At 69.7% G+C, this 56,910-nt stretch carries 53 protein-coding genes and 3 tRNA genes (2 of these 56 running past the window's edge); 39 read left to right on the forward strand and 17 right to left on the reverse strand.

The features are described 5' to 3' along the window. Together GT755_RS26115 and GT755_RS26120 are read left to right on the forward strand one after the other, a co-directional pair. On the forward strand, positions 1–508 hold the final stretch of the coding sequence (locus GT755_RS26115) for a DUF1972 domain-containing protein (RefSeq protein WP_161482279.1). It extends 584 nt beyond the left edge of the window; 508 of the gene's 1,092 nt are visible here — the last part of the coding sequence; its start codon lies beyond the left edge, outside the window; the stop codon is at positions 506–508. Further along, positions 505–1,362 carry a phosphotransferase gene (locus tag GT755_RS26120; RefSeq protein ID WP_161482280.1) on the forward strand — a complete coding sequence of 286 codons (858 nt, stop codon included), beginning with the start codon at positions 505–507 and terminating at the stop codon, positions 1,360–1,362. The genes GT755_RS26115 and GT755_RS26120 overlap by 4 nt, the downstream gene beginning before the upstream one ends. Here the strand turns inward: GT755_RS26120 and GT755_RS26125 are convergent. Then, the gene (locus GT755_RS26125; protein WP_161482281.1) at positions 1,340–2,236 is read right to left on the reverse strand and encodes a sulfotransferase; all 897 of its coding nucleotides are present in this window, start codon (positions 2,234–2,236) and stop codon (positions 1,340–1,342) included. The genes GT755_RS26120 and GT755_RS26125 overlap by 23 nt on opposite strands. Positions 2,237–2,333: 97 nt before the next feature. Here GT755_RS26125 and GT755_RS41295 point away from each other — a divergent pair, with 97 nt between their 5' ends. The 5 genes from GT755_RS41295 to rfbC all read left to right on the forward strand — a co-directional run bounded on the left by GT755_RS41295 (position 2,334) and on the right by rfbC (position 11,861). After that, a complete protein-coding gene (locus GT755_RS41295; RefSeq protein ID WP_161482282.1) occupies positions 2,334–3,608 on the forward strand; it encodes an O-antigen ligase family protein in 1,275 nt (424 codons plus the stop codon). A 10-nt stretch (positions 3,609–3,618) separates the two neighbouring features. Beyond that, positions 3,619–5,250 carry a PQQ-binding-like beta-propeller repeat protein gene (locus GT755_RS26135; protein WP_161482283.1) on the forward strand — a complete coding sequence of 544 codons (1,632 nt, stop codon included), beginning with the start codon at positions 3,619–3,621 and terminating at the stop codon, positions 5,248–5,250. Further along, entirely contained in the window at positions 5,247–6,920 is a 1,674-nt protein-coding gene (locus tag GT755_RS41300; protein WP_161482284.1) for a right-handed parallel beta-helix repeat-containing protein, read from the forward strand. Before GT755_RS26135 ends, GT755_RS41300 begins: the two co-directional genes overlap by 4 nt. Before the next feature lie 118 nt (positions 6,921–7,038). Then, the gene (locus GT755_RS26145; protein WP_202610548.1) at positions 7,039–11,211 is read left to right on the forward strand and encodes a LamG-like jellyroll fold domain-containing protein; all 4,173 of its coding nucleotides are present in this window, start codon (positions 7,039–7,041) and stop codon (positions 11,209–11,211) included. 62 nt (positions 11,212–11,273) lie between these two features. Continuing rightward, entirely contained in the window at positions 11,274–11,861 is a 588-nt protein-coding gene (gene rfbC / locus GT755_RS26150; RefSeq protein WP_161482286.1) for a dTDP-4-dehydrorhamnose 3,5-epimerase, read from the forward strand. Here rfbC and GT755_RS26155 read toward each other — a convergent pair. From GT755_RS26155 to GT755_RS26165, 4 genes are all read right to left on the reverse strand, one after another. Then, positions 11,854–12,900, reverse strand: coding sequence for a 2-oxoacid:ferredoxin oxidoreductase subunit beta (locus GT755_RS26155; RefSeq protein WP_030457034.1), 1,047 nt, complete (start codon positions 12,898–12,900; stop codon positions 11,854–11,856). The two genes, rfbC and GT755_RS26155, sit on opposite strands and share 8 nt — an antisense overlap. Continuing rightward, positions 12,893–14,740, reverse strand: coding sequence for a 2-oxoacid:acceptor oxidoreductase subunit alpha (locus GT755_RS26160; protein WP_328794505.1), 1,848 nt, complete (start codon positions 14,738–14,740; stop codon positions 12,893–12,895). The genes GT755_RS26155 and GT755_RS26160 overlap by 8 nt, the downstream gene beginning before the upstream one ends. 138 nt (positions 14,741–14,878) lie before the next feature. Continuing rightward, positions 14,879–14,962, reverse strand: a complete 84-nt coding sequence (locus GT755_RS41625; protein WP_353051406.1) for a putative leader peptide — start codon at positions 14,960–14,962, stop codon at positions 14,879–14,881. Between the two features lie 28 nt (positions 14,963–14,990). After that, positions 14,991–16,436, reverse strand: a complete 1,446-nt coding sequence (locus GT755_RS26165) for a polysaccharide deacetylase family protein (RefSeq protein WP_161482287.1) — start codon at positions 16,434–16,436, stop codon at positions 14,991–14,993. Positions 16,437–16,533: 97 nt separating this feature from the next. On the opposite strand from GT755_RS26165, the gene GT755_RS26170 reads away from it, so the two are divergent. The 4 genes from GT755_RS26170 to nuoH are packed head-to-tail and all read left to right on the forward strand — an operon-like array spanning position 16,534 to position 18,852. After that, positions 16,534–16,905 (forward strand): NADH-quinone oxidoreductase subunit A, encoded by a 372-nt coding sequence (locus GT755_RS26170; protein ID WP_030457031.1) that lies wholly within the window; start codon positions 16,534–16,536, stop codon positions 16,903–16,905. 3 nt (positions 16,906–16,908) lie between these two features. Then, on the forward strand, positions 16,909–17,394 hold the full coding sequence (locus GT755_RS26175) for an NADH-quinone oxidoreductase subunit B (RefSeq protein ID WP_030457030.1): 486 nt from the start codon (positions 16,909–16,911) through the stop codon (positions 17,392–17,394). Next, entirely contained in the window at positions 17,391–17,912 is a 522-nt protein-coding gene (locus tag GT755_RS26180) for an NADH-quinone oxidoreductase subunit C (RefSeq protein WP_161482288.1), read from the forward strand. Before GT755_RS26175 ends, GT755_RS26180 begins: the two co-directional genes overlap by 4 nt. Beyond that, positions 17,905–18,852 (forward strand): NADH-quinone oxidoreductase subunit NuoH, encoded by a 948-nt coding sequence (gene nuoH, locus GT755_RS26185; RefSeq protein WP_161482289.1) that lies wholly within the window; start codon positions 17,905–17,907, stop codon positions 18,850–18,852. Before GT755_RS26180 ends, nuoH begins: the two co-directional genes overlap by 8 nt. On the opposite strand, the gene GT755_RS41305 is transcribed toward nuoH, so the two are convergent. Beyond that, a complete protein-coding gene (locus tag GT755_RS41305) occupies positions 18,849–20,156 on the reverse strand; it encodes a serine/threonine-protein kinase (protein WP_161482290.1) in 1,308 nt (435 codons plus the stop codon). The two genes, nuoH and GT755_RS41305, sit on opposite strands and share 4 nt — an antisense overlap. Before the next feature lie 39 nt (positions 20,157–20,195). After that, on the reverse strand, positions 20,196–20,816 hold the full coding sequence (locus GT755_RS26195; protein WP_161482291.1) for a general secretion pathway protein GspK: 621 nt from the start codon (positions 20,814–20,816) through the stop codon (positions 20,196–20,198). Between the two features lie 156 nt (positions 20,817–20,972). Between GT755_RS26195 and GT755_RS26200 the strand changes: the two genes are divergently transcribed. The 7 genes from GT755_RS26200 (at position 20,973) to GT755_RS26230 (ending at position 28,256) form a co-directional block, all read left to right on the forward strand. Beyond that, a complete protein-coding gene (locus tag GT755_RS26200) occupies positions 20,973–21,773 on the forward strand; it encodes a 4Fe-4S binding protein (protein WP_202610549.1) in 801 nt (266 codons plus the stop codon). Further along, a complete protein-coding gene (locus tag GT755_RS26205; RefSeq protein WP_161482293.1) occupies positions 21,770–22,303 on the forward strand; it encodes an NADH-quinone oxidoreductase subunit J family protein in 534 nt (177 codons plus the stop codon). The genes GT755_RS26200 and GT755_RS26205 overlap by 4 nt, the downstream gene beginning before the upstream one ends. Then, complete coding sequence (gene nuoK, locus GT755_RS26210) at positions 22,303–22,611, forward strand: NADH-quinone oxidoreductase subunit NuoK (protein WP_137248640.1); 309 nt, start codon at positions 22,303–22,305, stop codon at positions 22,609–22,611. Before GT755_RS26205 ends, nuoK begins: the two co-directional genes overlap by 1 nt. Next, complete coding sequence (locus GT755_RS26215) at positions 22,608–24,434, forward strand: NADH-quinone oxidoreductase subunit 5 family protein (RefSeq protein ID WP_328794506.1); 1,827 nt, start codon at positions 22,608–22,610, stop codon at positions 24,432–24,434. The genes nuoK and GT755_RS26215 overlap by 4 nt, the downstream gene beginning before the upstream one ends. A 47-nt stretch (positions 24,435–24,481) precedes the next feature. Further along, a complete protein-coding gene (locus GT755_RS26220) occupies positions 24,482–25,963 on the forward strand; it encodes a complex I subunit 4 family protein (RefSeq protein ID WP_161482294.1) in 1,482 nt (493 codons plus the stop codon). Then, on the forward strand, positions 25,960–27,375 hold the full coding sequence (locus GT755_RS26225) for an NADH-quinone oxidoreductase subunit N (protein WP_161482295.1): 1,416 nt from the start codon (positions 25,960–25,962) through the stop codon (positions 27,373–27,375). Before GT755_RS26220 ends, GT755_RS26225 begins: the two co-directional genes overlap by 4 nt. Positions 27,376–27,440: 65 nt before the next feature. Then, positions 27,441–28,256, forward strand: coding sequence for a M48 family metalloprotease (locus GT755_RS26230; RefSeq protein WP_161482296.1), 816 nt, complete (start codon positions 27,441–27,443; stop codon positions 28,254–28,256). On the opposite strand, the gene GT755_RS26235 is transcribed toward GT755_RS26230, so the two are convergent. Then, a complete protein-coding gene (locus GT755_RS26235; RefSeq protein WP_161482297.1) occupies positions 28,253–28,828 on the reverse strand; it encodes a pyridoxamine 5'-phosphate oxidase family protein in 576 nt (191 codons plus the stop codon). The two genes, GT755_RS26230 and GT755_RS26235, sit on opposite strands and share 4 nt — an antisense overlap. 19 nt (positions 28,829–28,847) lie before the next feature. Then, the gene (locus GT755_RS26240) at positions 28,848–29,831 is read right to left on the reverse strand and encodes a TolB-like translocation protein (protein ID WP_161482298.1); all 984 of its coding nucleotides are present in this window, start codon (positions 29,829–29,831) and stop codon (positions 28,848–28,850) included. 104 nt (positions 29,832–29,935) lie between these two features. Here GT755_RS26240 and GT755_RS26245 point away from each other — a divergent pair, with 104 nt between their 5' ends. Next, the gene (locus GT755_RS26245) at positions 29,936–30,925 is read left to right on the forward strand and encodes a hypothetical protein (RefSeq protein ID WP_161482299.1); all 990 of its coding nucleotides are present in this window, start codon (positions 29,936–29,938) and stop codon (positions 30,923–30,925) included. Between the two features lie 28 nt (positions 30,926–30,953). On the opposite strand, the gene GT755_RS26250 is transcribed toward GT755_RS26245, so the two are convergent. Together GT755_RS26250 and GT755_RS26255 are read right to left on the reverse strand one after the other, a co-directional pair. Continuing rightward, positions 30,954–31,445: a YajQ family cyclic di-GMP-binding protein gene (locus tag GT755_RS26250; RefSeq protein ID WP_030457017.1), complete on the reverse strand. Its 492-nt coding sequence runs from the start codon at positions 31,443–31,445 to the stop codon at positions 30,954–30,956. Between the two features lie 17 nt (positions 31,446–31,462). Further along, entirely contained in the window at positions 31,463–31,936 is a 474-nt protein-coding gene (locus tag GT755_RS26255) for a GNAT family N-acetyltransferase (protein ID WP_328794507.1), read from the reverse strand. 102 nt (positions 31,937–32,038) lie between these two features. Between GT755_RS26255 and GT755_RS26260 the strand changes: the two genes are divergently transcribed. Beyond that, positions 32,039–32,123, forward strand: a tRNA-Tyr gene (locus tag GT755_RS26260). Positions 32,124–32,170: 47 nt separating this feature from the next. On the opposite strand, the gene GT755_RS26265 is transcribed toward GT755_RS26260, so the two are convergent. Both GT755_RS26265 and GT755_RS38715 read right to left on the reverse strand, forming a co-directional pair. After that, positions 32,171–32,989, reverse strand: a complete 819-nt coding sequence (locus tag GT755_RS26265) for a GAF domain-containing protein (protein ID WP_161482301.1) — start codon at positions 32,987–32,989, stop codon at positions 32,171–32,173. Between the two features lie 93 nt (positions 32,990–33,082). Then, positions 33,083–34,477 (reverse strand): ATP-binding protein, encoded by a 1,395-nt coding sequence (locus tag GT755_RS38715; protein ID WP_202610550.1) that lies wholly within the window; start codon positions 34,475–34,477, stop codon positions 33,083–33,085. A gap of 262 nt (positions 34,478–34,739) precedes the next feature. Here GT755_RS38715 and GT755_RS26280 point away from each other — a divergent pair, with 262 nt between their 5' ends. After that, on the forward strand, positions 34,740–35,570 hold the full coding sequence (locus tag GT755_RS26280; RefSeq protein WP_161482302.1) for a phosphoribosylaminoimidazolesuccinocarboxamide synthase: 831 nt from the start codon (positions 34,740–34,742) through the stop codon (positions 35,568–35,570). A gap of 3 nt (positions 35,571–35,573) precedes the next feature. Here the strand turns inward: GT755_RS26280 and GT755_RS26285 are convergent, their stop codons facing one another. Then, on the reverse strand, positions 35,574–36,113 hold the full coding sequence (locus tag GT755_RS26285; RefSeq protein ID WP_161482303.1) for a DUF302 domain-containing protein: 540 nt from the start codon (positions 36,111–36,113) through the stop codon (positions 35,574–35,576). Positions 36,114–36,247: 134 nt separating this feature from the next. Here GT755_RS26285 and GT755_RS26290 point away from each other — a divergent pair, with 134 nt between their 5' ends. From GT755_RS26290 to GT755_RS26310, 5 genes are all read left to right on the forward strand, one after another. Next, positions 36,248–36,586 (forward strand): VOC family protein, encoded by a 339-nt coding sequence (locus tag GT755_RS26290; protein ID WP_161482304.1) that lies wholly within the window; start codon positions 36,248–36,250, stop codon positions 36,584–36,586. Between the two features lie 55 nt (positions 36,587–36,641). Beyond that, on the forward strand, positions 36,642–38,999 hold the full coding sequence (locus GT755_RS26295) for an ATP-binding cassette domain-containing protein (RefSeq protein ID WP_161482305.1): 2,358 nt from the start codon (positions 36,642–36,644) through the stop codon (positions 38,997–38,999). A gap of 322 nt (positions 39,000–39,321) precedes the next feature. Continuing rightward, positions 39,322–40,542: an FG-GAP repeat domain-containing protein gene (locus GT755_RS26300; RefSeq protein WP_161482306.1), complete on the forward strand. Its 1,221-nt coding sequence runs from the start codon at positions 39,322–39,324 to the stop codon at positions 40,540–40,542. Between the two features lie 493 nt (positions 40,543–41,035). After that, on the forward strand, positions 41,036–41,221 hold the full coding sequence (locus GT755_RS26305) for a hypothetical protein (RefSeq protein ID WP_161482307.1): 186 nt from the start codon (positions 41,036–41,038) through the stop codon (positions 41,219–41,221). Positions 41,222–41,228: 7 nt separating this feature from the next. After that, on the forward strand, positions 41,229–44,468 hold the full coding sequence (locus GT755_RS26310) for a BTAD domain-containing putative transcriptional regulator (RefSeq protein WP_161482308.1): 3,240 nt from the start codon (positions 41,229–41,231) through the stop codon (positions 44,466–44,468). Here GT755_RS26310 and GT755_RS26315 read toward each other — a convergent pair. Continuing rightward, a complete protein-coding gene (locus GT755_RS26315; RefSeq protein ID WP_161482309.1) occupies positions 44,455–45,072 on the reverse strand; it encodes a hemerythrin domain-containing protein in 618 nt (205 codons plus the stop codon). The two genes, GT755_RS26310 and GT755_RS26315, sit on opposite strands and share 14 nt — an antisense overlap. Positions 45,073–45,171: 99 nt before the next feature. On the opposite strand from GT755_RS26315, the gene GT755_RS26320 reads away from it, so the two are divergent. From GT755_RS26320 to GT755_RS26365, 10 genes are all read left to right on the forward strand, one after another. Continuing rightward, positions 45,172–45,351, forward strand: coding sequence for a transposase (locus tag GT755_RS26320; protein ID WP_137248620.1), 180 nt, complete (start codon positions 45,172–45,174; stop codon positions 45,349–45,351). 53 nt (positions 45,352–45,404) lie between these two features. Beyond that, positions 45,405–45,842 carry a hypothetical protein gene (locus GT755_RS26325; RefSeq protein ID WP_161482310.1) on the forward strand — a complete coding sequence of 146 codons (438 nt, stop codon included), beginning with the start codon at positions 45,405–45,407 and terminating at the stop codon, positions 45,840–45,842. A gap of 81 nt (positions 45,843–45,923) precedes the next feature. After that, positions 45,924–45,999 (forward strand) — tRNA-Thr (locus tag GT755_RS26330). Positions 46,000–46,189: 190 nt separating this feature from the next. After that, a tRNA-Met gene (locus GT755_RS26335) sits at positions 46,190–46,263 on the forward strand. A 75-nt stretch (positions 46,264–46,338) separates the two neighbouring features. Beyond that, on the forward strand, positions 46,339–46,503 hold the full coding sequence (rpmG, locus tag GT755_RS26340; RefSeq protein WP_030921771.1) for a 50S ribosomal protein L33: 165 nt from the start codon (positions 46,339–46,341) through the stop codon (positions 46,501–46,503). Between the two features lie 313 nt (positions 46,504–46,816). Then, positions 46,817–47,266: a MaoC family dehydratase N-terminal domain-containing protein gene (locus GT755_RS26345; RefSeq protein WP_161482311.1), complete on the forward strand. Its 450-nt coding sequence runs from the start codon at positions 46,817–46,819 to the stop codon at positions 47,264–47,266. A 2-nt stretch (positions 47,267–47,268) separates the two neighbouring features. Continuing rightward, positions 47,269–47,697, forward strand: a complete 429-nt coding sequence (locus tag GT755_RS26350) for a MaoC family dehydratase (RefSeq protein ID WP_161482312.1) — start codon at positions 47,269–47,271, stop codon at positions 47,695–47,697. Between the two features lie 94 nt (positions 47,698–47,791). Further along, entirely contained in the window at positions 47,792–48,862 is a 1,071-nt protein-coding gene (locus GT755_RS26355) for a hypothetical protein (protein WP_161482313.1), read from the forward strand. 10 nt (positions 48,863–48,872) lie between these two features. Further along, positions 48,873–49,901, forward strand: coding sequence for a UDP-N-acetylmuramate dehydrogenase (locus GT755_RS26360; RefSeq protein WP_161482314.1), 1,029 nt, complete (start codon positions 48,873–48,875; stop codon positions 49,899–49,901). A gap of 200 nt (positions 49,902–50,101) precedes the next feature. Then, positions 50,102–50,671, forward strand: a complete 570-nt coding sequence (locus tag GT755_RS26365) for a TMEM165/GDT1 family protein (RefSeq protein WP_161482315.1) — start codon at positions 50,102–50,104, stop codon at positions 50,669–50,671. Here GT755_RS26365 and GT755_RS26370 read toward each other — a convergent pair. Further along, on the reverse strand, positions 50,668–53,514 hold the full coding sequence (locus tag GT755_RS26370) for a helix-turn-helix transcriptional regulator (protein WP_235967380.1): 2,847 nt from the start codon (positions 53,512–53,514) through the stop codon (positions 50,668–50,670). The two genes, GT755_RS26365 and GT755_RS26370, sit on opposite strands and share 4 nt — an antisense overlap. A gap of 102 nt (positions 53,515–53,616) precedes the next feature. After that, on the reverse strand, positions 53,617–53,775 hold the full coding sequence (locus GT755_RS26375; RefSeq protein WP_156046160.1) for a hypothetical protein: 159 nt from the start codon (positions 53,773–53,775) through the stop codon (positions 53,617–53,619). A gap of 217 nt (positions 53,776–53,992) precedes the next feature. Here GT755_RS26375 and deoC point away from each other — a divergent pair, with 217 nt between their 5' ends. The 3 genes in view from deoC to GT755_RS26390 are tightly spaced (at most 1 nt apart) and all read left to right on the forward strand, a layout consistent with a single transcriptional unit that may run on beyond the window. Beyond that, positions 53,993–54,922, forward strand: a complete 930-nt coding sequence (deoC, locus tag GT755_RS26380; protein ID WP_030456996.1) for a deoxyribose-phosphate aldolase — start codon at positions 53,993–53,995, stop codon at positions 54,920–54,922. A gap of 1 nt (position 54,923) precedes the next feature. Further along, positions 54,924–56,351, forward strand: a complete 1,428-nt coding sequence (locus GT755_RS26385; RefSeq protein ID WP_202610552.1) for an aldehyde dehydrogenase family protein — start codon at positions 54,924–54,926, stop codon at positions 56,349–56,351. After that, a protein-coding gene (locus tag GT755_RS26390) for an aldehyde dehydrogenase family protein (RefSeq protein ID WP_161482317.1) crosses the window boundary here: on the forward strand, positions 56,348–56,910 show its 5' portion. Its footprint extends 301 nt past the window's final position; 563 of the gene's 864 nt are visible here — the first part of the coding sequence; its start codon is at positions 56,348–56,350; its stop codon lies off the right edge, out of view. The genes GT755_RS26385 and GT755_RS26390 overlap by 4 nt, the downstream gene beginning before the upstream one ends.

The following is a 56,910-nucleotide window of genomic DNA, read 5'->3' on the forward strand; positions in this document are numbered from 1 at the left end:
GGCCCGGTTCGAGCCGGAGAACCACGTCGACCTGATCGTCGAGGGCTACTCCCGCAGCGCCGCCCGGCTACCTCTGGTCGTCGTGGGCTCGGCCCCCTACGCCGAGGAGTACGTGCGGCGGATCGACGACCTGGCCGCCAAGGACCAACGGGTGAAGCTGGTCGGCGCGGTCTGGAACCAGGACCTGCTCGACGCCCTCTACGCCGGATGCGCCACCTACCTGCACGGCCACTCCGTCGGCGGCACCAACCCGTCGCTGCTGCGGGCCATGGGCGCGGGCGCCCCGACGATCGCCTACGACGTCGTCTTCAACCGCGAGGTCCTCGCCGAGTCGGGCGTGTTCTTCGGCGGCCCCGACGACCTCGCGACCGTGATCGAGCAGGCCGAAGACGACCCGGCCGCCTGTCGCCGCAGGGGAGACCTGGCCCGTGAGCGGGCCCGCGTCCACTACACCTGGGACGACGTCGCCGCGCGCTACGAGAAACTCTGCCTGGACCTGCGCGGATGAGTTTCGTGCGCTACCCGCCGGGCCGGGCCAACGTCTGGATCCCGGTCAGCGACGCCCGGTCTGCCGCCGCCGGGTTGTCGCTGCTCACCTTCTCCAAGCCCCTCCCGCTGCTGGCCCAGCGGATCCTGCACCGGGCGGTGCTGATCGCCGGGCCGTGGGTGCTGCCGGGGCGGCGCGAACGCTGGGAGCCCCCGGTCGACCGCTGGGAGCAGATCCTCCGGGAGGTCGCCGAGGTCGCCGGGCCGGTCGACGAGGTCGCCCTCTACCTGCGCCCGCAGGCCTCCCGGCCGGGCGCCGCGGCCCTGCTCATCCAGAAGGGCCGTCCTGTCGGGTTCCTGAAGGTGCGCGACGGGCTCGACCGCGAGGCCCAGGTGCTGCGGCTGCTCGACGGCGGCGACGGGTTCCGGGTGCCGGTGGTCCTGGGCCAGGGCACCTCGTGGTTGCTGATCTCGGCGATGGAGCCGGTCCCGGCCCGGCCGGTCCGGAAGGTCGACGTCGTCGACCTCACCGGCCGCATCCAGCGCCTGCTCGCCCGGTTGCCCAAACCGGCCGGCACCCCCGGCCACTGGTTGCCGATGCACGGCGACCTCACCCCGTGGAACCTGCGCCTCACCCGGGGCAGGGTGCCGTGGCTGATCGACTGGGAGGACGCCGCCTGGGCGCCCCCGGGCGCCGACGAGGTCTACTACCGGGCCGCCGAGGCGACCCTGTTCGGGGTCGACCCGGTGCCCACGGGCTACGCCGAGGCGGCCGCCCACTGGGAGGCCTTGATCTCCAAGCGCAGCGACGACCTGCCGCTCAACGGCGGCATGCTGGCGGCGCTGGAGGTGCTCAGCCGGCCGTCCAGTCGCTGAGCCGGCGTCCGAGCATCTCCTCCAGCCGCCGGTTGTGGGGGGCGAAGTGGCGGGCCAGCCTCTTGCGCACGTCGTCGGGGATGTCACCCGGGGCGGCGGCGTTCCAGACCTTGCCCGCCGCGGGCAGGGGCGCGGGCGGCAGCCCGAGGAACTCCGCCGCCCCGTCGCAGGCGGCCTGCGGGTCGCGGTAGAAGTCCTCGCTGGTCAGGATGTGGAACCGGTCGCGAGGGAAGTGGGCGAACCACCGTTCCAGGCAGCGGGCGTACTCGCTCTGGGCGACGTACGACTGCTGCTCGTGGGCGTAGGACAGGTACGCCGGATCAGCGATGATCTTCGCCTCCTCCCCGGCGGTCCGCGACTCCTCTGCGGCCAGGGCCTCCTCGAACGACAGGCTCTCCATGCCCGCGCGCACCCGCTCGCGGTAGTGGGAGAACGTGCGCTCCACCGGGTCGCGTAAGACGAGCAGGATGCGCGCCGTTGGCACGTTCCCGGCGGCGCGTCCGGCGGCCAGCGGATGGTGGAGGTAGTAGGGCGAGCCCTCCCCGGCGACCACCGGGCCGCCCGCCCTGCGCCCGGCCCGCGCCCGGCTCAACCGGCTGGGCAGGTGTGAGCGGTACCAGCGCATGCCGCGCGCGTAGTTGGAGTCGAAGTAGTGCACGCCCTTCGTGTGGTTGGCCTTGGGCAGCAGCCGGGCCGCCGGGAACAGCGGGATCACCCTCGGGTGCTCAAGCAGCGCGAAGTAGAACGACGTCGAACCCCCGCGTTTGGCCCCGATGAGCAGGAAATCGGGGTCGGGCCGGAACGCCGCCGTCGCCATGCCCCAGCCCCGGATGGCGGTTCGGCCCGCGTTCATCACGGGTTCAGGGAGCTTCATCTGACTCGTCCTCTCAACCGCTCCATAGTGAAAAGTTATTAACCGCTCGTATGCTGGCACACGTCACCAAGCGGAGCGGCGATTCGGGGGGACCGGCGTGAGAGGTGCGCGCCACCGGCGGCTCCGCACGCAGTGGTGGCCCACGCTGCTGCCTCTCGGCATGATCCTCGCGAGCGACTACAAGTTTCGCTCGCGTGACGTCTCGGCGGCGGTCGGCGGCGGCATCGACACCACCGTGCTGCTGGAGATCGGCGTCTACGGCCTGTGCGCCCTCTACCTCTACCGCCGGTTCGGCCTCAGGGCCCCCCGGCGGGCGGCTCCGGCCGTGTTGATCCTTGCCTGGTTGTTCGCGGCCTACTGCGCCCTGTCGGTGTTGTGGACCCCGTTTCCCCCGTTCGCCGCCGTGCGGGCGAGCCAGCTCCTGGTCACCGCGATCGTCTGCCACGTGATCGCGACCCGGGCGCGGCGCGACGACCTCTACCGGCTGGCCCACGTGTTCGTCGGCCTGGTCGTGGTCTCGGTGGCGTTCGGCGTGGCGGTGCCGCTCAAACGCACCCCCAACACGCAGGACCGGTTCAACTGGCTCTACGTCCATCCGGTCACGGCCGGCATGTTCCTGGGCGTGGCGCTGCTGCTGTGCCTGGCGTTCCTGCTGCCGAACGGGCTGCCGCGACGTTTCCCGTGGCCGGTCTACGCCGGTTCGGCGGGGGTCACCGCCGCGGCGCTGGTCGCCACCGGCACGCGGGGGGCGGCGGTCGGCATCCTCGCGGGGGTGGCGGCGTTCCTGCTCACCGCCCGGGGCACCCGGGGACGGGTAGAGGTGATCATGGTCGGCACGCCGATCCTGGTGCTGCTGCCGCTGCTGTTCGGCGACAAGCTCCTGGAGTTCGCCACCCGTGGCGAGACCGTCGAGCAGTTGGAGAGCCTCAATTCGCGTACCGACCTGTGGACCTTCGCCTACCAGGCGGTGCTGAACCGGCCGGTGTTCGGCAACGGCATGTCGTCGGCGCGCGGGTTGTTCCTCGACGCCCTGGGGCTCGGCGGGGGTCACAACATCTTCGTCAACGTGCTCGTCGAAGGCGGCCTCGTCGGCGGGGTGATCTTCTGCCTGCTCATCGTCGTGGTGCTGACCGTGAACCTGGCGTACACCAGGGTCAGGGAGGTCCGGGTCGAGGCGGCGCTGCTGCTCGGTTTGATGACGTTCCTGGTGATCGACGGCTTGACCGCCGATCAGATGGCGGGCGCGGCGAACGTCGCGTCCATCTGGATGTTCCTCATCGTGGCGTGGACTTGTGTCATCACACGTAAACCTGTGAGACGTGACGAGCGTCACGATACCCGTGAGACCGGTGTGGTCTCACCTGTGCCCTGAAGGGGACCAAATGCGCAAGACCCTGATATCGGGCCTGATCGCCGCGTTAGCGGTGACGCCCGTCCCCGCGGCGATGGCCGACACGGCCCCCGCTTCCGGGGAACTCGCCACAGTCACGGCCGACGCGCTGCCCACCTGGCAGACCGACGGCGTGGTGTTGACGATCGAGATCGTCAACGGGGTGACCTACGTGGGCGGCAACTTCGACAACGTCCGGCCGCCGGGCGTCCCCAAGGGGGGCGCGGGCGAGGTGCCGCGGGTCGGGTTGGCCGCGTTCGACACCGCCACCGGCGACCTGCTGCCGTGGAACCCGGTGGCCTTCTCGCCGACGTTCACCGACGACCAGGCGCAGAACGAGTGCGACAAGATCGCCACCGACACCTACCGCTGTGACACGGTCTGGGAGATCAAGGCCTCGCCCGACGGCTCGAAGATCTACGTCGCCGGCGACTTCAACAAGATCGATGACTCGCGGCGCGACCGCATGGCGGCCTTCGACACCGCCACCGGCGCCCTCGACCCCGACTTCAAGCCGGTGTTCAACAACCGGGTGCGCGCGATCGCCGTGTCCGACACCACCGTCTACGCCGGCGGCCACTTCACCACCGTGAACGGCGAGACCCGCACCCGCCTGGCCGCGTTCGACGCCTCGACCGCCGCCCTCACCTCGTGGGCGCCGACGGCCGACAGGCGCGTCAACGCGATGGCGCTCACCCCTGCGGGCAACCGCCTCATCGTCGGCGGCGACTTCGACCGCATCAACGGCATCAGGCAGCACGGCCTGTCGGCGGTCAACGTCAGCGACGGCTCCAAGGGCGTGTTCAACAGCAACGACATCCCGGCCACCAGCTCCACCAGCCGCTCGTGGGTGACCGACATCGTCTCCGACGGCACCCGCATGTACGCCAGCGCCAACGGCGAGGGCACCTTCGACGGCCGCCTGGCCTTCAACCCCGACAACGGCTCGCGCATCTGGATCAACAACTGCCTCGGCGCGACCCAGGCGATCTCGGTGATGGGCGGCGTGCTCTACAGCGGCAGCCACGCCCACCGCTGCAGCATGCAGTCCTACTACGGCGGCGACGCCTTCCCCGAGACCAAGCCCCACCGCCGCTACCTCGCCGAGCCGGCCGGCACGGCCCAGGGCGCCAAGCAGACGATCCTCCACTGGTTCCCCAACTCGGCCCCCGGCACCACCTACCCCTGGGTCCAGGGTCCGTGGGCGATGGCCAACGACGGCACCTACCTGTGGGCCGGCGGTGACTTCACCGAGGTCAACGACGTCGCCCAGCAGGGTCTGACCCGCTGGACCTTCCACGAGACCAGCCCCGACGTCGGCGGCCCGCTCCAGGCCGGGTTCGGCGCGCCGACCGCCCTCGCGGCCGGCGGCGGCAAGGTGACGATCCGCTGGGGCGCCACCTGGGACCTCGACAACCGCAAGGTTCGCTACGAGGTCCTGCGCAACGACGGCCAGGTCGCCTGCACCGCCGAGGCCTTCTCGGTGTTCTGGAACCTGCCGAACCTGACGTGCCAGGACACCGGCCGGACCCCGGGCGCGACGCACACCTACCGGGTGCGCGCGATCGACCCGTACAACAACCGCGTCTCCAGCCCGAACAGCGCGGCGGTGACGGTTCTGTGAGACGGGTGCTCGCCGCCGCGGGGGCCGTCGCCCTCGCGATGGCGGGCGTCCTGATCGGGGCCGCGCTGATGCGGCCCGACGGCAACGGACCGGCCCAGCCGTCGTGGAAGACGGCCGGGCCGGCCCCCTTGGGCACGGCCGACTACCCCGTCCCCGAGGGCGCCTTCTTCGTCGCCCCCGGCGGCGACGACCGCTCGCCCGGCGACGTCGCGAAACCGTGGCGGACCCTCGCCCACGCGGTGGAGACCGCCCCCGAAGGCTCGACGATCGTCCTGCGCGAAGGCGTCTACCACGAGAAGGTCGAGATCTTCCGCAAGCGCCTGACCATCCAGAACCACCCCGGCGAGGTCGTCTGGTTCGACGGCAGCGAACCGGTCGGCGGCTGGGTCCGCGACGGCTTCCGCTGGGTCCGCGACGGCTGGGACGTGCGGTTCGACAACACCGACTTCACCGCGGGCGGCGGCGAAGACTGGCACATGGTCGACCCGGAGTTCCCGATGGCCAACTGGCCCGACCAGGTCTTCGTCGACGACCGGCCGCTCGCGCAGGTCCAGACCGCCGAGCAGGTCGGCCCCGGTGCCTTCTTCGTCGACTACCAGGCCGGCCGTCTGTACATCGGCGACGACCCCACCGGCCGCGACGTCCGCGCCACCACCCTCGACGAGGCCCTCTACTTCGAGGGCGCCGACGGGTCGTCTCTCAGAGGCGTGGGGGTACGCCGCTACGCCACCTCGCTGGCCAGGATCGCCGCCGTCAAGGCCTTCGCCGACGACATGACGATCGAGAACAGCGTCTTCGCCCAGACCTCGGTCACCGGCCTGTCCCTGAAGGGCGCCCGGATCACCGTCAGGAACAACCTGTTCGAGGGCAACGGCCAGGTGGGCATCGGCGGGCACAAGTCCGACGACGCCACGATCGTCGGCAATGTCAGTCGCGGCAACAACGTGGAGCGTTTCATGATGGCCCCGGTCTCCGGCGGCCTGAAGATCACCGAGTCGAGGCGCATGACGGTCGTCGGCAACCTCATGGAGGACAACCGGGGCCCGGGCATCTGGCTCGACGAGTCGGTCGTCGGCGCCGTGGTCGCCCGCAACATGGCCAGGAACAACGCCCACCACGGCATTCATTTCGAGATCTCGGCCGACGCGCTCATCGCCGGAAACGTCGTGACCGGCAACGGCACCCACGGCGTCTATGTGAACGAGTCGAGCGACGTACGGGTCTGGAACAACACCGTAACCGACAACAAAGGCCGCCAGATCTATGTCATCGACGGGGCGCGGCAGCAACTCACGCCCGGAGTGACCTGGAATGTGAGTGGCGTCGAGGTGCGAAACAACGTGCTTTCCTCGGCCGGCGCCGAACCTCTCGTGGCGGTTCGCGACCTGACCCGCAGGAAGGGCGCCGCCGACATGGCGAGCCTCGACCACAACGTCTACCAACGGCGCGGACCAGGGCCGCTCGCCGACTGGGCCGACTGGACGCGGGCCGACGCCGCGGTGGCCACGCTCGCCGATCTGCGCCGGACGACCGGTCAGGAAAACCACGGCAGCGAGGTGGAAAATGGCGATTTGCCCGATGGTGCGCCGCTGCCTTCCGACGTCGCGAACCTGTTCGGCCGGGAAGCCGGGGCGGTGCTTAAATCCGGCGCCCCAGCGGATGAACTTTAATCGTTACTTCATGTCCCACGGGTTACTCCTTGTTGGATTAAACCGTTCCATTACTCTTGCCGTGATGTGAGAACGATCTCCTGAGATGTAGGTAACCGTGGTAATTCGATCATCGCGAGTGGCCGCCTTCCTGGCCGCGTCATTACTGGGGGCGTCGCTCGCGGCGATCCCTCTTCCCGCCAGGGCCGACATCGACCCGCCGCCGGGAGTCCCCGAGACCGTCACGGCCGACGCCCTGCCCACGTGGCAGATCAACGGCGTGGTCTGGAAGATGGCCACGGTCGGCAACACCGTCTACGCGGTCGGCAGCTTCACCCGCGCCCGCCCGCCGGGCACCGCCCCCGGAAACGCGGCCGAGGTGGTGCGGTCGAACATCCTGGCCTTCAACATCACCACGGGTAACGTCACCTCCTTCGCGCCGACGCTCAACGCCCAGGCCCGCACCATCGCCGTCTCGCCCGACCAGACGAAGATCTACATCGGCGGCGACTTCACCCAGGTCAACGGCCAGACCCGCAACCGGGTCGCGGCCTTCGACGTCGCCACGGGCAACCTCGAGTCGTGGGCCCCCTCGGTCGGCAACGTGGTCCGCGCGATCACGGTCTCCAACTCGACCGTCTACATCGGCGGCAACTTCTTCAACGTCAACGGCCAGAGCCGCAACCGCCTGGCCGCGGTCAACCGGAGCAACGGCGCCAACCAGCCGTGGGCCCCCGACACCGACGACGAGGTCTTCGCCCTGATCATGTCGCCCGACCAGAGCCGGGTCATCGTGGGCGGCAAGTTCCAGCAGCTCAACAACGCCACCCGGGTGGGCATCGGCGCCCTCGACCCGGTCACGGGCGACTCGCTGCCGTGGAGCAGCAACCCGATCCCGGCCCGGATCGGCAACGACTACTCGATGACCTACGACCTCACCACCGACGGCACCAACATCTACGCCGCCGCCGACGGAGAGGGCTGGCACTGGTTCGACGGCCGGTTCGCGGTCGAGCCCAACACGGGCGACCTGATCTGGCTCGACAACTGCTACGGCGCCAGTTACAGCGTCTTCCCGATCAACCAGGTGCTCTACAGCGTCGGCCACGCCCACGACTGCGAGTCGCTGCGCGGCTTCCCCGAGGTCTCGCCGACCCGCTGGCAGCGCGCGCTGGCCACCACGACCGTCCCGACCGGCACCGACCCGATGCCGCCGTCGAACAACAGCCAGTACAGCGGTCAGCCGACGCCGACCCTGCTCCACTGGTTCCCGCAGGTCAACGCCGGTTCCTACACCGGCATGAACCAGGGCGGCTGGGCCCTGTCGGGCAACAGCAACTACCTGGTCATGGGCGGCGAGTTCACCACCGTCAACGGCAGCGCCCAGCAGGGCCTCACCCGGTTCGCGATCAAGGCGAACGCGCCGAAGACCTCCGGGCCGATCCCGACGGCCGACCTGACCCCGACGGCGGTCTCGCTCAACGCGGGCACCGCGCGCCTGAGCTGGAAGACCACCTGGGACCGCGACCATGCGAAGCTGAAGTACCAGATCCTCCGCGACGGGGGCACCACCCCGGTCGGCGAGGTCGAGGTCGACTCCAACTTCTGGACCCTCCCGTCGGCCGGCTTCATCGACGAGGGCCTCGCGCCCGGTTCCGTCCACACCTACCGCGTCCGCGCCGTCGACCCGCAGGGCAACGCCGTCGGCAGCGGCACCTCCGACCCGGTGACGATCTCCTCGGCCGGGGCGCTCAGCGACTACGCCGAAGCCGTCATCGACGACGGCGCGAGCGCCTACTGGCGGCTCGGCGAGGCCTCCGGCACCACCGCCTTCGACTACGCGGCCTTCACCGACGCCACCCGTGACGCGGGCACCTCCCAGGCGACCCCCGGCGCGATCAACGGTGACGCCGACGCCGCGGCGGCCTTCAACGGCACCGGCACCGGCCTGGTGAAGACCAACAGCACGGTCGCCACCACCCCGGCCTTCTCGATCGAGGCCTGGGTCAAGACCACGTCGAACCAGGGCGGCAAGATCGTCGGCTACGGCAGCGCCGCGACCGGCGATTCGAGCAGCTACGACCGCCACGTCTACATGGACAACGCCGGCCGCATCTACTTCGGCGTCTACCCCAACGCGGTCCGCACGGTGAACAGCGCCCCCGGCTTCAACGACGGCCAGTGGCACCACATCGTGGCCACCCAGGGCAGCGGCGGCATCGCCCTGTACGTCGACGGCCGCCGCGTCGGCCAGGACGCCTCGGTCACCGGCGCCCAGACCTACACCGGCTACTGGCGGATCGGCGGGGACAACCTCAACGGCTGGCCGAACCGCCCGACCAGCCTCTACCTGAACGGCCAGATCGACGACGTCGCGATCTACCCGACGGCCCTGGCGCCGGCGAAGATCGACGCCCACTACGTCGCCTCGGGCCGCGTCAGCCCGATCCCGCCGCGTCCGGCGGACGACTACGGCCGCGTCGTCTACGACGACGAGCCGGTGACCTACTTCCGGTTCAACGAGGCCAACGGCCCGGCCGCGATCGACGCCAGCACCAGCGGCATCAACGGCACGTTCACCAACACCGGCGTGACCTACAACCAGACGGGCGCGATCGTCGGCACGACCAACCGGGCGGTCCGGGTGCAGAGCGGCGGCCGGGCGTTCTCGGCCAACGCGATGAGCAACCCGACGACCTACTCGGCCGAGGCCTGGTTCCGCAGCTCCTCCAACCAGGGCGGCAAGATCGTCGGCTTCGGCAACACCGCGACCGGCACCAGCGGCAACTACGACCGCCACGTGTACATGCGCAACGACGGCCGCCTGGTCTTCGGCACGTACACCGGCGCCTTCAACCTGATCACCACGACGGCCACGTACAACAACAACCAGTGGCACCACCTCGTGGCGACGCAGGGCGCCGACGGCATGAAGCTCTACGTCGACGGCGCGCTCGCGGGCACCCACGCGCAGACCGGCGCCGAGAGCTACTCGGGGTACTGGCGCTTCGGCGGCGACAACCTGAACTCCTGGCCCAACCGCCCGAGCTCCGACAACTTCAACGGGTTCATCGACGAGGGCGCGATCTACACCAAGGTGCTCACCCCGGCCGAGGTCGCCCAGCACTACCAGGAGGGCAGCGGCACCGGCCCGGCCAACCAGCCGCCGACCGCGTCGTTCACCTCGACCTGCACCAACCTGGAGTGCTCGTTCGACGCCTCGGCGTCGGCCGACGCCGACGGCTCGATCGACGGCTACGCCTGGGACTTCGGCGACGGCCAGACCGGCACCGGCGCCACCCCGACCCACACCTACCCGGCCGCCGGTGACTACCCGGTCACCCTGACGGTCACCGACAACGACGACGCCACCGCCAACAGCGGCGACGTGGTCGTGCCCCGCCCGGCCGCCAACCCGCCGTCGATCATCGCGAACGACACGTTCGGCCGGACCCTCAACGGCTCGCTGGGCACCGCCCAGACCGGCGGCCCGTGGACGCTCGTCGGCGGCGCCGGCAACTTCTCCGTCGACGGCAACGCGGCCAAGCTCGCCCTCCCGGCGACGACGGCCAACCCGCGTGCCTACCTCGACGGGGTGTCCACCACCACCGCCGACCTGTCGTTCTCGATCGCGTCCGACAAGGTGGGCACCGGCAACGGCACCTACCTGTTCGCCACCGGCCGCCGCGTCGCGGGCGTCGGCGAGTACAAGGTCCGGGCCCGGCTGCTCCCGTCGGGCGTCGGCCTCTCGCTGATCCGCACCACCGGGGCCAGCAGCGACACCCTGATCACCACCGAGACGACCATCCCCGGTCTGACCTACACGCCGGGCCTGGTGCTCAACATGCGGGTCCTGGTCACCGGCACGAACCCGACGACGATCTCCGGCAAGGTCTGGAACGCCGCCGGGACCGAGCCGGCCGGCTGGCAGGCCACCACCACCGACGCCACCGCGAACATGCAGGTCGCGGGCGGCGTGGGCATCGGCGCCTACCTGTCGGGCACCGCGACGAACGCCCCGATCGTCCTGACGGTCGACGACCTCGCCGCGAGCAACCTGGCCGCCGCCCCGACGGCCGCGTTCACCCCGACCTGCACCGGCCTGACCTGCGACGTCGACGCCTCGGCCTCGACGGCCGGGTCGAGCGCGATCGCGGGCTACACGTGGAGCTACGGCGACGGCGGTGCCCCCAGCACCGGCCAGACCGGCTCCCACACCTACGCGACGCCGGGCACCTACAACATCACCCTGACCGTGACGGGTGCCGACGGACGGACCTCCGTCGTCGTCCACCCCGTGACCGTCGCCTGACAAATGTACTGATGCCCCGCCGGGTCGCCCGGCGGGGCATCAGTCATGTAAGGAGTTGCCGCATGGAAGAACTGCCGATCAAGGGCGCCTACCTCTACACCCCGAGGTTGTTCCACGACGACCGGGGCACGTTCATGGAGTCGTTCCGGGCCGCCGAGCTCGCCGAGGCCACCGGCCACGGCCTGCGCCTGTCCCAGGCCAACACGTCGGTCTCCGCCCGCGGCGTGATCAGGGGCATCCACTACGCCGACGTGCCGCCCAGCCAGGCCAAATACGTGACCTGCCTGTCGGGCCGCATCCTGGACGTTGTCGTCGACCTCCGCGTGGGCTCACCCACGTTCGGGCGGCATGAGCAGGTCGTCCTGGACTCGGAGAGGTTCCAGAGCCTCTACATCTCCGAGGGCCTCGGCCACGGCTTCGCCGCACTGACCGACAACGCGACGGTCTTCTACCTGTGCTCCGAGCCCTACGCGCCCACCCGGGAGCGGGGCATCAACCCGCTCGACCCTGAGCTGGGCATCGACTGGCGGGTCGCCGACCCGGTCCTGTCCGAGAAGGACGTACAGGCGCCGTCGATGAAGCAGGCCCTCGACGAGGGCCTGCTTCCTGATTTCGAGACGTGTACGGCCTTCTACAGAACGCTTAGTTGATCTTCCAGGTGTCGCCACCCTGGAGGAGCTCGTCGAGGTCGCCGGGGCCGCGCTGGGCCACGGCCATCTCGAGCTGCTCGCTCATCAGGTGGTCGTAGGAAGGCCGGTCGACCGACCGGAAGATGCCGATCGGCACGTGTTGGAAGGCCGGCTCGTCGAGCCGGCTCAGCGCGAACGCGAGCGACGGGTCGGGGTTGTGCACGTCGTGGACGAGGATCTCCTCGGGGGAGATCGAGTCACGCGCCACGACCTCGAGGCCACCGGTCGGGGCCAGCCTGACCGCCTGGGTCGCATTGGCGATCGGCTGCCCGTGCTCCAGGCGCAGCGTGATCACGTCGCGCTTGTCGGGGTCCTTGAGGTCTTCGAACGCGTTGTCGTTGAAGATGTTGCAGTTCTGGTAGATCTCCACCAGCGAGGTGCCCCGGTGGGCGGCGGCCTCGCGCAGCACGCTGTGCAGGTGCTTGCGGTCGGAGTCGATGGTCCGGGCGACGAACCCGGCCTCGGCGCCGACGGCCAGCGAGATCGGGTTGAACGGTTTGTCGAGCGAGCCCATCGGCGTCGACTTGGTGATCTTGCCGACCTCGGAGGTGGGGCTGTACTGGCCCTTCGTCAGACCGTAGATCCGGTTGTTGAACAGCAGGATGTTCAGATTGACGTTGCGGCGCAGCGCGTGGATCAGGTGGTTGCCGCCGATCGACAGGGCGTCGCCGTCACCGGTGATCACCCACACCGACAGGTCGGGGCGGGAGGCCGCCAGACCGGTCGCGATGGCCGGGGCGCGGCCGTGGATCGAGTGGAACCCGTAGGTGTTCATGTAGTAGGGGAACCGCGAGGAGCAGCCGATGCCCGACACGAACACCGTGTTCTCGCGCTTGATCCCCAGCTCGGGCATGAACGACTGTACGGCGGCCAGGATCGCGTAGTCACCGCACCCGGGGCACCAGCGCACCTCCTGGTCGGACTTGAAGTCCTTCAGGGTCTGCTTGCCCTCGGCCTTCGGCACCAGGGCCAGGCCCTTGCCGTTCAGGGATTCACTCACTTTCGATCACTTCCTGGATCACTCCGGCCAGCTCCTCGGCCTTGAACGGAAGCCCGCGCACACGGTTGTAGCTGATGATGTCGACCAGGTACTTGGCCCGCAGCAGCAGCGCGAGCTGCCCCAGGTTGATCTCGGGCAGGAGCACCTTGTCGTAGGACTTCAGCACCTCGCCGATGTTCTTCGGGAAGGGGTTGAGGTGACGCAGGTGGGCCTGCGCGACCTTGTGGCCGCCCCGGCGCACCCGGCGGGCCGCCGCCGCGATCGGGCCGTAGGTCGAACCCCAGCCGAGCACGAGCACCCGGGCGTCGCCGTCGGGGTCGTCGACCTCCAGGTCGGGCACGTCGATGCCGTCGATCTTGGCCTGGCGCAGCCGGACCATCAGGTCGTGGTTGTTCGGGTCGTAGGAGATGTTGCCGGTGCCGTCGGCCTTCTCGATGCCGCCGATGCGGTGTTCGAGGCCGGGGGTGCCGGGGATCGCCCACGGGCGGGCCAGCGTCTCGGTGTCACGCTTGAACGGCAGGAAGGTGGTGCCGTCGTCGCCGTTGGGCTCGGTCGTGTAGGGCACCGAGATGTCGGGCAGCTCGGCCTGCGACGGGACCTTCCACGGCTCGGAGCCGTTGGCCAGGTAGCCGTCGGAGAGCAGCATCACCGGGGTGCGATATTTGATCGCGATCCGGGCGGCCTCGACGGCGGCGTCGAAACAGTCACTCGGCGTCGCCGGGGCGATCACCGGCACCGGCGACTCGCCGTTGCGGCCGAACAGCGCCATCAGCAGGTCGGTCTGCTCGGTCTTGGTCGGCATGCCGGTCGAGGGGCCGGCGCGCTGCACGTCGACCACGATCAGCGGCAGCTCGGTGGTGACCGCGAGGCCCACCGTCTCGGCCTTGAGCGCCACACCCGGGCCCGACGTGGTGGTCACGCCCAGCGCGCCGCCGAAGGCCGCGCCCAGCGCCGCGCCGACGCCGGCGATCTCGTCTTCGGCCTGGAAGGTGCGGATGCCGAACCGCTTGTGCTTCGACAACTCGTGGAGGATGTCGGAGGCCGGGGTGATCGGGTAGGAGCCCAGGAACAGCGGCAGCTTCGACTGGACCGACGCCGCGACCAGCCCGAGGGCCAGCGCCTGGTTGCCGGAGATGTTGCGGTAGACGCCGGCGCTCAGCGGGGCGGGCTTGATCTCGTAGGAGACCGAGAACGCCTCGGTGGTCTCGCCGTAGTTGTAGCCGGCGTTGAAGGCGGCCACGTTGGACTTGGCGATCTCGGGCTTCTTGGCGAACTTGGTCTCGATGAACTTGATCGTCGCCTCGACCGGGCGGCCGTAGAGCCACGACAGCAGGCCGAGGGCGAACATGTTCTTCGCCCGCTCGGCGTCCTTCTTGGAGATGTCGAACTCTTCGAGCGCCTTGACCGTCAGCGAGGTCAGCGGCACCGAGTGGAGCCGCCACTCGGCCAGGCTGTCGTCTTCGAGCGGGTTGACGTCGTAGCCGACCTTCTGCAGGTTCCGCTTGGTGAACTCGTCGGCGTTGGCGATGATGTCGGCGCCGCGCGGGAGGTCGGACAGGTTCGCCTTGAGGGCGGCCGGGTTCATCGCGACGAGGACGTTGGGCGCGTCGCCCGGGGTGAGGATGTCGTGGTCGGCGAAGTGGAGCTGGAAGCTCGACACTCCGGGGAGGGTGCCTGCCGGGGCGCGGATCTCGGCCGGGAAGTTGGGCAGCGTCGACAGGTCGTTGCCGAACGACGCCGTCTCCGCGGTGAATCGATCGCCGGTGAGCTGCATGCCGTCGCCGGAGTCACCCGCGAACCGGATGATCACGCGGTCGAGTTGCTGCACCTGCTTGGTCACAGCGCTCAGTCCTCCTCGACAGACCATGGCGAGGTCTGCTCGTGGCACGTGTGTGAATTCAATGCTAGATCCCTTTGTCGCGCTCATACGAATGCGCGTGGGTTGTGACCTTTGTCGCTCGTGTGGGGGGATGGGGCGTCAGTCGGGCAGGGCTTGACACAGTCCCGACGCGATGCGGCACAGGTCGACGTGCCGGCGAGCGAAGAGGATGATTCGGGTCACGGTGCCTAACTATATGTCCCCGCTGGATTCACGGTAGCGGGCGCCCATAGCGCGAGACGGCGGCGTCGGCGGCCGATTCGTAGGTTACGCCTGGCTGCATCGGGCGTGTTCCGTACAACTCGGGAACGGTGACAAAAGAGTATCCGCGGTCTTCGAGTGCCTTGAGGATCAGCGGGATGGCTTCGGGGGTGGCGGGGCCCAGGTCGTGCAGGAGCACGATCGAACCGGGCTTCACGCCCGAGGTGACCCGTTTGCAGATCTCCTGCGCGGTGGCGTCGCCCTCGTCGCCGCCGTCGACGTCCCACTTGACCACGCTGAGCTTCAGCTCGCCGGCGATCTTGGCGACGTCGTGGTTGGTGGCGCCGTAGGGGGGCCGCATCAGGGACGGCGGGCTGCCGGTCGACTGGGCGATGACGTCCTGGGTGCGGGAGAGCTGCTCGTAGATGCGGTTGTCCGGGAGTGTCGTCAGGTCGCGGTGCGACCAGCCGTGGTTGCCGACCAGGTGGCCGTCGCGGGCCATCCGGCGCAGCAGGTCGGGGCGGGCCGCCGCGCTGGTGCCGGTGAGGAAGAAGGTGGCGCGGGTGGTGCCGAGCGCGGTCAGGATCCGGTCGGTGTACGGCCCCGGCCCCTCGTCGAACGTCAGCGCGACGCAGCGCGCGACCCGGCAGTCGACCTTCCCCGGCACCGCCGGAGCGGTGGCCTCCGGCGGGTCGCGCAACTCGGGCGGGGTGGTCGGCCGGGCCGACTCGACGGCCCGCTGCGCCGACCTGCCGAAGTCCGACAGCAGGGGGGCCGCGTCCTGCTTGGGGATCGCCGTGGCCACCCGGCCCAGCGCGCCCGGCCCGATCTCGTAGTCGTCGAACTCCACCACCAGGTCGCCCCGCGAGTTGAAGTCGAGGGAGTCGAACAGCGCCCGGTCGGGCTTGATCGCCGCGTGGTCGACGTCGGCGTCGCCCGCCAGCCGGGCCCCGACCACCCGCGCGAGCGCGTCGAGGTTCTTGACCAGCAGATCGGAGGTGACGACGCGGGCGCCGTCGTACCAGAGGGTCCGGGTCGAGTTGACCCAGGAGGAGCCCTCGAACAGGCCCGTGCGCAGGCGGACCCCGCTGACCTTCGGCGACACGGCCGTGAGCTGCCACTCGACGTTGATCTCGGACTTGGGCAGCGTGGCCTTGCCCTTGGCGGTCTTCTGGTTGAAGGCCTTGGCCTCGGCGACGAGGTCGGCCCTGATCCGGTCGCTCAGCGGCGTCGCGCCCGGGATCTGGGGGTAGGTCAGGTGCACATTGGTCTTGCCCGTCTCTTTGTAGATGGTCTGAACCTGGAGGCCGGGCACCGCGGCCGGGTCGACGAAGGTCAGCATCGTCGGCTCCGACGGCGGAGGCACCTCGTCAGCGGGGGAGTTGAAGGCAACGCCGCACGCGCAGCACGCGGCGGCGAGCGTCGCGATTCCTCCGGTGAATCGCAAAACGGGCATAAATGTCAGATTATTGGCGCTTGAGCGTGGTTTGCTGTGGCTTGGCAGTGTCCGTGAGCTTCTTTGGTTCGGCGTTCAGGTGCGCGATTATCAAGAGGTGGACGGATACTTCGGGTCGTACGCGGTCGTGGCCGTGCTCCTGGCCATCGGGGCCGCGATCTTCGCCGGGGCCCTGCTGATCAACCGGCTGCTGCGCCCCGACCGGCCCACCGAGCAGAAGCTGACCAGCTACGAGTGCGGCGTCGACCCCGTCGGCGACGGCTGGGCCCAGTCGCAGGTCAGGTACTACGTCTTCACATATCTTTATGTGGTGTTCGCCGTCGACGCGGTGTTCCTCTTCCCCTGGGCGACGGTGTTCGCCGCGCCCGGGTTCGGCATGACCACCCTCGTCGAGATGTTCGTGTTCCTGGCGTTCATCGCGCTCGGCATCGTCTACGCGTGGCGCAAGCGCGTGCTCACTTGGACGTGATCCATGGTTGACCTTCCCACTCCGACGTTCGGGCCCGCCGCCAGGCTGGCCCCGAAGCCGATGAAGTTCGTGCTGAACTGGGGCCGCCGCTACTCCCTGTGGGTCTTCAACTTCGGCCTGGCCTGTTGCGCGATCGAGTTCATCGCCACGTCCATGAGCCGCCACGACTTCATCCGGTTCGGGGTCATCCCGTTCGCCAACGGCCCTCGCCAGGCCGACCTGATGATCGTCTCGGGCACGGTCACCGACAAGATGGCCCCGGCCGTCCTGCGCCTCTACGAGCAGATGCCCGACCCGAAGTACGTCATCTCGTTCGGGGCCTGCTCCAACACCGGCGGCCCCTACTGGGACTCCTACTGCGTCACCAAGGGCGTCGACCAGATCATCCCGGTCGACGTCTACGTGCCCGGCTGCCCGCCCCGCCCCGAGGCGCTGCTCCACGGGATCATGAAGCTCCAGGAGAAGATCGCGGGGGAGTCGCTGGCATGATCCTCGACGAGTTCGGCTCCCGTGTGGTGCTCTCCGAGTCGTTCGGCGAGACCACCGCCGACGTCGGCCCCGCCGACTGGATCGAGGTGCTCGCCTTCTGCCGCGACCGGGGCTACTCCTTCTTCGACTGGCTCACCGCCGTGGACGACCCGCCCGAGGGCTTCGCCGTCGTCGCCCACCTCGCCGACCAGGAGAAACACCTTCGCCTGCTGGTACGCACCCACGTGACGCGGGCCGACCCGGTGCTGCCGTCTGCGGTGGGGGTGTTCCGGGGGGCCGACTGGCACGAGCGCGAGACCTTCGAGATGTTCGGCGTGGTCTTCGACGGCCACCCCGACCTCAAGCCGCTGCTGCTGCCCGACGGCTTCGAGGGACACCCGCTGCGCAAGGACTTCGTGCTGGCCGCCCGGGTGGCCAAGACCTGGCCCGGTGCGAAGGAACCGGGCGAGTCGAGCGCGCCGTCGAGACGGAAGATGTTGCCGCCCGGCGTGCCGACCGACTGGGGGCGCGATGCCTGAGCTGCTGGAAGTCGCGATCAGGGTGGTCGTGATCGTCGGGGCGTTCCTGCTGCTGCCGTTGATCGTCGGCCAGATGGAACACAAGGTCATGGCCCACATGCAGTCGCGCCTCGGCCCCATGTACGCCGGCGGCTTCCACGGCTGGGCCCAGCTCATCGCCGACGGCGTCAAGTTCATGCAGAAGGAGGACGTCATCCCGGCGGCGGCCGACCGGGCCGTCTTCAAGCTGGCCCCCGCGGTCGCGCTGGTGCCCTACCTGGTCGTGCTCGTCGTGATCCCGGTGGGACCCGGGCTGCTCGGGGTCGACCTCGACGCCGGGATCTTCTTCGTGCTGGCCGTGATGGGCGTCGGCGTGCTCGGGTCGATCATGGCCGGGTGGTCGTCCGGCAACAAGTACTCGGTGCTGGGCGGGATGCGGTCGGCGGCGCAGCTCATGTCGTACGAGCTGCCGCTGGTCCTGGCCGCCTCCAGCGTGGCCATGGCGGCCGGGACCCTGTCGCTCCAGGGCATCGTCGAGGCCTGGCAGCCCTGGTGGCTGGCCTGGCAGGCGATCGGCGCGGTGGTGTTCTTCGTCGCCGGGCTGGCCGAGCTCCGCCGTCCGCCGTTCGACATGCCGATCGCCGAGTCGGAGATCATCATGGGCCCGATGACCGAATACACCGGCATCCGGTTCGCCCTGTTCATGCTGACCGAGTACGCCGGGATCGTGGTCCTGTCGGCGCTCACCACGGTCCTCTACCTGGGCGGCTGGCAGGGCCCGCTGCTGCCCGGCCCGGTCTGGACCCTCATCAAGATCTTCGCCCTGGCGTTCGTGGTCATCTGGGTCCGGGTCAGTTTCCCCCGGATGCGCGAAGACCAGCTCCAGCGGCTCGCCTGGGTCGGCCTGGTGCCGCTGGCGCTGGTGCAGCTCGCGCTGACCGGCGTGGTGAAGGTCCTCTAGTGCACGATCCGCAACATGATGTCCGAGGCGGTCGGCCGGTTCGCCGGGTTCTTGTCCAGGCACGACGCCGCCAGGGCCCGTAACGAGACCGGCAGCTCGCTCAGGTCGGGCTGGTGGTTGATGATCCGGTTGAGGATCGCCGGGATGGTGTCCTGCCCGAACGCGTTCTTGCCCGACGCCGCGAACACCATCGTGGCCGCCCACGCGAAGATGTCGGTCTCCGGCCCGACCGGCCGGCCGCCGACCTGCTCGGGCGACATGTAGGCGGGGGTGCCCATGACCTGGCTCGCGGTCGCGTTGACCTGGTCGAGCGCCTTGGCGATGCCGAAGTCGATCACGCGCGGGCCGTCGGAGCCGATCAGCACGTTGCTCGGCTTGAAGTCGCGGTGCACGATGCCCGCCTTGTGGATGGCGGCCAGCGCGCCGGCCGTGGCGAGGGCGAGCCGGGTCAGGCCGTCTTCGGTGCGCGGCCCCTTCTCCTTGACGAGCTGCTCCAGCGACACCCCGTCGACGTACTCGGACACGACGTAGGCCAGGTCGTCGGTGATGTTCACGTCGAGCACCCGGGCCGTGGAGAACGGCGCCACCCGGCGGGCCGCGTCGACCTCGCGGAGGAAGCGTGCCTGGGCGTCCTTGTCCTTGGCGATGTGGGCGTGCAGCACTTTGATGGCGACCTTCTGCCCGCGCTGGTCCACCCCCAGGTAGACGGCGCCCTGCCCGCCCTGGCCGAGATCCCCGATCACCCGGTAGGGGCCCAGCCACTGCGGCCCCTGGGTCCGCGGCTGCACCCCCATCGTCGAGGGGTGAGTGGGCTGCGTGAACGGCCGGGGCGGCGGCTGGACATAGGTCGTTCGCGGGGGCTGCTGCTGCGGGTAGGCCGGTGGCGGGGGCATGGGCATCGGCCGCGGCGGCTGGTACTGCGGCTGATGCTGGACGGGCTGCTGCTGGACGGGCTGCCAGGCGTGCCCCGGCTGGAAGACCCCGGTCCGGATGATCAGGGTGTGCGCGAGCCCGCCGATCCAGTTCACGAACAGGCCGATCGTCGTCGTCGTCTCGAGCCACATCGGCCACAGGTCGGTGTTCTCGTAGGCGGCGATGGCGATCACGAAGACGACGAAGTTCAGGGCGTAGACCCCGGTGGCGACGATCAGCCAGGGGCTGCGCTTCTTCGCGGCGGCGTATCCGACGACGAACGGCGTGCCGAACCCGCAGGTGAAGAGCGGAACCAGCGCCCACAACCAGGACACCGCCACGTTCGAGGCGGGCTTCTGCGGTTGCTGCGGCGGTTGCCAGTACGGATGCACAGCGCGAACAATACGTACTTCCGACGCCAAGCGCCGCTATTACGGGAGATAGACGCCGTATTCGGAGAGCTCGTCCCGGCTGGCGACCGGCAGGTCGAGCAGGTCCGACAGGTCCTCCGCCGAGGTGAAGGTGACCGTCCGGCTGCGTGCCTCCAGCACCCGTTCGACCAGGTCGGGCGTCATCCCGGGAACGGTCCGGAGCACGATCGCGGGCGCGTGGTTCATGTCGACCAGCCCGCCGTCGTCGAAGCGCCGCCCCAGATCGGGCCGGCCGACCCCCAGCCGCCGCGCCCGGCCCGGGTTGCGGGTGGCGAGCGCGCGGGCCTCCTTCCGCAGCAGGCGCGCCCGCTCGAACGGGCAGGCCGGGCCGAACACCTTCTTCCTGACCGCGAAGGCGTGGAGCGTTCCGCCGAGCCACGACACGAACAGGCCCAGCACCATCACCGCGGCCCAGATCCCGGAAGGGGTTCCCGTCACGTTGCCGATCAGGAGCCAGGCGGCCATCGAGAGGGCGTACAGGACCCCCGAGAGCGCCAGCCACCGGCTCCGCCGCCAGAATGACGCCCACAGGAAGGTGAACGGCGTCGCGAAACCAATGGTGACCAGGGGCGCCACCGCCCAGAGCAAGCCGCGAGCCGCCGACCGCGGCACCTGGTCCATATGCGAAGGATACGGACTTTCTGTCTCGACCTGGAGAAAACCGATAGGGCCGGGTCGTCACATTCACGAGTAGCCTGTTCTGGGGGATGATGTTGGATCGTGGCGCGCATACCAGGAACGGGCCTGGCCAAGGGCTTGGCCGTAACGCTGCGACACATGCTCAGTCGCTCGGTGACGCAGCAGTATCCGGAGGTCAAGCCTGACCTGCCGCCCCGATCGCGCGGCGTGATCGCGCTGGTCGAGGAGAACTGCACGTCATGCATGCTCTGCGCACGCGAGTGCCCCGACTGGTGCATCTACATCGACTCCCACAAGGAGACCCTGCCCGCGCCCGAGGGCGGCCGTCCCCGGCAACGCAACGTGCTCGACCGCTTCGCGATCGACTTCTCGTTGTGCATGTACTGCGGGATCTGCATCGAGGTGTGCCCGTTCGACGCGCTCTTCTGGGCCCCCGAGTTCGAATACGCCGAAGGCGACATCCGCAACCTCCTCCATGAGAAGGACCGCCTGGGCGAATGGGTCTCCAGCGTCCCGGCGCCCCCTCGCCACGAGGCCAACGCCGAACCTCCGAAGGAGGTCACCGCGAGCAAGCGCCCGGCGAGAGGTCCGGGCGGAGCCGGGGCGGCGAAGCCGGCTCCGGACGACGCCGCCGAGGCCAAGCCGCGCCCGGCACGCGACGTCCGCGCGATCCGCCCGCCGGGCCGCCTCCCCGACCAGGGCGCCGGAGAGGAGCCACGCCCGGCGCGCGACGTGCGCTCGATCCGCCCGCCGGGCCGGTTGCCTGACCGGACGCCCGGTGAAGAGACCTCACCTCCGGGTGGAGAGGACGCACCTGCCATGCCGGAGGCGTCGCAGGAGCCTCCGGCCGGGCCGCCGAGATCCCGGGCACCGCGTGATGTGCGCTCGATCCGGCCGCCGGGACGGCTGCCCGACCGGCCCAACGGGGAGGGGTCGTGAGTGCCGTCGACTTCTGGCCGCCGTCCACCCTTGAGATCGTCTTCCTGCTGCTCGGGCTGGTCGCCGTCGGGTCGGCGCTGCTGGTGGTGACCACCAGGCAACTGGTGCACGCCGCGTTGTGGCTGGTGCTCTGCTTCGGCGCCCTCGCCGGGTGTTATCTCGTGCTGACCGCCGAGTTCGTCGCCTGGGTCCAGGTGCTCATCTACGTCGGCGCGGTCGTGGTCCTGCTGCTGTTCGGGATCATGCTGACCCGCGCGCCCATCGGCAGGAGCGACGACCTCGACTCCGGCAACCGGGTGGTCGCCGCCGTCGTCGCCCTCGCCACCGCCGGGGTGCTGGTCTCCGTCGTGGTGGGCGGTTTCCAGCACGCCTACGCGGACCTGCGGCCGGGCTCCGGGTCGGCCGAGGAACTGGGCGGGAGCATCTTCCGGAACTGGGTGCTGCCGTTCGAGGCGCTCTCGGTGCTGCTGCTGGCCGCGCTGATCGGCGCGATCGTGTTGTCGCGCACCGACATCAGCGGGCGGCGCTGATGCACGTCGTCTATCCCGCCGTCGTGGCCGCGCTGCTCTTCTCCATCGGCGTGTACGGCGTCCTCGCCCGGCGTAACACCATCCTCGTGCTGATGTCGGTCGAGCTGATGCTCAACGCGGTCAACCTGAACCTGGTCGCCTTCGACGTGTGGCTCCGCGACGTGCTCCACTCCGGTCAGGTGCTGACCCTGTTCGTGATCGTCATCGCCGCCGCCGAGGTCGGGATCGGGCTGGCGATCGTGCTGGCCGTCTTCCGCACCCGCAAGGCCATCGAGCTCGACCGGCTGCGCGAACTGGGGGAGCCGTGATCGTCTCCCTCGTGGTGGTGCTGCCGTTCGCGGGGGCCGTGCTGGGCCTGCTGCTGTCCCGTTACCCCCACGGCCGCGGCCCTGCGGAGAACCTGGCCGCCAACAAACGCGCGGCCTGGTTCGGGGTGCTGCCGACGGCCCTGTCGACGGCCCTGATCGGCTGGCTGGCCTGGGAGAACACGCCCTCGACGAACGTGCTGACCGTGATCGACACCGGCGGGATCGCGATCACCGTCGGGCTGGAGGCCGCCGAACTGTCGGTGCTCACGGCGATGCTCGTCGGCGTGGTGGCGCTGGCGGTGCAGGTCTACTCGGTCGGATACATGCGGGGCGAGTCCCGCTATCCCTCCTTCAGCGCCTTCATCAGCCTGTTCACCAGCGCGATGCTCCTGGTCGTGTTCGCGGCCGACCTCCTGGTGCTCTACGTCGGCTGGGAGATCATGGGCCTGTGCTCCTACCTCCTGGTGGGCCACTGGTGGGAGGAGCGGGCCAACTCCCGGGCCGCGATCAAGGCGTTCCTGGTGACCCGCCTGGGCGACGTCGGCTTCCTGTTCGGCATCTTCGTCCTGGGCTTCGCGGCCGGCTCCTTCCGCATCTCCGACGTCATGGCCGCCGACATCCCCGAGCCGACGCTGGTCCTGGCGACGCTGCTGCTGCTCGCGGGGGTGGCCGGCAAGAGCGCCCAGGTCCCGCTGCACACCTGGCTGCCCGACGCGATGGCCGGCCCGACCCCGATCAGCGCCCTGATCCACGCCGCGACGATGGTGGCGGCGGGCATCTTCGTGGTGGCCCGCCTCTACGTGCTGTTCCCGCAGCCGACTCTTGACGTGCTCGGCGTCGCCGCCGCGATCGGCATGCTCGGCGCGGCCCTGGCCGCCTTCGCGCAGACCGACCTGAAACGGGTGCTGGCCTACTCGACGATCAGCCAGCTCGCCTACATGGCCGCCGCCCTCGCCGGCGGCGCCCGGGACGCGGCCGTCTTCCACCTGGTCACCCACGGCGCCTTCAAGGCCCTGCTGTTCCTCTGCGCCGGGGCGGTCATCCACCACGTGGGCTCCAATCTGCTCGGCCACATGGGCGGCCTGCGCCGGCCGATGCCCGTGACGTTCTGGACCATGACCGTCGGCTACGCCGCCCTGATCGGCCTGCCCCCGGCCAGCGGCTTCTTCAGCAAAGACGCGATCCTCTACGGGCTGGAGCGTTCGTCCAGCCCCATCCAGCTCCTCCTCTACGGTTCGGCACTGCTGACCGTCGGCGTGACCGGCGCCTACGCGACCCGGGCGTGGCTGATGACCTTCTTCGGCACCGGCAAGGTCCAGGCCCTCCCCGAACCCGCCCCCGGCACCGCCCACGTCTTCGACGGCCGGGAGGCCCCGGCGTCGATGTTGTGGCCGATCGGCGTCCTGGCGATTCCGGCCCTGCTCCTCGGCTTCACCGACACCGGCGAGTTCCACCTCGCCCCCGCGGTGACCGCGCTGGTCGTGGCGCTGCTGGGAGCGGCCTTCGTCTACGTGATCTGGCGCGGCGCACCGGAACGCGACCCGGCCCGGCTGCTGGGGGTCTTCCACGGTCCGTGCGAGCAGGCCTTCTACGTCGACCGGCTGTACGCGGCGGTGTTCGTCCGCCCGGTGCTCGCGCTGGCGCGGGGGGTGGTGCGGGCCGACGACCACGTGGTCGACGGCGCGGTGCGGGGGACCGGGCGGGCCACGGTCGGCTTGTCGGGGCTCACCCGCCACCTCCAGAACGGCAACGCCCAGCTCTACGTGACGGGCCTGCTGGCCGGGGTGCTGCTGATCGCGGTCGGGGCGGTGGTGCTGGGATGAGCCGGACGGTGGCCGCCCTCGTGACGGTGTCCGGGTCGCCTGCGGCCATGAGTGTTCTGCTGGTCGCGCTGCTGCTCCTTCCGCTGCTGGGGGCCGTCGCGCTCCTCGTCCCCGGGCCGCTCGGCACGTTGGCCGTGCGGTTCGGGCTGGCGGTCTCGGGGATGGTCTTCGCGGTCGCCGTCGCGGTGGCGTCGCTGTTCGACTACTCGGCCGCCGGGCGGATGCAGGGGACCGTCGACCTCCCGTGGATCCCCTGGCTCGGGGTGCGGTTCCACCTCGGGATCGACGGGATCTCGTTGCCGCTCGTCGTGCTGACCGCGCTGCTGACCCTCCTGTGCCTGGTCTACCTGGCCGGACACCGGCCGCCGCGGGCCAGGGAACTCGTCTTCGCGCTGCTGGTGCTCGAACTCGGCATGATCGGCACCTTCCTGTCGCTCGACCTGCTGCTGTTCTTCGTGTTCTTCGAGGTCGTGCTGATCCCCATGTACTTCGTCATCGCCGTCTGGGGCGGCGAGGGGCGGCGGCGGGCGGCGTACAAGTTCATCCTCTACACGCTGCTCGGGTCGGCGGTGCTGCTGGTCGGGCTGCTCTACGTCTGGGCGCAGACCGGCACCCTCGACATGGTCCGGCTGGCGGCCGACCATCCGATGGGGCGCACGGCGCAGATCCTCGCGTTCGTGGCCATCGGGGTCGGGCTGGCCGTCAAGACGCCGATGTGGCCGCTGCACACCTGGTTGCCCGACGCCCACACCGAGGCACCGACCGTGGGGTCGGTGCTGCTCGCCGGGGTGCTGCTCAAGATGGGCACCTACGGGTTCGCGCGGGTGGCCATCCCGATCCTGCCCGAGGGGGCCGCGGCCGTCGCGCCGTGGCTGGGGGCGCTGGCCGTCGTCGGCATCGTCTACGGCGCGCTGGCCTGCCTGGCGCAGCGCGACCTGAAGCGGCTGATCGCCTATTCGTCCGTGGGCCACATGGGGTTCGTGCTGCTCGGCTTCGCGACGCTCACGCCGGTCGGCATCAACGCCGCCCTCTACGGCAACATCGCCCACGGCCTGATCACCGGGCTGCTGTTCTTCCTGGTCGGAGCTCTCAAGGAGCGCTACGGCACGTCCGACCTCGACGAGCTCGGGCCGGGCCTGCTCGGGCGGCTGCCCTACGTCGCGTCGCTGCTGACCTTCGCCTCCGTCGCGTCGCTCGGGCTGCCGGGGCTGGCGGGGTTCTGGGGCGAGATGCTCGCCCTTCAGGGCGCCTACGAACCGGCCGCCGGGTTGCCCCGCGAGCTGTTCCTCACGTTCATGGTGATCGGCGGGCTCGGGGCGGTGCTGACGGCGGCCTACTTCCTGGTCATGTTGTCGCGGCTCACCCACGGGCCGTGGGGCGGGCCTGGGCCGACCCTCCACGACGCCACCCGGATCGAGCTCGCCGCCTGGGTGCCGCTGGTCGTGCTCATCCTGGTGTTCGGGGTGTGGCCGTCGGCGCTGCTCGGGTTGACCACACCCGCCGTGCAGGCGCTTCTGGGGGTGCCGTGATCCAGTCGATCGACTACTGGGCGATCGCCGCGCCTCTGATCCTGGCGCTGGCCGCCGGGCTCGTCCTGCTGCTCGACGCCTTCCTGCCCGCCCGGCCCGGCGTCCGGACCGCTCTCGGCTGCGTCACCCTGGCGGCGCTGGTGGCGGCGTTCGCCGTGGTGGTGGCCCAGCGGGGCGTCCGGGAGACGTTCTGCGTGCCGTCCGTCGGCTGCTCCTACGTCGTCGACGCGACCACGGTCGTGTTCGCCGGGCTGGCCCTCGGGGCCGGGGCCGTCGTGGTGCTGCTGTCGATGGGACAACTCGCCGAGGGCGACATCCCGGTCGGGGAGTGGTACTTCCTGCTGCTCGCGGCCCTGGCCGGAGCGGTCACCCTGCCCGCGTCCCGCGACCTGATCATGCTGGTCGTGGCGCTCGAACTGGTCTCGCTGCCGGTCTTCGCGCTGACCGCGCTGCGCCGCTACGACGGTCGCGGGGCCGAGGCGGCGCTCAAGCTGTTCGTGGTCTCGGTGGTCTCCACGGCCGTGATGTTGTTCGGGGTCAGCCTCCTCTACGGCATCACCGGCGCGGTCCATCTCGACGCGATCGCGGCGGCGCTGGCGCAGCCCGAACGCCCGGGAGCCGGGCCGGTCGTGGCGGTCGGGGCCGTCATGGTCGTCGCCGGGTTCGGGTTCAAGATCGCCGCGGTGCCGTTCCACTTCTGGGCCGCCGACGTCTACCAGGGCGCGCCGATCCCGGTCGCCGCCCTGCTGTCGGTCGTGTCGAAGGCGGCCGGGTTCGCCGGGCTCATCCTCGTCCTCACCCAGGCCCTGCCGGGTGAGGCGGCCACCTGGACGCCGATCGTGGCGGTGCTGGCCGCGCTGACCATGACCGTCGGCAACGTGCTGGCGCTCCGGCAGACCCACCCCGTCAGGCTGCTGGCCTGGTCGTCGGTGGCCCAGTCGGGCTACGTCCTGGCCCCGATCGCGACCACCGACGCCCAGGCGGCCACCGCCTACCTGGTCTTCTACGCCGCCATGAACCTGACCGCGTTCGCCGTGGTCATGGCCGTGCCCCACGACACGCTCGACGGCTACCGGGGCCTGGTCTCCGGCCGTCCGGTCGCCGGGCTGGCCCTGGCGTTCGCGCTGATCTGCCTGGCCGGGCTGCCTCCCGGCCTGGCCGGGTTGTTCGCCAAGGTCGTCGTGTTCCGCGAGGTCGTCGCGGGCGGGCTCGGCTGGCTCGCGGTCGTGATGGCCGTCAACACGGTGATCGGCCTCTACTACTACATCGCCTGGACGGCCCGCCTGTTCACGCCCGCCGACGCCACCCGGCCCGCGGCGTCCAGGCCGGCCTGGATCGCGGTCGGGGTGGCCACGGCGGTGGCGGTCGGCTTCTCGGTCGCCCCCCAGCTCGTGCTCGCCACGCTGGGCTGACGTTCGGGACGGGAACGCCCAAACGTCCACCCGCGTTGGAGGGGGGGAGCGTGCGGAGGTGGACGATGCGGAGAAACGGGACGCGTACGGCGGGGGTGCTGGGCGTGTCCGCCGTGCTGATCGTCGTCGTCGCGGGGCTGCTCGGGGGAGTCACCGGCCTGGTGGCCGGGGTGCCGCTGGCCGCGGTCACCGTGTGGGTGGCCTATTTCTTCTCCGACCGGTTCGCCCTCGCGGCGCTCCGCGCCCGGCCCGTCGGCGAGGTCGAGCACGCCGCCCTCTACGAGATCGTGCGGGACCTCTGCACGCAGGCCCGCCGCCCCATGCCCCGCCTCTACGTCTCCCCGCTGGCCCAGACCAACGCCTACGCCACCGGCCGCACACCCCGCAAGTCCGCCGTCATCGTCACGCAGGGGTTGCTGACGCTGCTCGACGAGCGGGAGCTGCGCGGGGTGATCGGGCACGAACTGGCCCACGTCCACAACCATGACACCCTGCTCGCCTCGGTGGCCGGGGCGCTGGCGACCATGTTCACCACGTCGGGCTACCTCGGCCCGGTCTTCGGGGTCCGCCGCGCCGACGACGAGAAGCCGGCCCCGCTGACCCGGTTCGTCGCCGCCCTGCTCGCGCCGATCGCGACCGGGCTGGTCAGGCTCGCGCTGCCGCCCGACCGCGAGTTCGCCGCCGACGAGGCCTCGGCGCGGATGACGGGCGACCCGCTCGCGCTCGCCTCCGCGCTGCGGCGCATCGACGCCAGCAACCGGGCCCGGCCGCTGCCGCGCAACGGCCGGATCGCCAGCGCCAGCCACATGTTCTTCGCGGGACCGTTCGCGACCCGGCCGACCACCGCCGAGCGGGTCGCCAACCTGGAGCGGCTGCGCTAGCTGCGCCGGTTCGCCGGGTCGGTCTCCCCGGGGTGCAGCCCGAACAGCCCGTCGATGCTCTCTCTCAGGGCGCTCGACCGCTGGGTCTGGCGCTTCTTCGAGCTGTCGAGCTCGTGGTGGTCGTCGAGGAGGGTGCGGTCGTGCTCGAAGGCCATGAACGGCACCGCGTAGCCGCAGGAGTCGGCGATGCGGTCGCAGCTCACCACGATCACCGACCGGACGGCCGGGTGGGGCCCGAAGTTCTTCAGCAGCGCCTCGAAGCGGCTGTCGGCCGGGGTGACGACCTCGCCGGTGCCGTACAGGCGGACGATCTTCGGCGGCCCGGAGAACGAGGCGAACATGATGGTGATGCGGCCGTTGTCGCGCAGGTGGGAGATGGTCTCGACGCCGCTGCCGTCGAGGTCGAGGTAGGCGACGGTGGTTTCGTCGAGGACGGCGAAGGTGTCGGGGTAGCCCTTGGGAGACACGTTGACATGCCCGCCGGACTCGGGGGCGGTGGCGACGAAGTAGACCGGCTGGGAGGTCACGAAGTCTCGCAGCCGGCCGTCGATCACGTCATATTGTTTGCCCATGACCGGACGATAACTCCGATCATTCGCCCGGCAGCCACCATATCCACAGGTTGGACCGCAGGCTCCAGGTGTCGACCTTCTTCATCTCGCCGGTGTCGACGTCGATCGTCCGCAACCCGCCGCCGATGACGTCGCCGCTCGGACTGTTCCGGTACGTCCACAGCAGCAGCCGGTCGGAGGTCTGCCAGACCAGCTTGTTGGCCCGCTCCCCCTTCGGCATCGTCAGCTTCACCGGCGGCCCGACCGAGTCGGACGACAGGTCGTAGACCCGCAACGCGGCCTGCCGGCCCTCGATGAACACCGCGATCGACCGCCCGTCGTCGGCCAGGGCCAGCGGATAGTTGTCGTCGACGACCTGCGGCACCTCCTGGCTGTTCACCTCGCCGTCGGCGTCGTAGGAGGAGAAGATCGTGGTGTTCTGGTCGGAGGTCCCGGTCACCATCACCTTCGACCCGTCACCGCTGAACCCCTGAAGGGCCGCGTCGGCGGGCAGCGTGTAGTAGCTCCCCGACGCCACGTCGACCACCTTCGTCGGCAGCGTCCCCTGGACGTAGTCGATCGCGATCTGCTTCCCGTCGTACGACAACAACGTGTCGACGTCGTTGATCAGCAGCCCCTTCGGCGGCTTCGCCGCCGCCCCCCGCAGCGGATGGACCTTGCCGGTGACGAGATCACGCACCACCAGCTTCTTCGTCGTGGCCGTGAAATAGGCGATCCGCCTGCCGTCGCCGCTCACCGCCGGCTGCAGCGAACTCTCCCGGTCGACGCCCCCCGACGCCGTGACCTGGTGCACCTGCGCGTCCGGCAGCGGCGTGGTGCTGCCGTCCCGGCGGTAGACCATCCACTGCCCGCAGGGCACCGTGTAGCCGGCCTTGGGACACGCCTTCAGCCAGACGTACCGCGCGGGCGAGGAGGCGGCTCCCGTCGACGCCTCCGCGACCACCGCCGGCGACACGACCGCGAGCGCCGTCAACACGGCGGCCGCGTATGCACGCTTCTGCATGTGCGTTCCTTTCGTCACCGGAGTAGATGCCGGAACCGGCGCGGAAGTTGGCAGCGAATCGGTAACCGGCATGGGGAGGGGCAGGTTGTGGTGGAATCTGGCGAATGGAGCGTGCGCGCCAGTTATTGGGCGATGTTCTGATCGGCATCACACTGGTGATCGTGGCGGGCGGGGCCTATCTCGGCAGCCACTATGCGATCACCGATGATGTGGTGTCCTATTCCGGTACGTACGGGCCTTTGCAGGGCGTCGAGATGTCCGCGGCCTACGAGTCGGTTCTTACGGCGAACTTCGAGGTGCCCGGCGGCCTGCTGGTGCGTCAGGTCCACGACCAGTACGGGACGGTGCTGCTGGTCGGGCTGGTGATCTGGGCGGTGATCGGGCGTTTCAGCTACGCCCTTCCGGCTTTTGGGCTGGCGCTGGTCGCGTCGTTCTCGGGCATGCAGCTGGGGGAGGGCAACGGCCCTGTTCCGCTCTGGTTCGCGGGCCACATCGCAGCTACTCTCGCCATGGCCACGATCATGGTCGTGTCGTCATGGCGAGAGGCCAAGGAGAAGACCCATTTCGATCGGGTATGTGGGCGGGGTTCTCGGCCTGCTGGTGGCCGCGGGCCTTTTCTGACGATGACGCGATTACGACAGGCCGTGGGCGGCCTTCTGATTCTGCTTACTCTCCTGGCGGCGGTTGCCGGCGAGTCGTATGTCATGCCGTTCGGCGGGGAAGTGGTGGTCAACGGGTCGTATGCGCCGTTGCAGGGTGTTTCCCAGACGACCGACCATGGGGGGCCGGTTCTGAACATCGGGGCGTTGGGCCTCGACCGGGGCGGGCTCTTCTTCTACGGGCTGATCCTCTGGACTGCGCTGGGGCGGTATCTGCACGGGGCTGCGGCGTTCTGCCTCGGCGTGCTGGCGACCGTCACCGCCGTTCTGCTCCACGTGAGCTGGGTCTGGTACGGCGTCCACCTGCTGGCGACGGCGGGAATGGGGGCGGTGCTGGCGGACGCGGCCAGACGTGAGTGGCTGACCCGGGAAAAGCACTCAGGGCACATGGCCGCTTCGGGAGCGGCGGCCGTGTGCCCTGAATGTGCCCTCTGACCTTCGGCGGGACGCGAAGGCGCAGGTGTCAGCGGTAGTTCTTGAACTGCAGCGCGATGTCCAAGTCTTTGCCCTTCAGCAGGGTGATGACCTCCTGCAGGTCGTCCTTCTTCTTGGAGCTCACCCGCAGCTCCTCGCCCTGGATCTGGGCCTTCACGCCCTTGGGCCCCTCGTCGCGGATCATCTTGGAGATCTTCTTGGCGTTCTCCTGGTCGATGCCCTCCTTGAGGGCGACCATCAGCCGATATTCCTTGCCGGAAAGCTTCGGCTCACCCGCGTCGAGGACCTTCAGGGACAGCCCGCGCTTGATCAGCTTCTCGCGGAACACGTCGAGGACGGCGTTGGCCCGCTCCTCGCTGTTCGCCTTGATCTCGATGTCCTTCTGGCCAGACCAGGAGATGTCCGCGCCCGTGCCCTTGAAGTCGAAGCGGTGCCCGACCTCTTTGACCGTCTGGTTCAGCGCGTTGTCGACCTCCTGGCGGTCGATCTCAGAGACAACGTCGAAACTGCTATCGGCCATCGGTGTCCGTGTCCTCTCTACGTTCCTACCGACCTTAGCCGCCTCATGACCACTCGCGGCGCCACCTCGATCCCCAGCTCGCGTTCATGTGCTACGAGCGCTTCGAGTTCGGGCCCCCACTCGGCGGAGTCGAGGACGTGGAAGCCGCGCCTGGCGTACCAGGGGGCGTTCCACGGCACGTCCCGGAACGTCGTCAGGGTGACGTCGCCCAGGGCGCAGACGGCCTCCAGGAGCGCCGTCCCCAGGCCTTTTCCCTCGTGTACGGGATGCACCGCCAACTGGTCGAGATGCACGTTGCCGTCGACCTCGCCCACGAGGGCGAAGCCCACCGGGGGCCGGCCGGTCACGTAGACACGCCCGGGGTCGGAGACTTCTTCGATCATGGTGGTGCCGGGCGGGAAGACGATGCCCAGCGGGGCGAACCGCGCGTCGGCGGCCAGCTCGATGGCGGCCAGGCCGGGCAGTTCGGCGGGGGCGGGGTGTCGGATCACGCCGACCATCCTGGGTGATGGACGTCTGGGACAAACCGATGTCACGTGTACGGCGCGAGTCCGCTATTCTCTTACCTGTCGCCGCCGAGAGGCGGATGACACGGCAGGTTGCCCGAGTGGCCAAAGGGAGCGGACTGTAAATCCGTCGGCTAAGCCTACCCAGGTTCGAACCCTGGACCTGCCACCAGCAGGAAAACGGCCCCTGACCATCAGGTCAGGGGCCGTTTTCGTGTCTTATGAGAACCACGCCTGCACGGCGACGCCGGTCAGGTCGGCGGGCCCGGCGATCACCTGTGCCACGACCGTGGCCGTGCGGCCGTCGGCGAGGGCAATCTCCTCCACCGCTTCCCGGCCCTGCGCCACCAGCCTCACGGCGGCGTCCTCCAAAGCGAGCCGATCACGTTGGCACAGGTCAGGGGGCATGGTGGCCGGAACGACGGTCGCGGCTCCCGAGTTGAGGAACCTTCGGAACAAGGCCTGCTCGCGGCTGGTGCTCAAGTCGAGCAGGCTCTGCTCGACTTCGTGAGCCGACCGCCGGATCATGGCCCTCACCTGCGCGTCCATCTGTTCACTCAGAGAGGCGAGGCACACGACTCCTTCTACGCACCCGGTGAGAGGGTTGAGCACGGGGCTGCCCACGGCGGCGAACTTCTGCAGTTCTGCCCACAGGTGCTCGCTGCCCGTCACCTGGTAGGTCCGCCGCTCCAGTAGCGCGGTGCCCACGGCGTTGGTGCCGATGTCCGACTCGGCGTAGCTGAAACCGGGGATGACGCCGAGGGCGTCGGCCGCCGACCGTATCGAGGTGTTGCCCAGCACGCGCCGGGCCAGCACTCCGGACGCGTCGCTCAGGAACACGCCGGACGGGGTTCCGGCGATGTCGGTCTGCAGCCGGTCGAGGATGGGCTGGGCCGCGCGTACCAGGATGCTGTCGAAATCCATGTCGTCGAGCAGGCGAGCTTTGAAGGCGCCAGGGTTCAGCCCGGCGTCCTGACAACGCCGCCACGAATTCAGGATCGGTTCGCGTACCGCCTGCTCCGCGGAAAGTGCGCTCAAAATCAACTCCATGATCTCGTTAGTGAGCCATGCGGCAACATTCCACGGTAAAAGGGGATAACCCGATCGGATGCATCTGCCGAGTAAACGTTCTTACGCGGCGGGCAAAGAATGACCGGTCGCGGCCGGGAGGCGAAGGACGAAGCGGGCCCCGTTCGGGGTCGCGTCCTCGACGTGGAGGGTGCCGTGATGGGCCCGGGCGATGTCGCGGGCGATGGCCAGGCCGAGGCCGGTGCCGCCGAGGTCGCGGCTGCGGGCGCTGTCCAACCGGGTGAAGGGCTGGAAGATGTGCTCGCGTTCGGCCGGGCGGACCCCCGGGCCGTCGTCGGTGACGCTGAGCTCCGCGATGTCGCCGGTGCGGCGTACTCCTACCGTGACGTCGTGGGCGGCGTGCCGCTGCGCGTTGTTCAGCAGGTTGTTCAGCACCCGGCATATCTGGATGGGGACGGCCTCGGCCAGCACCCCGGGGGCCAGGTCGAGCCGTGCCGGGTGAGGATCGCCGATCCGGTGCGCCGTTTCGGCTTCGACGAGTTCGGCCAGGTCCACGGGCTCCAGGGCGGTGGGCGGCGTGGACTCGCTGCGGGCCAGCGACAGCAGGTCGGTGAGGATGGCCTGTAGCCGGTCCACATCGGTCAGCGCGTGGCGGAGCAGGTCGGCGAGGTCGGTCTCGCCGGGGTGGAGTTGGGCCTCCTCCAGCTGCACCCGCAGTCCGGCCAGCGGGGTGCGCAGTTCGTGGGAGGCGTCGGCGGTGAAGCGCCGCTGGTGGTCGAGGGAGTGCCGCAGTGACGTGGTGGCGTCCTCCAGCTTCGCGGTGATCATGCGTTCATGGGTGTAGCGGCGGGCGTTGTCGACGCACACCGCCGCGCGGTTGACCAGTTCCTCGGCCAGGTCGAGGTCGTCCTCCTCGAAGGCGTTCCTGGTCTTGGAGCGGTAGAAGCTCACCACCCCGAGGGTGCTGCCGCGGGCCCGCATCGGCACCGCGACGAGGCAGTGGATGCCGTGCTCGCAGACCTTCCGGCAGCGTTCGGGGTCCTGTGCGATCCAGCCGATGTCGCTGGACAACACCGGTTCCAGTACGGGCTGCCCGCTGGCCGCGCTACGCGCCTGCGGCGTGATGGGAAGCAGCTGGATCAGCGCACCGACCGGATGGAGACCCGAATCCTCCCGGACGCCCAAGAGGGCGACCCGGCGCAGTCCCTCGTCGAAGGACGAGGGCTCCTGACCTCGCAACACGCTGTCGCACAGGTCGACGCCGACGTAGTCGGCGAATCGTGGGACGGCGACCTCGGCCAGTTCCTGGGCGGTCCGGGTCACGTCCAGTGAACTGCCGATGCGGGAACCGGCGGCGCACAGGAGGTTCAGCCGTTCGCGGGCCTGCAGGGCCAGCCGGCCGATTCCCGGCTCGCTCACCGCGAGCAGCCATCTGCCGGTCACGGGAGCCGGCGTGGCGGTCGGGTGATCGTCTCCGTCGTATTTGAAACTCGTCACCAGCGCGATCTCCGTCCTTTGGGCGCGCGTCGGCCGCCTCGACGGTCTCCGGAAAAGAAATTCGCAGAATCAAATATACCAGCCACTTCTTTTCCTTTTCTTTTATATCTACTCAACCTTTGGCAAATCGATGTTTCGGGTCCGCGTGGTGGGTGCCGTCGCCGCCGGGCTTCTACGCTCGGCCCGCCGAGCCCCGGCCATGTGTCACCTGATGTACTTGTGCATCGCTTGATGACCGCAGGCTTGAGAGGCGAGGAACCCCGTGAAGCTCATCCACTCCGGGAAGGTCCGGGACGTCTACGAGGACGACGGCGACATCATCCTGGTCGCGTCTGACCGGGTCTCCGTCTATGACGTCATCCTGCCGACGCCGATCCCCGACAAGGGCAAGGTCCTGACGCAGTTGTCGTTGTGGTGGTTCGAGCAGCTCACGGACATCGTGCCCAACCACGTCATCTCCGCCACCGACGTCCCGGCCGAGTTCGAAGGCCGGGCCGTGCGGTGCAAGGCGCTGAAGATGGTCCAGGTCGAGTGCATCGCGCGGGGTTATCTGGCCGGTCTGGGCCTCAAGGAGTACGAGCGCGACCAGGCCGTCTCCGGCATCGCCCTCCCCGAAGGCCTGCTCGAAGGCTCCCGCCTGCCCGAGCCGATCTTCACGCCCACGACGAAGGCCCCGCTCGGGGAGCACGACGAGTTCATCACCTTCGCCGACGTCATGAACCAGGAGGGCGCGGACGTCGCCGAGAGCCTCAAGAGGATCACTCTGGACGTCTACAAGAGGGGCGCCGAGATCGCCCGCGAGCGTGGCGTGGTCATCGCCGACACGAAGCTCGAGTTCGGCTGGGACGCCGACGGCGTGCTCACCCTCGGCGACGAGGTGCTGACCTCCGACTCCTCGCGTTTCTGGCCGCTGGACGAATGGCAGCCGGGCCGCCCGCAGTTCGCGTTCGACAAGCAGTTCGTCCGCGACTGGGCCGCCGGCACGGGCTGGGACAAGAAGGCCCCGGCGCCGGAGGTGCCGCAGGACGTCGTCGACGTGACCCGGGCGCGCTACATCGAGGCGTACGAGCGGATCACCGGCCGCAGCTGGTAGGCCTCACTCGCTCTCGACCAGCTGAGCCGGTACGGGCGCCCCCAGGAAGTCGAGGAGCGCGGCGACCTTGCGGTCCAGTTCGATCCCGACCTCGGTGATGGCGGGGTTGCCGAAGGCGGCGAACTGCCGGCTGGGCTGGTCGATGGCGAAGCGGGCGGCGCCCGCCTGATCCTCGTAGATGGTCGTGCGGAGCGGCGCGTACTCCATCACGGCCGGGTCGTGATGGAACATGCGCTGGGCGATGGTGTGGTTGCCCATCAGATACTGCACGCTCCGCCACGTGTCGCCCGAGAGGCCCATGATCTCGGAGTTGTCCAGCGACCAGAAGATGACGAAGCCGTGCGGGGCGTTGCGGTCGGCGGCCCCCAGGACGGTCGCCCAGTCGGCCGACTCCTGGATCAGCCGGTCGAACACCACGCGGTCGAGGGCCGGGACGGCCTCCTCGTAGCGCCGCCGGAACTCCTCGAACGGGACGCCGGTGTCGACGGTCAGCCGGTGGGCCTCGTACACGACGTCGAACACACGATCCTGCTGAACGGTCATGGTCTTACCCCCTTTGAGGGGAACACCGGGTCGCGTGCGGGCAGTCCCGAACCGGTCAGGATCGGAGAAGCGGGATCATCGCGGCCGTCGATAGCGTGAGCTGCGTAAACATCCCCTGCTTCAAGGAACCGACCATGACCACCCAGGGCATCAAGACCGTTCTCCACCCCGTCACCGACCTCGCCGCCGCCAAGGCCGTCTACACCGCCCTCCTCGGCGCCGAGCCGACGACCGACTCGCCCTACTACGTCGGTTACGAGAGCGAGGGCCAGCAGATCGGCCTCGTCCCCAACAGCGACATGACCTCGCCGCTCGCCCACTGGCACGTTGCGGACATCGAGGCCAAGATCGCCGAGGTCACGGCCGCCGGTGCCACCGTCAAGTCCTCTCCCAAGGACGTCGGCGGCGGCCGGCTCGTCGCCACCGTCGTCGACCCCGACGGCAACGTGCTCGGCCTGATCCAGGACCGGTGAGAAAACGTCGGTCGCGGCACGTACCCTCGAAGCGGTCGAGAGCCAGGGAGACAACATGAGCCAGCACGCCGCCGACAGCCACGACCTGATCCGGGTCCACGGCGCGCGGGTGAACAACCTCAAAGACGTCAGCGTGGAGCTGCCGAAGCGCCGGCTCACGGTGTTCACCGGCGTCTCGGGCTCGGGAAAGAGCTCATTGGTCTTCGGTACGGTCGCCGCGGAGTCCCAGCGGCTGATCAACGAGACCTACAGCGCCTTCGTCCAGGGGTTCATGCCCTCCCTGGCACGGCCGGATGTCGACGTCCTCGAAGGGCTCACCACCGCGATCATCGTCGACCAGCAGCGGATGGGGGCCGACCCGCGCTCGACCGTGGGCACGGCCACCGACGCCAACGCGATGTTGCGCATCCTGTTCAGCCGCCTCGGGCAGCCCCACGTCGGGTCGCCCAACGCGTTCTCCTTCAACGTCCCCTCGGTCACCTCGGCCGGGTCGATCACGGTCGCGCGCGGCTCGGGCAAGACCGAGAAGCGCACGTTCAACATGGTCGGCGGCATGTGCCCGCGCTGCGAGGGCCGGGGGTCGGTCTCCGACATCGACCTCACGGAGATCTACGACGAGACCAAGTCGATCTCCGAGGGCGCGATCACCGTGCCCGGTTACAAGGTCGACAACATCTGGACGGTCAAGATCTTCGCCGAGTCGGGCTTCCTCGACCCCGACAAGCCGATCGGCAAGTACACGGAGAAGGAACTCCACGACTTCCTCTACAAGGAGCCGACCAAGGTCAAGGTCGAGGGCATCAACCTCACCTACGAGGGCCTGATCCCCAAGATCCAGAAGTCGATGTTGTCGAAGGACAAGGAGGCGATGCAGCCGCACATCCGCGCCTTCGTGGAGCGGGCGGTGACCTTCACCTCCTGTCCCGAGTGCGGCGGCACCCGGCTCGCCGAGCAGGCGAGGTCGTCCAAGATCAAGGGCATCAACATCGCCGACGCGTGCGCGATGGAGATCCGCGACCTGGCCGCCTGGGTGAAGAACCTCGACGAGCCGTCGGTCGCGCCGCTGCTCGACAAGTTGTCCCACACCCTCGACTCGTTCACCGAGATCGGCCTCGGCTACCTGTCCCTCGACCGCCCCTCGGGCACCCTCTCGGGCGGCGAGGCCCAGCGGGTCAAGATGGTCCGCCACCTGGGTTCCGCGCTGACCGACACCACCTACGTCTTCGACGAGCCGACCACCGGCCTCCACCCCCACGACATCCAGCGCATGAACGACCTGCTGCTCCGCCTGCGCGACAAGGGCAACACCGTCCTGGTCGTCGAGCACAAGCCGGAGACGATCGCCATCGCCGACCATGTCGTCGACCTCGGCCCCGGCGCCGGCTCGGCGGGCGGCACCGTCTGCTTCGAGGGCACCGTCGAGGGCCTGCGCTCCAGCGGCACGATCACCGGCCGCCACTTCGACGACCGCGCCTCCCTCAAGGATTCGGTACGCAAGCCGACCGGCCGCCTGGAGATCCGGGGAGCCGACGCCCACAATCTGAAGAAGGTCGACGTCGACATCCCGCTCGGCGTGCTCGTCGTGGTGACCGGCGTGGCCGGTTCGGGCAAGAGCTCGCTCGTGCACGGCTCGATCCCCCGCGGCGCGGGCGTGGTCTCCATCGACCAGAGCGCGATCAAGGGCTCGCGGCGCAGCAACCCGGCCACCTACACGGGCCTGCTCGAACCCATCCGCAAGGTCTTCGCCAAGGCCAACGGCGTCAAGCCCGCCCTGTTCTCCGCCAACTCCGAGGGCGCCTGCCCCGCGTGCAACGGCGCCGGGGTCATCTACACCGACCTCGGCATGATGGCCGGCGTGGCGACGACGTGCGACGAGTGCGAGGGCAGGCGGTTCGACGCGTCGGTGCTCGACTACAAGTTCGGCGGCAAGGACATCAGCGAGGTCCTCGCGATGTCGGTCACCGAGGCCGAGGCGTTCTTCCGCGAGGGCGAGGGCAAGATCCCGGCCGCCCACGCCATCCTCCAGCGCCTGGTCGACGTGGGCCTGGGTTACCTGGGCATCGGCCAGACCCTCACCAGCCTGTCGGGCGGCGAGCGCCAGCGCCTCAAGCTGGCGACCCACATGGCCGAGAAGGGCGGCACCTACGTCCTCGACGAGCCCACGGCCGGGCTTCACCTGGCCGACGTGGAACAACTGCTGGGCCTCCTCGACCGGCTGGTCGACTCGGGTAAGTCGGTCATCGTGGTCGAACACCACCAGGCGGTCATGGCCCACGCCGACTGGATCATCGACCTCGGTCCGGGCGCTGGCCACGACGGCGGCCGCATCGTGTTCGAGGGGACGCCGGCGGAACTGGTGGCGAAGCGGTCGACGCTCACAGGGGAACACCTGGCGGCTTACGTGGGGGCGTGAACCGGGCTTTCCGGTGTGACTTGCTCGGGTCCGTGGCGAGTGTGCGCATTCGGCAGCCCGGCAGAGATCGGTGGTGCGCATTCAGCGGCCCGGCGAAGTTCGGCAGTCCGTCGGATGTGCGCATTCAGCGGTCTGCCAGAAATGGCCGGTTGGCAGGGTCTGCGCATCTGGTGGTCTTCGAGGAATCAGCCGCCATCGGGTGGGGGCATTGGGCGGCTTGCCAGCCATCAGGCCCTGCCAGGTGTGCGCATTTGTCCGGTCGACAATCTGGGATCTTGGCGTTGTCGCCAACCATTCTGCTGAATCGGGCGTCCTTGCATATATGACGTTCTGGAGAAGAGGTCTGGCTGCCAGTGTCGCCGTCGCGGCCGGGATGGTGCTGGTCTCAGCCCCCGCCGACGCTGCTCCAAGGAAGCGCCCCGCACTGCCCGGTGACGTCAACGGCGACGGCCGGGCCGACGTCATCGCGGGCGCGCACCTGCTCAAGGCCGGTGGCAGGTCCGACGCCGGGGGCGTCGTCGTCTGGTTCGGCGGCGGCAAGGTGTCGGCCAAGACTCGGATCGCCTCGGCGTCCAAGCCGGTCGCGAAGGAGAACCTCGGGCGGGTCCTCGCGACCGCTGATTTCGATCGTGACGGCTATTCGGACGTCATCGCGTCGGGCCGGAAGAAATTGGTGATCTTTCGGGGATCGTCCACCGGGCTCAAATACTCCAAGTCGTTCGCCTGGCCGATCACCAATGCCCCGATGAAGGCCGCCGACTTCGACGGCGACGGATACGGTGACGTGGCCGTCCGGGGAAACAAGGAAATCGTCGTCTTCGAAGGCGGCAGCAAGGGATTGACGAAGTCGGGCACGCTGAAGAACGGTGCGGCGGAATTCGGGGCCGTCCTCGCGGTCGGTGACTTCACGGGTGACAAACGGCCCGACCTCCTGGCCACCGACTTCCGGCCGGCCCATCCGGACCCCGCCGGCCCGCAGCGGGTCTCCATCGTCCCCGGGGCGGCGGGCGGCCTGTCGATGTCGCGGGCCTTGGCGTTTCTTCCGGCCCGACCTGACGTCTTCGACATGGCCGTGGGCGACCTGAGCGGCGACGGCAAGGGCGACGTCGTGCTGGCGACCGGCGGCCAGGTGATCGTCCACCGGAGCCGGGGCGTGACGGTGGAAACGCCCCAGATCTTGTCCTTCTCCGATTTCCCGGGCAACCCCGCCATCGGCGACCTGGTCGGAGACGGCCGCGCCGATCTGGCCGTTCACGTCGCGGCAGAAAACCACGACTGGGTCGAGATCTACAAGGGGACCGCCGGGGGAGTGACGGCCAAGCCGGTCCGAACCCTCAAGAAGGAGAGCTACGAGACCCGGTTCGGCGCTGCCCTGGCCATCTCGAACGTGACCGGCGACAAGAGGCCCGACCTCGTCGTCGGGGTTCCGGGCGTTTATGGGGTCGGCCAGGTCCACGTGCTTCCGAACGGCGGCTACACCAACCTCCAGCGGCTCAAACTGGGCACGACCGGCGCCAACGGCCTGGGCTTCTCCCTTCCATAGCGCCACGACTGGCCTCGCTTCGACTGGCCTCGACTGGCCTCGTCACGGCGGTTTCGTCACGGTCGGCCCTGCCGCCGACCAGCCTCGACGCGACAGACCTCACCACGACTCCGCGAACGCCTTGAGCCGCCCTTGCAGCCTCCTGGAGTCGCGCGGCGGCAGCACGGCCAGAGCCGCGCAGAGTATGCCGTTCACCTGCGACATGTCCCGACAGCAGATGATGTAGCCGCAGCCGTAGGACGGCTCGAACAGACGCCGGTAAGGGTCGTGGACGAGGCTCTGCCACCCCTGGTAGGCGTCGGAGACCGCCCCTGGCCAAAGCCGTCCTCCTCCAAGCGGGCGAGGGCGAGACGGCCGCGGCGGGACAGGCCGGGCAGATAGGCCATGGGCTCGTCGAAGAGGGCGCACCGCGCAGGGCTCCTACGAGGCATGGGCCTTTCGGAAGATCGCCATGCCGTCGATTCTGTCAGTGGCTCTTCCTAGGGTCCAAGGCATGCGCGACGGGCTCATCTGGTGGTCGACGGAGAAGGCGACGTTCGGGCTGGTCGTCCGGGACGGCGTGGTCGTCGAGGCCGCGCCCTACGCCCGGCGCTGGGCCCGGGGCCGCAGGGCCGAGGAGGTCTTCCAAAAAGGCCGGGAAAGCGGGGGTGTCTCCGTCGAGTGGATCCCGGAACAATGACCCCATCATGGTGCGATTGCGGGTTTTGGGGCAGCTGGCGGCTTCCGTCGGAGACGCCCCGGTTGAGCTGGGAACGTTCCTTCAGCGGGCGGTGGTGGCCCGGCTGGTCGCCGAGGGCGGGCACATCGTGTCGGCCGATCGGTTCATCGAGGACCTGTGGCGGGAGCAGCCGCCGCCGAAGGCCCTCGGCGCGTTGCAGGTCTACATCTCGAACCTGCGGAGGATTCTCGAACCGGGCCGGGCACCCCGGACCCCGGCCACGGTCATCGTCTCCGCGCCCCCCGGCTACCGGCTCCGGCTCAAGCCCGAGGCGGTCGACGCCTGGCACTTTCCGAAGCTGGTCGACGAGGCGGTCGCCAGGCCCGACCCGAACGAGCGCATCCGGCTGCTCGACGACGCCCTCGCCCTCTGGACCGGCCCGGCCTTCGCCGAGTTCGCCGACGAGGAGTGGGCCGTGGCCGAGGCCGCGCAGCTCGACGAGCTCCGGCTGGTCGCCGTCGAATATCGGGTCGAGGCGGCCATCGCGCTGGGGCGGCACGCCGAGATCGTCGCCGAGCTCGACCGGCACGTCACGGCCCACCCGCTCAGGGAGAACGCCGTTCGGCTGCTCGCCCTGGCCTACTACCGGGCCGGACGGCAGCCCGAGGCGCTGGCGGTGATCCGGCGTACGCGCGAGACCCTCGCCGAGGAACTCGGCGTCGATCCGGGGCCCGCGCTGCGCACACTTGAGTCCGACATCCTCCACCAGACCGAGACCCTGCAGTTCACGCCGCCGCCCGAGCCGATCAGGGTCACTCCGGCGCGGGAGGCCGAGAGGGAGATCGTCGGACGCCGGGCCGAGCTCGACCGGCTCACCCGGGCCGCCGAGCAGGCCATGACCGGGTTCCGGGTGGCCTGGCTCGGGGGAGACGCCGGGTCGGGGAAGTCGACCGTGGCCGTCGCCCTGGCCAAGGCGCTCCAGGCCCGTGGCTGGGCGACGGCGGCGGGCCGGTGCCCCGAGACGGTCGGCGGTGTGCCGCCCGCCTGGGCCTGGTCGGAGGTGCTGCGGAGCCTCGTGCCGGGGCGGCCGCCGGCGCCCGCGCTCGTGCCCAAGCTGGCGCCGTTGCTGGCCGACGACGCCGAGCCGGTCGGGCAGTTCTGGCTGGCCCGCGCGGTGGGCGACTACCTGGCCGAGCTGACCGCGCCGCTGCTGGTGGTGCTGGAGGACGTGCACCGGGCCGACGACGAGACCCTCCACCTGCTGCGTCACCTCGCCACCCGGCTGGCGGGCACGCCGATCATGGTGCTGCTGACCCACCGGCCCGACGAGGCGACCACCGACCTGATGGCCACCGGGGCCGCGCTGGCCGCGCAGACCGCCGAGCATCTCACCCTCGAAGGGCTGGGGCCCGACGACATCGCCCAGTTGGTCTTCGACCGTTCGGGCGTGTCCATCGGCCCGGCCACGCTGGCCGTGCTGAACGAGCGGACCGGTGGGAACCCGCTGTTCGTCTCCGAGACCGCGCGGCTGCTGGCCGCCGAGGGCATGTCGGCCGTCTACCGGCTGCCTCCGGGCGTGCGCGACGTCATCCGCCGGCGCGTCGCCCGGCTGCCCGCCACCGCGCAGACCACGCTCAGAGACGCCGCCGTCGTCGGCCGTGACGCCGACGCCGACGTGCTGATCGCGATGCGCGACGCCGACGAGGACACCGTGCTCGACGGGCTGGAGGCGGGGGTGCTGTCGGGGCTGCTCACCGAGCCGCTCCCCGGTCAGGTCAGGTTCGCCCACGTGCTGGTCAGGGAGACGCTCTACGAGGACATCCCCCGGCTGCGCCGCATCCGGCTGCACGGCAAGGTCGTCGACGCCCTGGAGGCGACCCGCCCGGGCGACACGGGCGCGCTGGCTCACCACGCGCTGGCCGCCGCCACCGCCGCGACCGCCGCCCGCGCCGTCTCCTACGCGGCCAGGGCCGCGGAGAAGGCCACTTCCCTGTACGCCCACCGCGAGGCCGTCACCCTCCTCAGCGGCGCCGTGGAGATCGCTCCGGAAGACGAACGCCGGCTCGACCTCCAAAGCCGCCTGGTCTCCGCCCTCGCGCACGCCGGCGACGTCAACGCCGCCAAGAAGCTGCGGAGCGAGGCCCTCCCACTGGCCCGCCGCCTCGGCGACCGGGCCGCCACGATCCGCCTGATCACCTCGATCGACGTGCCGCTGATCTGGAGCATCGTCACCCACCACATCCTCGACCTCGACATGATCGAGGCCATCCGCGAGGTCCTGCCCGGCTCGGAGGGCGAGACGCGCTGCCGCCTGCTCGTGGCCCTGTGCCACGAGACCGAGCCCTACGGCGGGGAGCAACTCGAACGTGACAGCACGGAGGCGATCGAGATCGCCAAGGGGCTCGGCGATCCGCTGCTGCTGTGCATGGCGTACAACGCGCGTTACTGGGCCTGCGTGCACTCCGGCAAGAGCGCGCGGCTCGACCGGCTGGCCGACGACGTGATCGAGGTGGCCGAGGCCAACGGGTTGCCCGGATACCTCACGCTGGGCCGCTACATGAAGATCATGGTGGCGCTCGCCCAGGGCGACCGGGTCAGGGCCCGCCACTACGCCACGTTGTCCACCAGCAGCTCGACCAGCGGCCAGTTCACCCACCTGTTCGGCGTCTTCGCCCTGCTCGACTCGCTCGACCTCTACATCGAGGGCCGCTTCGACGAGGCCGAGCAGGCCGTCGCCGCGCTGGCCGCGCAGCTCGCCGCCATCGGCGACGGCAACGCCCTCGGCTTCGGCCTGCTGGCCCGGCTGGCCATCGGGATCACCCGCGGCGACATCGGCACGCTCATGGACGACTACGAGGCCGTCTGGAAGGACCTGGAGACCGTCCACGAGATCTACTCGCGGGCGCTGGTGGCCGCCGGGCGGATCGAGGAGGCCAGGGCCCGCTGGCGGCCCGACGAGCTGCCCTTCCCTGGCGTCTACCAGTCACTGGTGCTGACGATGCGGGCGCAGACCGCCATGGCCCTCGACCACCGTGAGGGCGCCCGCACGACCTACGAGCAGCTCACGCCGCTGGCCGGGGAGATGGCCGGGCTGGCCAGCGGCTCGGTCACCCACGGGCCGGTCGACCACTTCCTGGGCGACCTGGCCCGCTACCTGGGCGACGAGGCGGCCGCGCGCCGCCACTACGCGGCCGCCGTCGAGGTGGCGGAGAAGGTGGGCTCGGCGTTCTGGGCGGACCGGGCACGGGAGGAGCTCAGCCGAAGATGAGCCGCTGCCGCCGCCGGTGACCGGGGCGTAGCAGGGCCACCATCAGGGCGACCACCGGGCCGCCCATCCTCCTGATGCGCGCCATCTCCTCAGGGGTGGCGTACTGGCCTATCCAGCACAGGTCGAAGCGGATGTCGGCGCCCTTGCGGATCCGGGTCTCGGCGTCGGCCCAGTCCTTCTCGGTGACGTACTGGAGGACGACCGGGAAGATCCGGCGCTCCTCCTCCTCGATGTGCTCGTCGAGGAGCTCCGAGAGGCGCTTGAGGGCCAGGTGGAGGGGCTTGGCGTCGCCGCCGGCGGCGAACGCGTCCGCGGCGGCCCCGGCCTCGTTCAGCAGCGGGTCGAGCAGCGAGTGGTCCTCGGTCAGGTCGGCCAGATCGGCCGCGGCGCCCGCCGAGCGCTCGATCAGCGGCCACACGATCTCGTCCTCGCGCGTGTGGTGCTGGTGGATGGTGTGGGTGACCCGGCCCACGAAGTGGGCGATGGCCCTGGCCCGGGTGGGCGTGGTGGCCGTCAGGTGCTCGGTGAGGGCGACCAGGCGGTGCAGGTCGCCGCGCATGGCCCGGTGGATGATCCGGAGGCCGGTGAGATCGGGGGTCGTCATGCCCCGACGATGCGCCCCGGTGCTTAGCGGAGACCTGGGGTCTACTTGGTGTGGCGCATGGGGCGAAAATGACGGTGCGGGACGCTAGTTTGTCGGGCTATGAGGAGTCGATGGGTGGGGCCCGACGGCTACGCGATCGTGCCCGGGTTGTTCGGAGACCGTCAAGTGCTCCGCGTCGAACGGCATGGCCGCCACCTCGCCGACTGCTTCTCCGTCGACGAGGTCGCCCGCTTCGTCGACCTCGCCGACCTCTGTGAAGTCGTCTCCCTGCGGCCATAACAAACACCCTCAGGTAACGGTGATTTCCCGACCAGGCCGTTTACCGTCGAGACATGCGCCTGGTCACTGTGCTCGCCTTCTGTGTCGCGCTCGTCGCCTGCGGCTCCGCGCCCGACGGGATCCCGAGCCCGACGCCCCCGCCCGGGTCCACGTCGTCGGCACCGGACGTCTACGTGCTGAACTTCTTCGGCGACGAACAGGGTTCCCCCGCCAAGAAGCCGGCCGACCTGGTGATCTCCGAGTTCTCGACCATGAACAAGCTCCTGTGGGACAAGTGGGGCCCCGACACCGCCGTGGGCCGCGGCAAGCTGACCGGGAGCTGGTGCCTGCCCGACTGCCTGGAGCAGCCCTACGACGCCCGGATCACCCTCTCGACCCCCGTGGGGAAGGCCGGGCGCACCTACTTCAGCAGCTACGCCATCGAGCCCGACGACATGCAGTCTGCCCAGGAACAGGGCGCCGACCTGGTTGGGACACTCCAGACGCCGTAGCCGTCCGATTGGATTTCGCATCCACTGCGGGGGACGTGTATGGTTTACCTGTCCGGGAACGCGAGAGCGAACACCGGGCCCGCCCCTATAGCTCAGTCGGCAGAGCGTCTCCATGGTAAGGAGAAGGTCAACGGTTCGATTCCGTTTGGGGGCTCCAAAGTCAACAGGTCCTATCCGATGAATTCGGGTGGGGCTTTTGGCTTGGCGGGTGAAAACCAATCCCCGCGAAAGTGATTTGAGGATTCACCCGTGAATTCTCAAACCCGTTCCCCGGCGAAATACCGCGTGTGTGGCACTCGCATGGGTCGGGTATCCTTGCGTGGCCGGTCAGTTTTCGTCGGCCTCCAGGCGGAGTAGCTCAGTCAGGCAGAGCAAACGGCTCATAATCGTTGTGTCGCCGGTTCAAGTCCGGCCTCCGCTACTACCCTTCCGGGCACCCTTCACAGGGACCGGTTCGGGTTGTCCAGTAGTCCCAGACGTAGAAAGGCACTCCCACGTGGCTGCCACCGACGTTAGGCCGAAGATCACGCTGGCCTGCCAGGAGTGCAAGCACCGCAACTACATCACGCGGAAGAACCGGCGCAACGACCCGGATCGGCTTGAGCTGAAGAAGTACTGCCCCAACTGCAAGACTCACCAGGCTCACCGCGAGACCCGCTAGTTCCCGACGCCCGGCGGCCCCCCAGCCGCAGGCGTGGTGTGCTTGAGGCAGATTTACCAACACGAGCCACGGCGGCTTAGGCCGCCTGCGACTCCTGTCTGTCAGACGAATCAGAACGCGAGCCACGACCGGTCTTCGGCCGTCCGCGTCTCCTGTCTGTCAGGCAGATTCACAACGCGAAAACCGGCGACGCCAATCAGGGCCGCCGGTTAGTCGCGTTTCCATCGGCGATACCTCCTCGGTTATCGGACCGTTCGGCCGTACGGTAGAACTGGTCGTCCAGCAGTACTGATCAACCACGAGGAGCGCCCCGATGGCGTTGAATCGCGACTTCATTGGGCGGGCGTACTCGTCGCCCACGCCCTACGAGGTCAGCCGCCTGAAGATCAAGGAGTTCGCCGCCGCGATCGGCGACGCGAACCCGATCTACCGTGACGCCGAGGCCGCCAAGGCCGCCGGGCACCCCGACGTGGTCGCCCCGCCCACCTTCCCGATCGTGTTCGCCCTGGCGGGCGCCGGCGAGGGCCTCAACGACCCCGAGTTCGGGCTCGACTGGTCGATGGTCGTCCACGGTGAGCAGCGGTTCACCTACGACCGGCCGATCTACGCCGGCGACCGGCTCCTGTGCACCTCGACGATCTCCGAGATCCGCTCGGTGGGCCGCAACGAGTTCATCACCGTGCGCGGCGACGTCACCACGGTCGACGGCGACCCCGTGTGCACCAGCTTCAACGTCATCGTCGAGCGCGGAGGGGCGAAGTAACCATGGGCGCCACCATCAAGTGGGACGAGGTCGAGCAGGGCCAGGAGCTGCCCGCCGCCGAATACCAGGTCCAGCGGCTCAACCTGGTGATGTACGCCGGCGCGTCCGGCGACTTCAACCCCATCCACTGGAACGAGCGGTACGCGAAGTCCGTCGGCCTGCCCGACGTCATCGCCCACGGCATGTACACGATGGCCCAGGGCGGCCGTTACGTCACCGACTGGGCCGGCGACCCGGCCGCCGTCGTCGACTACGGCGTGCGGTTCTCGTCGATGGTGGTCGTGCCCGACGACGACAAGGGCGCCACGATCAGCGTCTCCGGGATCATCGAGGAGAAACTGCCCGACAAGCGGGTGGTCGTCGTGCTGACCGCCAGGTCGGGCGACTCGCGGGTGCTCTCCAAGGCCAGGGCCGTGGTTCAGCTCGCCTGATCGTGATCAGCACTGTGTGGGTGGCACTGTGTGGGTGGCGCTCCCGGCTTGAGGCCGTAGTTCAGCTTGCCTGAGCGTGGGTAGCGCTCCCCATGTGAGCACACCACCGCCGAACGTCATCGAAATCGCCGAACGCCGTGCCGCCGCCCGAGCCGACAACGACTTCGAGGCGGCCGACCGGCTGCGTCACGAACTCGCCGAGGCGGGCTGGGACGTCTACGACACGCCCGCCGGCGGCTTCGAGCTGACCGAACGCCCCCGTTACGAGATCTGGCCGAGCGTCCGGTCGATCCCGGTGTCGTCGATCGTCGCGGGCCGCCCGCCCGGCGATCCCGATCCGAAGTCGACCGTGCCCTACCCGGGCTCGATCACCGAGACCGCGCTCAACGACGCGGGCGTCCCCTCGATGGCCGCCTCGCAGGCCCTCTGGGACGGCGCGCTGGCCACCTCCCGGGTCGACCGGCAGATCGACATCCCGAAGCTGACCGCCTCGGTGGCGCTGCTGGCCGACGGGTGGCCCGCCGACGTGCGGGCCTGCGTCTCGGCGGTGCTCGCGCACAGCGACGCCGGAGTCATCGCGCTCGACCTCGGGAACGTCGACGGCGCCGGAGACGCCCTCCACGAACTGGCCGAGGCCCATCCCGACCGGGTCCGGGTCTGGCACGTCGCCGAGAAGCCCCACTGGCGCGGCGGAACCGCCGAGTGGGGCCCGGCCCGCACCAAACTGCTCCAGCTCGACACCGCCGACGTCCACGTGGTCATGGAGACCTCGACGATCCTCGAAGGCGACGCGATCAGGCCGCTGCTGCGGGCGCTGGAGGTGCCCGACGTGGTCGGGGCCGGGTGGAAGGGCGTCGAACCCGAGCCGGGCGGCACCGAGTGGCACGACGCGGGGGCCGGCGAGGTCACCGCGCTGCTCGGCTACCTGTTCGCGGTGAACCGGGCCAAGGCCCTGCGGGTCGGCGGATTCCCCGAGCACGCGCGCTTCTACCGCAACGCCGACCTGGAGTTCTCCCTCATGCTGCCGGGACGTCTGGTCGTACCGGAGAAGGACCTGCCGGTACGCCAGGCCCGCCACCGGGGCTATTTCGACACCGAGGCCGGATATCGCGACGAGGAGTCGAAGCGGACCTACGACAGAGTGCTCGATCTGCTCCGCCGTTAGGCTGGCGCCCATGGAAGAGGGGGTGCGGCTGGCGCCGTACACGACGTTGCGGCTGGGCGGATACGCGCGGGCCTTCGCCACCGCCGAGACCGAGGAGCGGCTCGTCGAGCTGGTCTCCGAGGCCGACCGGCGCGGTGAGCCGGTGCTGATCCTCGGCGGGGGGAGCAATCTCGTGCTCTCCGACGCCGGGTTCGACGGCCTGGTGGTCAAGGTCGGCACACGCGGGATCGCGACCTACGGCGGCCTGGTGACGGCCGCCGCGGGGGAGGACTGGGATCCGCTCGTCGAGCGCTGCGTGGCCGAGGGGCTGTCCGGGGTCGAGTGCCTGTCGGGCATCCCCGGCCTGGTCGGGTCGACCCCGATCCAGAACGTGGGCGCCTACGGGCAGGACGTCTCGCAGACCATCGTCGCCGTCCGCGTCTTCGACCGCCGCCGCCGGGAGATCGTCGACCTGGAGGCCGCGCAGTGCGGGTTCGCCTACCGCGACAGCGCCTTCAAGGGCGCCCTCGACCGGTTCGTGGTGCTCTCGGTGACGTACAACCTGGAGAACGACGAGTTGTCGCAGCCGCTGGCCTACGCGGAACTGGCCCGGAGCCTCGGCGCCGAGCCCGGTCAGCGGGTGCCGCTGGCCCAGGCTCGCGCGAGGGTGCTGGAGCTGCGCCGGGGCAAGGGCATGGTGCTCGACCCCGACGACCCCGACACCGTCAGCGCCGGGTCGTTCTTCACCAATCCGATCCTGGGCCGGGCGCAGGCCGACGAGCTCGAGAAGCTGGCCCCCGGCTATCCGCGCTGGCCCGCCGGCGACGACGCGGTGAAGGTCCCGGCCGCGTGGCTGATCGAGAACGCCGGGTTCCACAAGGGCTACGCGAAGGGCCCGGTCAGGTTGTCGACCAAGCACACCCTCGCCCTCACCAACCCCACCGGTGAGGCCACGGCCGAAGAACTCCTGGAGCTTGCCCGAGAAGTCCGGGATGGGGTCAAAGCGAAGTTCGGGGTGACCCTGGTGAATGAACCCGTGATGATAGGCGTTAGTCTGTGAGACAGCCCGAAGGGGAGTAGTCCACAACACCGCCGGTCGACACACTGACGCACGCGTTCGATGAAAAGCGTGCGTCCGGCCGCGGGGGCCCGTGTGGCGGACGAGACCTTCGGCCCGACAGTGTTACCACGCTGCCGGGCCGAAGTGATGCTCCCCGGCAGAACTCGGCCCGGTCGCGCTGATGCGAAAGGCGACCCCGAGTGGAAGCGTTCTGGATCTCCCTCGCCGTGATCTTCGTGGCGGAGCTGGGCGACAAGAGCCAGCTCATGGCCATGACCTTCGCCACCAGGTTCCGGCCCCTTCCGGTCCTGGCCGGCATCACGATCGCGACGACCGTCGTCCACCTGTTCTCCGTCGCGCTCGGCGGTCTCATCGGTGACCACCTCCCGACCACCGCGATCTCCATCGTGGCCGGCCTCGCGTTCCTCGGCTTCGCGGCCTGGACGCTGCGCGGCGACGCCCTCACCGACGAGGAGGCCGCGAAGGCCAAGCGGGCCACCAAGTCGGTGCTGCTGGCCGTGACGGTCGCGTTCTTCCTGAGCGAGCTCGGCGACAAGACCATGCTCGCCACCATCACCCTGGCCACCCAGTACGGCTGGGTCGGCACCTGGATCGGCTCGACGGTCGGCATGGTGGCCGCCGACGCCCTGGCCATCGTGGTCGGCGGCCTGCTGGGCCGGCACCTGCCGGAGAAGTGGATCAGGTATGGCGCCGCCGCCGCGTTCGCCGTCTTCGGCGTGCTCCTGCTGCTGGAGCCGCTGTGGGGCTAGTTGAGCAGTGACATCCGGTGGGCCGCCGCGGCGGCCTCGCCTCGGGTCGAGACGCTCAGCTTGGCCAGGATGTTCGAGACGTGGACGCTGGCGGTCTTCGCCGAGATCGTCAGCGTCTGGGCGATGTCGCGGTTCGACCGGCCCTCGGTGAGCAGCCGCAGCACCTCGACCTCGCGCGGCGTCAGCAGGGCGGCCGTCTCGGCCGGCGTGTCGGTCAGGGCGATGCCCGACCGGCGGGCCAGCGCCTCGATCTGGTCCCTCATGGGGGCGGCGCACAGGTCGGTCGCGATGGCGTGCGCCTCCCGCAGGCGGACCGCGGCGGCGTCGCGGTCGAGGCCGTGCGCGGCCATGATCAGGTTGCGGGCCCGCTGGTAGGGCCGTCTCAGGACGGCCCAGCAGGCCGCGGCGCCGTCGAAGTCGCGCCGGCACTCCCGCTCGTAGGCATCGCTGATCGGGCCCTTGGCGACCATGGCGGTCCGGAACTCGTCGGCCCGCTCACGCAGGGCCCTGGCCCGGTTGGGGCTGATGGGCAGCGCGGCGTCGCTCACCCGGTAGATCATCGCCAGCAGGCGCCAGCCGAGCATCGGCTTGCGTGACAGCGGGATCGCGCCCAGGGCGATCTCGGCCCTGGTCAGGGCCGCTTCCGGATCGCCGTTCAGCAGGTGCCATTGCAGTGACAGCCGGGTGTTGAGGGTGCGTTCCTGGGTCCAGTCCTCGGGACGGTCGGACAGCGCGCCCACCTCGGTCAGGTCGGCGAGGGTCTGCTCCAGCTCGCCTCTGGCCATGCCGATCTGCGAGCGGACCCGCAGCAGGTGCCAGCGGTTGAGCGGGGACGGGTCGAAGATCAACGACCGGTTGATGACGTCGAGGGCCTCGTTCCAGCGGCCCAGCGATTCGAGCGCCTCGGCCCGGTTGTTGGCGATGAAGACGCCCTGGTTGCGGTAACGGCCGTACTTCCTGGCCAGTTTCTCGCCCTCGACCGCCAGTGCGACGGCCTCTTCCGAGCGGCCCAGGTTCTCGAGCGCGTCGACGTTGTTGGCCAGCGCCCGCAGCACGACCTGGCCCGACTTCACGCGGGTGCCGATGGCCTGGGCGCGGGAGTTGGTGGCCAGCGCGGCCTCCAGGTCGTCGCTGATGGAGTGGCCGAGCGCGAGGTTCATCAGGAGGTCGGCCTCGCGGCGTTCGTCGCCCATCTCGCGGGCGTTCCTGAGCGCCTCCTGGGTCAGCGCGGTGCCCTCGACGATCTCGTCGGCCATGATCAGCAGCGTGCCGAGCCGGGTCAGCACCAGCGTGCGGGTCTCGCTGGGCAGCGGGACCAGCCGTTCGGCCCGGCGCAGGTCCTCGATCGCGCCGGGGCGGCCCCGGTGTTTCTTGCAGTTGGCCATCCGGACCAGCAGCTCGGCGACCCGCTCGGGCGCGGTGGCGTCGTCGAGTTCGGCCAGCGCGGCCTTCACGTACTTCATCGCCCGGTCGATGTCGCCGGCCGCGAGCGCGCCCTCGGAGGCCCGCTCCAGCACGGTGGCGTGGTCGGCCCCGATGCGCTGCGCGGCGTCGGGGACCTTGTCCCAGAGCATGAGCACCCGTTCGAGCAGCTGCACCTTCTCCGTGTACGCGAACGCCATGTGCGCCTTCGCGGAGGCCTCCCAGGCCGAGATGAGCGCCCAGAGGTCGTTCCTGGCCGAGTGCCAGTGGTGGGCGATCTCGATGGCCGCCCGTCCCTGCGGGACCAGGGTGCGGTCGCGGTCGATCTCCTCGGCGAAGCGGGAGTGCAGCCGGGTGTGCTCCCCGGGCAGCAGTTCGTCGTGGACGGCCTCGCGGATCAGGGCGTGCCGGAAGGTGTAGGCGCGGCCGTCGCTGATCTGGATCACGTTGCCCGCCACGGCGGGCCTGATCGCGTCCTCCAGGTCGGCCGCAGGCAGGCCGCTGACCGCGCAGAGCAGATCGTGACCGACCCGGTTGCCCCCGGCGGCGGCGATGCGCAGCACCCGCTGGGTCTCCTCGGGCAGCCGCTCCACCTGGCCGATGATCAGGTCGTGCAGCGACTCGGGGAGGGTCTCGCCGCCGAGGCAGTCGAGCAGCGCCTCGACGAACAGCGGGATGCCCGCGCTGCGGTCGAAGACCGTCGAGACCCGGCTGTAGGTGGGCGTGGTGCCGAGGATGGCGGCCATCTGGCGGGCCACCTCGTCTTCGGTGAAGCGGGGCACCTCGATCTTGGCGACCCCGCCGACCCGGTTGAGTTCGGCGAGCACCGGCCGGAGCGGATGGGTGCGGTGAAGTTCGTCCGACCGGTACGTCAGCACCATGAGCATCGGGATCGCCGAGACGTTCCGGCTCAGGAAGGCGATGAGGTCACGGCTCGACCGGTCGGCCCAGTGGACGTCCTCGATGACCAGGACCATCGGGCGGCGCTCGGCGAGCCGTTCCAGCAACGTCAGTATCTGTTCGAACAGGCGGGCCCTGGCCGTGTCGGTCTCGATGTCGCCCCCCGGCTCACCGAACTCCGGCAGCAGCCGGGCCAGGTCCCGGGCCGCGCCCTCGGGCAGCAGCGCCGCGACGTCCGCGGCCCCCATGTCGCGGACGAGCTGGCGCAGCACCGCCGTGAAGGGCGCGTACGCGAGACCTTCTGTGGACAACTCGACACAACCGCCGACGAAGACCTGCGCTCCATCGGCGGCGGCCTGCTCGGCGAACCGCGTGACCAGCCGGGTCTTGCCGACCCCCGCCTCACCACCCACGAGGACGGCGGCGGCGGCCTGCTCACGGGCCTGGTCGAAGATCTCGCCGAGCGACTTCAGCTCGGTCTCCCGTCCGACGAAGACGGGGCTAACGGCCCGACCCATCATGTCGTCCAGCATGTCACGCCTACTCGGTGGGATTCGCGCCTATTTACGGGGGTTGAGATGCCAGGCCGGGAGGGAGGTTCCGGCCTGGCATCTTGACGGGCGTCACTGGGAACGGAACTTGCCGAGGCTCGCCCGGAGCCGGTGATGCCCTCCCCGCTCGCGCGTCTTCTCCGCCTCGCGGACGCGGCGGTAGGTGGTCGCCTCGTTCTGGAGCTCGGCGACGCGGTTGATGATGATCTGGTAGTGCAGCTCGGGAGCCATCTGGCTTTCTCCTGTCAGTTCGTCTTCCTTACACACTCAAGATTCGTCCTAAGACCCCCTCCGCCACATCGGGCGGATGCCTTATCTCCCGTGGGCGGGGTGTGGATTAGTACCTAAGACCCCGCTTAGGGCGGTTGTGAGATGTGCCAAAAACGGGCCGGCAGTGTCGTGAGCACCCGGTTTGGCATCGTTCAGCCAGGTCGGCGATGCTGGGGAGGTGTCAATTCCGACTGCCTCGTCCAACGCCTCGCTCCGGGCGTCCCTGCACGGACTGCCCGGCGTCGACCGGGTCGGCGCCGACGCCAGGGCCGCCGGGCTGGGCACCCGATCGATCAAGACCACGGCCAAACGCCAGGCCATCGACATGGCCATCTCCATGGTCGACCTCACGACCCTGGAGGGGGCCGACACCCGGGGCAAGGTCCGGGCGATGTGCGCCAAGGCCGTCCACCCCGACCCGACCGACCCCACGGTGCCGAAGGTCGCGGCGGTCTGCGTCTACCCCGACCTGGTGGCCGAGGCCCGTGACGTCGTCGGCTCGTCGGGGGTGAAGGTGGCCTCCGTCGCCACCGCGTTCCCCAGCGGGCGCTCCTCCCTTGAGGTGAAGGTCGCCGACACGGCCATGGCGGTCGCCGCCGGGGCCGACGAGATCGACATGGTCATCGACCGGGGCGCGTTCCTGTCGGGTGACTACCTGAAGGTCTTCGAGGAGATCCAGGCGGTCAAGGAGGCCTGCGGCGAGGCCCACCTGAAGGTCATCCTGGAGACGGGCGAGCTGGCCACCTACGACAACGTGCGACGGGCGTCGTGGCTGGCCATGATGGCCGGGGGAGACTTCATCAAGACGTCCACCGGAAAGGTGCAACCGGCCGCCACGCTGCCGGTGACGCTGGTCATGCTGGAGGCGGTGCGCGACTTCCGCGACCGTGAGGGCCGCATGGTGGGGGTCAAGCCGGCGGGTGGCATCCGTACGACCAAAGACGCGATCAAGATGCTCGTGCTGGTCAACGAGACCGCCGGGCCCGACTGGCTCGACCCCGACTGGTTCCGGCTCGGCGCGTCGTCGGTCCTCAACGACCTGCTGATGCAGCGTCAGAAGCTCACCACCGGCCGTTACGCCGGCCCCGACTACTTCACCCTGGACTGAGATGATCTTCGAGTACGCACCGGCGCCCGAGTCGCGCGAGGTCGTCGACATCAGACCGTCGTACGGGCTCTTCATCAACGGCGAGTTCGTGGACGGGTCCGGAACTCCCTTCAAGACCGTCAACCCCGCCTCCGAGGAGACCCTCGCCGAGGTCGCCGCGGCCACCGAGGCCGACGTCGACCGGGCCGTGCAGGCCGCCAGGAAGGCGTTCGGCGTGTGGTCGGCGCTGCCCGGCTCCGAGCGGGCCAAGTACCTGTTCCGGATCGCCCGCATCATCCAGGAGCGCGCCCGCGAGCTGGCCGTCCTGGAGTCGCTCGACAACGGCAAGCCGATCAAGGAGTCGCGCGACGTCGACCTCCCCCTGGTCGCCGCCCACTTCTTCTACTACGCCGGATGGGCCGACAAGCTCCAGTACGCCGGCTACGGCACCACCCCGCTCGGCGTCGCCGGGCAGGTCATCCCGTGGAACTTCCCGCTGCTGATGCTGGCCTGGAAGATCGCGCCCGCGCTGGCCTGCGGCAACACCGTCGTGCTGAAGCCCGCCGAGACCACGCCGCTGACCGCGCTGCTGTTCGCCGAGATCTGCCAGCAGGCCGACCTGCCGCCGGGCGTGGTCAACATCGTGACCGGCGCGGGCGACACCGGCGCCGCCGTCGTCGGCCACCCCGACGTCGACAAGGTCGCCTTCACCGGCTCGACGGAGGTCGGCCGCCTGATCGCGAAGTCGGTCGCCGGCACGAACAAGAAGGTCACCCTCGAACTCGGCGGCAAGGCCGCCAACATCGTCTTCGACGACGCCGCCATCGACCAGGCCGTCGAGGGCATCGTCACCGGCATCTTCTTCAACCAGGGGCACGTCTGCTGCGCCGGGTCGCGCCTGCTCGTGCAGGAGTCGGTCGCCGAGGAGCTGCTGTCGTCGCTGAAGCGCCGCCTGTCGACGCTGCGGCTCGGCGACCCCCTCGACAAGAACACCGACATCGGGGCCATCAACTCCGCCGCCCAGCTCGCCAAGATCCGCGAACTGTCCGAGGCGGGCGAGGCCGAGGGCGCCGACCGGTGGTCGCCGGCCTGCCCGCTGCCCGACAAGGGCTTCTGGTTCCCGCCGACCGTCTTCACCGGCGTCTCCCAGTCCCACCGGATCGCGCGCGAGGAGATCTTCGGCCCGGTCCTGTCGGTCCTCACCTTCCGCACCCCCGCCGAGGCCGTGGAGAAGGCGAACAACACGCCCTACGGCCTGTCGGCCGGCGTCTGGACGGAGAAGGCGTCGCGGATGTTGTGGATGGCCAACCGGCTCCGGGCCGGGGTCGTGTGGTCGAACACCTTCAACAAGTTCGACCCCACCTCGCCGTTCGGCGGGTACAAGGAGTCCGGCTACGGGCGTGAGGGCGGTCGCCACGGTCTCGAGGCGTACCTGAAGGAGATCTCGTGAGCGAGCGGCTGTCGGTACGGAAGACGTACAAGCTGTACATCGGCGGTGCGTTCCCACGGTCGGAGAGCGGGAGGTCATACGCCGTGACCGGCGCCAAGGGCGAGTTCCTCGCCAACGCGTCCAAGGCGTCCCGCAAGGACGTCCGCGACGCCGTGACCGCGGCGCGCAAGGCCTTCCCGGGCTGGTCGGCCGCGACCGCCTACAACCGGGGACAGATCCTCTACCGGATCGCCGAGATGCTCGAAGGCCGCCGGGCCCAGTTCGTCTCGGAGGTCGCCGAGGCCGACGGGGTGTCCGGGAAGAAGGCCGGGGAACTGGTCGACGCGGCTGTGGACCGGCTGGTCTGGTATGCCGGGTGGTCCGACAAGATCTCGTCGCTGCGCGGGTCGTCGAACCCGGTCGCCGGGCCCTACTTCAACCTGTCGACGCCGGAGCCCACCGGAGTGGTCGGGATCGTGGCTCCGCCGATGGGGCCGCTGTTCGGCCTCGTCTCGGTGATCGCGCCGGTGATCGTGACGGGGAACACGTGCGTGGTGATCGCGTCGGAGCGGGCGCCGCT

It is taken from the genome of Herbidospora solisilvae (assembly GCF_009901565.1).
Classification (GTDB): Bacteria; Actinomycetota; Actinomycetes; order Streptosporangiales; family Streptosporangiaceae; genus Herbidospora; species Herbidospora solisilvae.

Excerpts from the sequence above, each read along its gene's own strand:
- GT755_RS26120 (WP_161482280.1), top strand. The coding sequence starts at position 505 with ATGAGTTTCGTGCGCTACCCGCCGGGCCGGGCCAACGTCTGGATCCCG.
- GT755_RS26125 (WP_161482281.1), bottom strand. The coding sequence starts at position 2,236 with ATGAAGCTCCCTGAACCCGTGATGAACGCGGGCCGAACCGCCATCCGG.
- GT755_RS26135 (WP_161482283.1), top strand. The coding sequence starts at position 3,619 with ATGCGCAAGACCCTGATATCGGGCCTGATCGCCGCGTTAGCGGTGACG.
- rfbC (WP_161482286.1), top strand. The coding sequence starts at position 11,274 with ATGGAAGAACTGCCGATCAAGGGCGCCTACCTCTACACCCCGAGGTTG.
- GT755_RS26165 (WP_161482287.1), bottom strand. The coding sequence starts at position 16,436 with ATGCCCGTTTTGCGATTCACCGGAGGAATCGCGACGCTCGCCGCCGCG.
- GT755_RS26175 (WP_030457030.1), top strand. The coding sequence starts at position 16,909 with ATGGTTGACCTTCCCACTCCGACGTTCGGGCCCGCCGCCAGGCTGGCC.
- GT755_RS26180 (WP_161482288.1), top strand. The coding sequence starts at position 17,391 with ATGATCCTCGACGAGTTCGGCTCCCGTGTGGTGCTCTCCGAGTCGTTC.
- nuoH (WP_161482289.1), top strand. The coding sequence starts at position 17,905 with ATGCCTGAGCTGCTGGAAGTCGCGATCAGGGTGGTCGTGATCGTCGGG.
- GT755_RS26195 (WP_161482291.1), bottom strand. The coding sequence starts at position 20,816 with ATGGACCAGGTGCCGCGGTCGGCGGCTCGCGGCTTGCTCTGGGCGGTG.
- GT755_RS26200 (WP_202610549.1), top strand. The coding sequence starts at position 20,973 with ATGCTCAGTCGCTCGGTGACGCAGCAGTATCCGGAGGTCAAGCCTGAC.
- nuoK (WP_137248640.1), top strand. The coding sequence starts at position 22,303 with ATGCACGTCGTCTATCCCGCCGTCGTGGCCGCGCTGCTCTTCTCCATC.
- GT755_RS26220 (WP_161482294.1), top strand. The coding sequence starts at position 24,482 with ATGAGTGTTCTGCTGGTCGCGCTGCTGCTCCTTCCGCTGCTGGGGGCC.
- GT755_RS26230 (WP_161482296.1), top strand. The coding sequence starts at position 27,441 with ATGCGGAGAAACGGGACGCGTACGGCGGGGGTGCTGGGCGTGTCCGCC.
- GT755_RS26235 (WP_161482297.1), bottom strand. The coding sequence starts at position 28,828 with ATGGGCAAACAATATGACGTGATCGACGGCCGGCTGCGAGACTTCGTG.
- GT755_RS26240 (WP_161482298.1), bottom strand. The coding sequence starts at position 29,831 with ATGCAGAAGCGTGCATACGCGGCCGCCGTGTTGACGGCGCTCGCGGTC.
- GT755_RS26245 (WP_161482299.1), top strand. The coding sequence starts at position 29,936 with ATGGAGCGTGCGCGCCAGTTATTGGGCGATGTTCTGATCGGCATCACA.
- GT755_RS26250 (WP_030457017.1), bottom strand. The coding sequence starts at position 31,445 with ATGGCCGATAGCAGTTTCGACGTTGTCTCTGAGATCGACCGCCAGGAG.
- GT755_RS26285 (WP_161482303.1), bottom strand. The coding sequence starts at position 36,113 with ATGACCGTTCAGCAGGATCGTGTGTTCGACGTCGTGTACGAGGCCCAC.
- GT755_RS26290 (WP_161482304.1), top strand. The coding sequence starts at position 36,248 with ATGACCACCCAGGGCATCAAGACCGTTCTCCACCCCGTCACCGACCTC.
- GT755_RS26295 (WP_161482305.1), top strand. The coding sequence starts at position 36,642 with ATGAGCCAGCACGCCGCCGACAGCCACGACCTGATCCGGGTCCACGGC.
- GT755_RS26300 (WP_161482306.1), top strand. The coding sequence starts at position 39,322 with ATGACGTTCTGGAGAAGAGGTCTGGCTGCCAGTGTCGCCGTCGCGGCC.
- GT755_RS26305 (WP_161482307.1), top strand. The coding sequence starts at position 41,036 with ATGCGCGACGGGCTCATCTGGTGGTCGACGGAGAAGGCGACGTTCGGG.
- GT755_RS26310 (WP_161482308.1), top strand. The coding sequence starts at position 41,229 with ATGGTGCGATTGCGGGTTTTGGGGCAGCTGGCGGCTTCCGTCGGAGAC.
- GT755_RS26315 (WP_161482309.1), bottom strand. The coding sequence starts at position 45,072 with ATGACGACCCCCGATCTCACCGGCCTCCGGATCATCCACCGGGCCATG.
- GT755_RS26320 (WP_137248620.1), top strand. The coding sequence starts at position 45,172 with ATGAGGAGTCGATGGGTGGGGCCCGACGGCTACGCGATCGTGCCCGGG.
- GT755_RS26325 (WP_161482310.1), top strand. The coding sequence starts at position 45,405 with ATGCGCCTGGTCACTGTGCTCGCCTTCTGTGTCGCGCTCGTCGCCTGC.
- GT755_RS26345 (WP_161482311.1), top strand. The coding sequence starts at position 46,817 with ATGGCGTTGAATCGCGACTTCATTGGGCGGGCGTACTCGTCGCCCACG.
- GT755_RS26350 (WP_161482312.1), top strand. The coding sequence starts at position 47,269 with ATGGGCGCCACCATCAAGTGGGACGAGGTCGAGCAGGGCCAGGAGCTG.
- GT755_RS26360 (WP_161482314.1), top strand. The coding sequence starts at position 48,873 with ATGGAAGAGGGGGTGCGGCTGGCGCCGTACACGACGTTGCGGCTGGGC.
- GT755_RS26370 (WP_235967380.1), bottom strand. The coding sequence starts at position 53,514 with ATGATGGGTCGGGCCGTTAGCCCCGTCTTCGTCGGACGGGAGACCGAG.
- GT755_RS26375 (WP_156046160.1), bottom strand. The coding sequence starts at position 53,775 with ATGGCTCCCGAGCTGCACTACCAGATCATCATCAACCGCGTCGCCGAG.
- GT755_RS26385 (WP_202610552.1), top strand. The coding sequence starts at position 54,924 with ATGATCTTCGAGTACGCACCGGCGCCCGAGTCGCGCGAGGTCGTCGAC.